This is a genomic window from Aeromonas sp. SER (genome assembly GCF_038739615.1).
Lineage (GTDB): Bacteria > Pseudomonadota > Gammaproteobacteria > Enterobacterales > Aeromonadaceae > Aeromonas > Aeromonas jandaei.
Genome location: NZ_JBCGFC010000001.1, coordinates 340,014 through 396,822 on the forward strand (window position 1 = coordinate 340,014; position 56,809 = coordinate 396,822).

49 protein-coding genes (2 of these 49 only partly in view) are annotated in these 56,809 nt (G+C 60.7%); 22 read left to right on the forward strand and 27 right to left on the reverse strand.

Features of this window, described 5'->3' with window-relative positions; all coding sequences use genetic code 11:
- Window positions 1–203, forward strand: the 3' portion of a protein-coding gene (alsS, locus tag AAHA41_RS01675) for an acetolactate synthase AlsS (RefSeq protein WP_323070356.1). It extends 1,468 nt beyond the left edge of the window; the window shows 203 of its 1,671 coding nt (coding positions 1,469–1,671); its start codon lies off the left edge, out of view; it ends in the stop codon at window positions 201–203.
- 86 nt (window positions 204–289) lie between these two features.
- Here the strand turns inward: alsS and AAHA41_RS01680 are convergent, their stop codons facing one another.
- Complete coding sequence (locus tag AAHA41_RS01680; protein WP_323070357.1) at window positions 290–1,702, reverse strand: MATE family efflux transporter; 1,413 nt, start codon at window positions 1,700–1,702, stop codon at window positions 290–292.
- A gap of 73 nt (window positions 1,703–1,775) precedes the next feature.
- A complete protein-coding gene (locus AAHA41_RS01685; RefSeq protein WP_320657297.1) occupies window positions 1,776–2,714 on the reverse strand; it encodes a LysR family transcriptional regulator in 939 nt (312 codons plus the stop codon).
- 494 nt (window positions 2,715–3,208) lie between these two features.
- Between AAHA41_RS01685 and AAHA41_RS01690 the strand changes: the two genes are divergently transcribed.
- Entirely contained in the window at window positions 3,209–4,501 is a 1,293-nt protein-coding gene (locus AAHA41_RS01690; protein ID WP_041208124.1) for an HAAAP family serine/threonine permease, read from the forward strand.
- Between the two features lie 78 nt (window positions 4,502–4,579).
- Here the strand turns inward: AAHA41_RS01690 and AAHA41_RS01695 are convergent, their stop codons facing one another.
- Both AAHA41_RS01695 and AAHA41_RS01700 read right to left on the reverse strand, forming a co-directional pair.
- Window positions 4,580–5,299, reverse strand: coding sequence for a transporter substrate-binding domain-containing protein (locus tag AAHA41_RS01695; RefSeq protein WP_042032867.1), 720 nt, complete (start codon window positions 5,297–5,299; stop codon window positions 4,580–4,582).
- Window positions 5,300–5,390: 91 nt separating this feature from the next.
- Window positions 5,391–6,413, reverse strand: coding sequence for an MBL fold metallo-hydrolase (locus AAHA41_RS01700; RefSeq protein ID WP_043849351.1), 1,023 nt, complete (start codon window positions 6,411–6,413; stop codon window positions 5,391–5,393).
- 156 nt (window positions 6,414–6,569) lie between these two features.
- Here AAHA41_RS01700 and AAHA41_RS01705 point away from each other — a divergent pair, with 156 nt between their 5' ends.
- Window positions 6,570–7,469: a LysR family transcriptional regulator gene (locus AAHA41_RS01705; protein WP_323069607.1), complete on the forward strand. Its 900-nt coding sequence runs from the start codon at window positions 6,570–6,572 to the stop codon at window positions 7,467–7,469.
- A gap of 101 nt (window positions 7,470–7,570) precedes the next feature.
- Window positions 7,571–8,848: an L-methionine/branched-chain amino acid transporter gene (gene yjeH, locus AAHA41_RS01710; protein ID WP_323069609.1), complete on the forward strand. Its 1,278-nt coding sequence runs from the start codon at window positions 7,571–7,573 to the stop codon at window positions 8,846–8,848.
- A gap of 42 nt (window positions 8,849–8,890) precedes the next feature.
- Here yjeH and AAHA41_RS01715 read toward each other — a convergent pair whose 3' ends face one another.
- Together AAHA41_RS01715 and AAHA41_RS01720 are read right to left on the reverse strand one after the other, a co-directional pair.
- Entirely contained in the window at window positions 8,891–9,427 is a 537-nt protein-coding gene (locus tag AAHA41_RS01715; RefSeq protein ID WP_323069612.1) for a GNAT family N-acetyltransferase, read from the reverse strand.
- A 68-nt stretch (window positions 9,428–9,495) separates the two neighbouring features.
- On the reverse strand, window positions 9,496–11,256 hold the full coding sequence (locus AAHA41_RS01720) for an ABC-F family ATP-binding cassette domain-containing protein (RefSeq protein ID WP_323069615.1): 1,761 nt from the start codon (window positions 11,254–11,256) through the stop codon (window positions 9,496–9,498).
- A 628-nt stretch (window positions 11,257–11,884) separates the two neighbouring features.
- On the opposite strand from AAHA41_RS01720, the gene cadC reads away from it, so the two are divergent.
- The 5 genes from cadC to pdxY all read left to right on the forward strand — a co-directional run bounded on the left by cadC (window position 11,885) and on the right by pdxY (window position 18,703).
- On the forward strand, window positions 11,885–13,417 hold the full coding sequence (cadC, locus tag AAHA41_RS01725) for a lysine decarboxylation/transport transcriptional activator CadC (protein ID WP_323069616.1): 1,533 nt from the start codon (window positions 11,885–11,887) through the stop codon (window positions 13,415–13,417).
- A gap of 408 nt (window positions 13,418–13,825) precedes the next feature.
- On the forward strand, window positions 13,826–14,080 hold the full coding sequence (locus AAHA41_RS01730; RefSeq protein ID WP_323069618.1) for a hypothetical protein: 255 nt from the start codon (window positions 13,826–13,828) through the stop codon (window positions 14,078–14,080).
- Between the two features lie 143 nt (window positions 14,081–14,223).
- A complete protein-coding gene (gene cadB, locus AAHA41_RS01735) occupies window positions 14,224–15,558 on the forward strand; it encodes a cadaverine/lysine antiporter (RefSeq protein ID WP_041208134.1) in 1,335 nt (444 codons plus the stop codon).
- Window positions 15,559–15,635: 77 nt separating this feature from the next.
- Window positions 15,636–17,768 (forward strand): lysine decarboxylase CadA, encoded by a 2,133-nt coding sequence (locus tag AAHA41_RS01740; protein WP_043849356.1) that lies wholly within the window; start codon window positions 15,636–15,638, stop codon window positions 17,766–17,768.
- A gap of 71 nt (window positions 17,769–17,839) precedes the next feature.
- Complete coding sequence (gene pdxY, locus AAHA41_RS01745) at window positions 17,840–18,703, forward strand: pyridoxal kinase PdxY (protein WP_042032874.1); 864 nt, start codon at window positions 17,840–17,842, stop codon at window positions 18,701–18,703.
- A gap of 80 nt (window positions 18,704–18,783) precedes the next feature.
- On the opposite strand, the gene AAHA41_RS01750 is transcribed toward pdxY, so the two are convergent.
- The 3 genes from AAHA41_RS01750 to AAHA41_RS01760 form a co-directional block, all read right to left on the reverse strand.
- The gene (locus tag AAHA41_RS01750; RefSeq protein ID WP_156852321.1) at window positions 18,784–19,215 is read right to left on the reverse strand and encodes a PliI family lysozyme inhibitor of I-type lysozyme; all 432 of its coding nucleotides are present in this window, start codon (window positions 19,213–19,215) and stop codon (window positions 18,784–18,786) included.
- 61 nt (window positions 19,216–19,276) lie between these two features.
- On the reverse strand, window positions 19,277–19,948 hold the full coding sequence (locus AAHA41_RS01755; RefSeq protein WP_323069620.1) for a hypothetical protein: 672 nt from the start codon (window positions 19,946–19,948) through the stop codon (window positions 19,277–19,279).
- Window positions 19,949–19,998: 50 nt separating this feature from the next.
- Complete coding sequence (locus AAHA41_RS01760) at window positions 19,999–22,032, reverse strand: M13-type metalloendopeptidase (RefSeq protein WP_323069623.1); 2,034 nt, start codon at window positions 22,030–22,032, stop codon at window positions 19,999–20,001.
- Between the two features lie 221 nt (window positions 22,033–22,253).
- On the opposite strand from AAHA41_RS01760, the gene tilS reads away from it, so the two are divergent.
- Window positions 22,254–23,612: a tRNA lysidine(34) synthetase TilS gene (gene tilS / locus AAHA41_RS01765; RefSeq protein WP_323069625.1), complete on the forward strand. Its 1,359-nt coding sequence runs from the start codon at window positions 22,254–22,256 to the stop codon at window positions 23,610–23,612.
- A 54-nt stretch (window positions 23,613–23,666) separates the two neighbouring features.
- Here tilS and AAHA41_RS01770 read toward each other — a convergent pair whose 3' ends face one another.
- Entirely contained in the window at window positions 23,667–24,569 is a 903-nt protein-coding gene (locus AAHA41_RS01770; RefSeq protein ID WP_033115791.1) for a GGDEF domain-containing protein, read from the reverse strand.
- Between the two features lie 120 nt (window positions 24,570–24,689).
- On the opposite strand from AAHA41_RS01770, the gene AAHA41_RS01775 reads away from it, so the two are divergent.
- Window positions 24,690–26,642 (forward strand): monovalent cation:proton antiporter family protein, encoded by a 1,953-nt coding sequence (locus tag AAHA41_RS01775; protein ID WP_165791375.1) that lies wholly within the window; start codon window positions 24,690–24,692, stop codon window positions 26,640–26,642.
- A gap of 6 nt (window positions 26,643–26,648) precedes the next feature.
- On the opposite strand, the gene AAHA41_RS01780 is transcribed toward AAHA41_RS01775, so the two are convergent.
- From AAHA41_RS01780 to AAHA41_RS01795, 4 genes are all read right to left on the reverse strand, one after another.
- Entirely contained in the window at window positions 26,649–27,794 is a 1,146-nt protein-coding gene (locus AAHA41_RS01780; RefSeq protein WP_323069626.1) for a patatin-like phospholipase family protein, read from the reverse strand.
- 112 nt (window positions 27,795–27,906) lie between these two features.
- Entirely contained in the window at window positions 27,907–28,785 is an 879-nt protein-coding gene (locus AAHA41_RS01785; protein ID WP_323069628.1) for an alpha/beta fold hydrolase, read from the reverse strand.
- A 71-nt stretch (window positions 28,786–28,856) separates the two neighbouring features.
- Window positions 28,857–29,438 carry a helix-turn-helix domain-containing protein gene (locus tag AAHA41_RS01790; protein ID WP_323069631.1) on the reverse strand — a complete coding sequence of 194 codons (582 nt, stop codon included), beginning with the start codon at window positions 29,436–29,438 and terminating at the stop codon, window positions 28,857–28,859.
- A gap of 87 nt (window positions 29,439–29,525) precedes the next feature.
- Complete coding sequence (locus AAHA41_RS01795; RefSeq protein WP_033115787.1) at window positions 29,526–30,170, reverse strand: response regulator transcription factor; 645 nt, start codon at window positions 30,168–30,170, stop codon at window positions 29,526–29,528.
- Window positions 30,171–30,338: 168 nt separating this feature from the next.
- Between AAHA41_RS01795 and AAHA41_RS01800 the strand changes: the two genes are divergently transcribed.
- Window positions 30,339–30,965, forward strand: coding sequence for a glutathione S-transferase (locus AAHA41_RS01800; protein WP_323069633.1), 627 nt, complete (start codon window positions 30,339–30,341; stop codon window positions 30,963–30,965).
- A 68-nt stretch (window positions 30,966–31,033) separates the two neighbouring features.
- Here the strand turns inward: AAHA41_RS01800 and AAHA41_RS01805 are convergent, their stop codons facing one another.
- From AAHA41_RS01805 to AAHA41_RS01825, 5 genes are all read right to left on the reverse strand, one after another.
- On the reverse strand, window positions 31,034–33,145 hold the full coding sequence (locus AAHA41_RS01805) for an alpha-amylase (RefSeq protein ID WP_323069635.1): 2,112 nt from the start codon (window positions 33,143–33,145) through the stop codon (window positions 31,034–31,036).
- A gap of 228 nt (window positions 33,146–33,373) precedes the next feature.
- Window positions 33,374–34,540, reverse strand: coding sequence for a hypothetical protein (locus tag AAHA41_RS01810; protein WP_033115784.1), 1,167 nt, complete (start codon window positions 34,538–34,540; stop codon window positions 33,374–33,376).
- Window positions 34,540–34,911 (reverse strand): GtrA family protein, encoded by a 372-nt coding sequence (locus tag AAHA41_RS01815; protein ID WP_033115783.1) that lies wholly within the window; start codon window positions 34,909–34,911, stop codon window positions 34,540–34,542. The genes AAHA41_RS01810 and AAHA41_RS01815 overlap by 1 nt, the downstream gene beginning before the upstream one ends.
- Window positions 34,911–35,918 (reverse strand): glycosyltransferase family 2 protein, encoded by a 1,008-nt coding sequence (locus tag AAHA41_RS01820; RefSeq protein ID WP_042032891.1) that lies wholly within the window; start codon window positions 35,916–35,918, stop codon window positions 34,911–34,913. The genes AAHA41_RS01815 and AAHA41_RS01820 overlap by 1 nt, the downstream gene beginning before the upstream one ends.
- Before the next feature lie 53 nt (window positions 35,919–35,971).
- Window positions 35,972–36,517 carry a hypothetical protein gene (locus AAHA41_RS01825; protein WP_033115781.1) on the reverse strand — a complete coding sequence of 182 codons (546 nt, stop codon included), beginning with the start codon at window positions 36,515–36,517 and terminating at the stop codon, window positions 35,972–35,974.
- Window positions 36,518–36,682: 165 nt separating this feature from the next.
- Here AAHA41_RS01825 and AAHA41_RS01830 point away from each other — a divergent pair, with 165 nt between their 5' ends.
- The 4 genes from AAHA41_RS01830 (at window position 36,683) to AAHA41_RS01845 (ending at window position 39,670) form a co-directional block, all read left to right on the forward strand.
- Complete coding sequence (locus AAHA41_RS01830) at window positions 36,683–36,964, forward strand: hypothetical protein (protein WP_323069639.1); 282 nt, start codon at window positions 36,683–36,685, stop codon at window positions 36,962–36,964.
- Window positions 36,965–37,175: 211 nt separating this feature from the next.
- Window positions 37,176–38,660 carry a L,D-transpeptidase family protein gene (locus AAHA41_RS01835; RefSeq protein ID WP_104015431.1) on the forward strand — a complete coding sequence of 495 codons (1,485 nt, stop codon included), beginning with the start codon at window positions 37,176–37,178 and terminating at the stop codon, window positions 38,658–38,660.
- Between the two features lie 163 nt (window positions 38,661–38,823).
- The gene (locus AAHA41_RS01840; RefSeq protein ID WP_033115779.1) at window positions 38,824–39,369 is read left to right on the forward strand and encodes a YcbK family protein; all 546 of its coding nucleotides are present in this window, start codon (window positions 38,824–38,826) and stop codon (window positions 39,367–39,369) included.
- Between the two features lie 49 nt (window positions 39,370–39,418).
- Complete coding sequence (locus AAHA41_RS01845; protein ID WP_041208149.1) at window positions 39,419–39,670, forward strand: lipoprotein; 252 nt, start codon at window positions 39,419–39,421, stop codon at window positions 39,668–39,670.
- A gap of 85 nt (window positions 39,671–39,755) precedes the next feature.
- On the opposite strand, the gene AAHA41_RS01850 is transcribed toward AAHA41_RS01845, so the two are convergent.
- Both AAHA41_RS01850 and cysZ read right to left on the reverse strand, forming a co-directional pair.
- Entirely contained in the window at window positions 39,756–40,370 is a 615-nt protein-coding gene (locus AAHA41_RS01850; RefSeq protein ID WP_033115777.1) for a trimeric intracellular cation channel family protein, read from the reverse strand.
- A 144-nt stretch (window positions 40,371–40,514) separates the two neighbouring features.
- Window positions 40,515–41,279, reverse strand: a complete 765-nt coding sequence (cysZ, locus tag AAHA41_RS01855) for a sulfate transporter CysZ (protein ID WP_108612952.1) — start codon at window positions 41,277–41,279, stop codon at window positions 40,515–40,517.
- A gap of 110 nt (window positions 41,280–41,389) precedes the next feature.
- Between cysZ and AAHA41_RS01860 the strand changes: the two genes are divergently transcribed.
- From AAHA41_RS01860 to ligA, 3 genes are all read left to right on the forward strand, one after another.
- Complete coding sequence (locus AAHA41_RS01860) at window positions 41,390–44,764, forward strand: AAA family ATPase (protein WP_323069641.1); 3,375 nt, start codon at window positions 41,390–41,392, stop codon at window positions 44,762–44,764.
- Window positions 44,765–44,779: 15 nt separating this feature from the next.
- Window positions 44,780–45,928 carry a cell division protein ZipA gene (gene zipA / locus AAHA41_RS01865; protein ID WP_071912154.1) on the forward strand — a complete coding sequence of 383 codons (1,149 nt, stop codon included), beginning with the start codon at window positions 44,780–44,782 and terminating at the stop codon, window positions 45,926–45,928.
- 98 nt (window positions 45,929–46,026) lie between these two features.
- Window positions 46,027–48,033, forward strand: a complete 2,007-nt coding sequence (gene ligA / locus AAHA41_RS01870) for an NAD-dependent DNA ligase LigA (RefSeq protein WP_203977186.1) — start codon at window positions 46,027–46,029, stop codon at window positions 48,031–48,033.
- Between the two features lie 61 nt (window positions 48,034–48,094).
- On the opposite strand, the gene AAHA41_RS01875 is transcribed toward ligA, so the two are convergent.
- Complete coding sequence (locus AAHA41_RS01875; protein WP_203977184.1) at window positions 48,095–49,069, reverse strand: ABC transporter substrate binding protein; 975 nt, start codon at window positions 49,067–49,069, stop codon at window positions 48,095–48,097.
- A 445-nt stretch (window positions 49,070–49,514) separates the two neighbouring features.
- On the opposite strand from AAHA41_RS01875, the gene nrdD reads away from it, so the two are divergent.
- From nrdD to AAHA41_RS01890, 3 genes are all read left to right on the forward strand, one after another.
- On the forward strand, window positions 49,515–51,632 hold the full coding sequence (gene nrdD / locus AAHA41_RS01880) for an anaerobic ribonucleoside-triphosphate reductase (RefSeq protein WP_323069644.1): 2,118 nt from the start codon (window positions 49,515–49,517) through the stop codon (window positions 51,630–51,632).
- Between the two features lie 100 nt (window positions 51,633–51,732).
- A complete protein-coding gene (gene nrdG / locus AAHA41_RS01885; RefSeq protein WP_323069645.1) occupies window positions 51,733–52,242 on the forward strand; it encodes an anaerobic ribonucleoside-triphosphate reductase-activating protein in 510 nt (169 codons plus the stop codon).
- Window positions 52,243–52,432: 190 nt separating this feature from the next.
- Window positions 52,433–52,825: an energy transducer TonB gene (locus AAHA41_RS01890; protein WP_185227534.1), complete on the forward strand. Its 393-nt coding sequence runs from the start codon at window positions 52,433–52,435 to the stop codon at window positions 52,823–52,825.
- A 50-nt stretch (window positions 52,826–52,875) separates the two neighbouring features.
- On the opposite strand, the gene AAHA41_RS01895 is transcribed toward AAHA41_RS01890, so the two are convergent.
- The 5 genes from AAHA41_RS01895 to slyA form a co-directional block, all read right to left on the reverse strand.
- On the reverse strand, window positions 52,876–53,232 hold the full coding sequence (locus AAHA41_RS01895) for an MliC family protein (protein WP_323069646.1): 357 nt from the start codon (window positions 53,230–53,232) through the stop codon (window positions 52,876–52,878).
- Window positions 53,233–53,369: 137 nt separating this feature from the next.
- Entirely contained in the window at window positions 53,370–54,128 is a 759-nt protein-coding gene (locus tag AAHA41_RS01900) for a transporter substrate-binding domain-containing protein (protein ID WP_323069647.1), read from the reverse strand.
- A 99-nt stretch (window positions 54,129–54,227) separates the two neighbouring features.
- The gene (locus AAHA41_RS01905) at window positions 54,228–55,295 is read right to left on the reverse strand and encodes a DUF2955 domain-containing protein (RefSeq protein WP_043849376.1); all 1,068 of its coding nucleotides are present in this window, start codon (window positions 55,293–55,295) and stop codon (window positions 54,228–54,230) included.
- Window positions 55,285–56,340 carry an HlyD family secretion protein gene (locus AAHA41_RS01910; RefSeq protein ID WP_323069648.1) on the reverse strand — a complete coding sequence of 352 codons (1,056 nt, stop codon included), beginning with the start codon at window positions 56,338–56,340 and terminating at the stop codon, window positions 55,285–55,287. Before AAHA41_RS01910 ends, AAHA41_RS01905 begins: the two co-directional genes overlap by 11 nt.
- A gap of 1 nt (window position 56,341) precedes the next feature.
- Window positions 56,342–56,809 carry the 3' portion of a transcriptional regulator SlyA gene (slyA, locus tag AAHA41_RS01915; RefSeq protein WP_041208161.1) on the reverse strand. 39 nt of this gene lie beyond the right edge of the window, so 468 of the gene's 507 nt are visible here — the last part of the coding sequence; its start codon lies beyond the right edge, outside the window; it ends in the stop codon at window positions 56,342–56,344.

The following is a 56,809-nucleotide window of genomic DNA, read 5'->3' on the forward strand; positions in this document are numbered from 1 at the left end:
GCGTGTCGTTCGGTGCCATCGACTTCAAGCGCTACGCCGAGTCGTTCGGGGCGGCCGGTTTTGCGGTGCGCTCGGCCGACGAGCTGCGCGCCACCCTGCGTGCCGCGCTGGCGGTGGAGGGGCCGGCCGTGGTGGCCATTCCGGTGGATTACAGCGACAACCCCGGGTTGATGGCCCAGCTCAGGCCGGAAGTGATGGCTTGAGTTGGCTCGGGCGCTGAGAGATGAAAAAACCGGCATCAGGGATGCCGGTTTTTTTATGCCGATTGCAGGCAGGGTTCAGGCCGAATTTAGCGAGCCAGCTGAATGGCCCCGTCGGCCCTGACCGGCTTGGCGCGGCGCTTGATTGTGGGGGCGCAGGCGCGCTTGAGGCGCAGCCATTCACGCCACAGCAGCCAGCAGAGCGGCAGGGTGAGCAGCAGCACGGTGGCCGGCTGGGCCATCAGCACCCCATCACGCCCCCACAGCAGCGGCAGCAGGAAGATGAGCGGCAGCAGCAGCACGGTTTTGGCAATCGAGATAACCAGCGCCTGACGGGTACGGGCCATGGATTGCAGCAGCACGATGCCGAACATGATGATCCCCTCCAGCGGAATAGCGCCCAGATTGAGCAGCAGACTGCTGACGGCGGCGGCCAGCAGCTCGGGGTCGTCATCGCCGGTATAGAGCATGGCCACCTGCTGGGGCAGCAGCTGGATGGTGATCCAGACCAGCATGCCGTAGATGAAGGTGAACTTGAGCCCCATCTCCATCAGATACTTGAGGTCGCGATTGCGCTTGGCCCCGGCCGCCTTGCTGATGAGTGGCTGAATGCCGAAGGCCAGCCCCTGCAGGATGACGATAAAGACCGCCTCGGTGTAACCGGCCACGGTAAAGCCGGCGAGATCCTTCACATTGCCATACACCATCAGCTGGCTGTTGTGCAGCATCAGCAGCAGGCCGAGGTTGAACTGGGCAATCAGGCTCGGCAGACCGGTAAAGAGCAGGTTCGGCACCGTAGGCAGGCTCGGCACCATGTCGCGCCAACCGAGGCGCAGTCGGGCCCAGGGGGTAAAGAAGTAGCCAAGGCCGATCAGGCTCACCGCCCCTTCCGCCATCAGGGTCGCCTGGGCGGTACCGATCAGTCCCAGCCCCAGTCTGGCCACCATCACGTAGTTGAGCAGGATGTTGAGCACGGCGCCGCTGCTCACCAGCACCATGGCCAGTTTCGGGCGACCATCGTTGCGCAGCAAGTAGGGCACCGCCAGGTTGCTCGCCAGCAGCAGGGTACCGCCGCCAATCCAGAGCAGATAGTCGCTCGCCTGCTTCCAGGTCTCGGTGCCCTGCTCGATGCCGAGCCCCAGCAGAATATCGGTGTGGAGGTAATAGAGCAGGATGGGGGCGGTAATACCGAGCACCAGCAGCAGCCAGAGGGCATTGACCAGCGTCTTGCGCGCCAGCGCGAAGTTGCGGGCACCCTGCTGGTAGGAGATGCCGGTGGCGGCACCCATGCTGATCATGGCGGCCAGACCGAGCAGCACCATGATCACCGGGTAGACCAGATTGATGCCGGCCAGACCGGCCGCCCCCACATAGTGGCCGACGAAGATGCCATCGACCAGGTAGTAGGCACCGGACACCAGCATGGCAAGGATCGAAGGGAGGGCATAGGCCCAAAAGCGACGGGTCATGGCCCGTTGCCGTAATGTGAAGTAGGCAGACATATCTGTTCTCTCGATGTGCTCGGTTATCGAACAGTTAGTCTAGATTAATACTTTTTTGGTGATAATCCGGTTTCTACTTGATGAATTGCTGAATGTTACTCAGTAATCCGCTGTTTTGATAGTGCGCCTTGAGCATGTCGATCAGGATGCGCAGCCCGCTGCCAAGCTGATGGCGGCTCGGATAGAAGAGATAGAAGCCGGCAAAGGTGGGGCTCCAGGGCTCCAGCACCGTGATGAGTTTCCCCTCTGCAACTTTCTGGCTCACCTCCTCCTCAAGGCAGTAGGCCAGTCCCAACCCCGCTTCGGCAGCGCCCAGATAGAGGGCCGGCGTGCTGGTGGTGAGCGGCCCGGTTACCTCGATCTCCAGCAGGTTGCCATCGGCGGCAAAGGCCCAGCGGTAGTGGTGGTGCGGGGTGAGGCGATAGCCGATGCAGGCGTGGCGGCTCAGTTCGCTCGGGTGCTCCGGCGTGCCGTTTTGCGCCAGATAGGCGGGAGAGCCCACCACCAGATAGCGCTGGGGCGGCCCGAGCGGAATGGCGATCATCTCCTTGGGCAGCAGATCCCCGTAAAAGAGGGCGGCATCGAAGCCATCCTCGATCATGCGCGGCATCAGCTCCTGCTCCACCACCTCCACCTGCATCCGCGGATAACGAGCCAGATAGTCGATGAGCACCGGTGCCAGCAGGCTGTCGATGGCGTTGCGCGGGGCGCAGAGCTTGAGCCTGCCCACTGGTTCATCGCTGTTGCGGGCCAGCTCGGCGAGCGCCTCTTCCAGGGTATTGAGGGTGGGGAGCAGCTGCTTGAGCAGCCGTTGGCCCGCTTCGGTCGGCACCACGGCCCGGGTACTGCGGTTGAGCAACCGTACCCCCAGTCGCTCCTCCATCCCCTTCAGACTGTGGCTGATGGCGGAGGCGGAGACGCCGAGTTCAAGGGCGGCCTTGCTGAAACTGCGGTGGCGGGCGACGGCGGCAAACACCGCCAGTTCGGCGAGATCGGTACGGGTTATGGTCATCTTGAGTCAACAAAAAGGCGTGAGTCACAAGGGTACGCCAAGGGGATGTTGCATACAATCCACCCGGAAATGGTCGCTTGTTTTAAAAATGTAAATTATCAAAATTCATTGAATCCAATGAAACTAATTTTAAATGTTAAAAAAAACTCACAACAAGGCGCCTTGAGTGTGATCTTAGTCGTCCGAAAGGCGACTCGAATCAAACTTTGGTTGATTAATTCAAAAAAACGCTGTGATTAATAAGGTCATTTAATTAAAGTCACCCCATCGAGAGAGACGCATGTTGTCGAGTTGTTAAGGCGAGCAGGTGTCCCCCCTCAGAGTCAAAAACTCATGCCGTTGTTTGTTGCATTCTTGTTGTTACATGGAGTGATGACCAGATTGCCGGGGCGTGAGAGCTACAGGGAAGAAGAGCAGGCGTTCCAGGGAGATGGAACCGGGCCAAGGCCCGAATGAACAAGAATCCCATTTTTCCTAGATGACAGGAACAACTTATGTCTGACATGAATATTGCAGCTGATGGTCGTGTAGCCAGCAACGCCGCTCGTGGCATCAACAAGGCCGATGTGGTCTGGATGCTGGGCCTGTACGGTACCGCAATCGGTGCCGGTGTGCTCTTCCTGCCGATCAACGCCGGTGTAGGTGGCCTGTGGCCGCTGGTTGCCATGCTGATCCTGGCCCTGCCGCTGACCTTCTTCGCCCACCGTGGCCTGACCCGCTTCGTGCTGTCCGGTTCTACCCGTGATGGCGACATCACCGAAGTAGTAGAAGAGCACTTCGGTAAGACCGCAGGCAAGTTCATCACCCTGCTCTACTTCTTTGCCATCTACCCGATCCTGCTGATGTATTCAGTAGCCATCACCAACACCGTCGAAAGCCTGATGGTTCACCAGCTGGGCATGACTGCACCTCCCCGTGCCATCCTGTCTCTGGCGCTGATCCTCGGTCTGATGGCGATCGTTCGCCTCGGCGGCCAGGTTATCGTCAAAGCGATGAGCGTGCTGGTATTCCCGTTCGTGATCACCCTGATGGGCCTGGCGCTCTACCTGATCCCGCACTGGAACGGTGCCATCATCACTGAAGCTCCGGCGCTGGGTGATGCCTTCAACGGCGACTTCATCAAGACCCTGTGGCTGGCTATCCCGGTAATGGTGTTCTCCTTCAACCACTCCCCGATCATCTCCTCCTTCGCGGTGGACAACAAAGGTCGTTACGGTGAGAACGCCGAGAAGAAGTGCAGCAACATCCTGCTGGGCGCCCACGTCATGATGGTGATGACCGTTATGTTCTTCGTATTCAGCTGCGTACTGAGCCTCTCCCCGGCTGACCTGGCTGCTGCCAAAGAACAGAACATTTCCATCCTGTCCTATCTGGCCAACCACTTCGACAACCCGGTTATCGCCACTGTGGCTCCGCTGATCGCCATGGTTGCCATCAGCAAATCCTTCCTGGGTCACTACCTGGGTGCGCAAGAGGGCATGAACGGCCTGATGGCCAAGGCTCTGCGTGAAAAGGGCAAGAACGTTGACGTCAAGCAGCTGAACAAAGTGACCGCGATCTTCATGATCCTGACCACCTGGGCCATCGCTACCATCAACCCGAGCATCCTCGGCATGATCGAAGATCTGGGCGGCCCCATCATCGCGATGCTGCTGTTCCTGATGCCGATGTACGCCATCGCCAAGGTTCCGGCCATGCGCAAATACGCTGGCAACATCAGCAACGGCTTCGTGACCATCATCGGCCTGATCGCCATGTCCGGTATCATCTACAAGCTGATTGCCTGATAACTCCGGTCAATCTGTTGAATGAAAAGCCGCCTCGCAAGAGGCGGCTTTTTTTATGGCTGTTTGCGGTGGAGAGCGTCACTTCATCAGCTTCTTCACCTCGTCGCTGGCCAGCGCCTTGTTGAATTTGTCCCGCGCCTCCTTGCCCTTGGCGGAGTTGGTAAAGCAGACGTGGAGCGACTTGTCCTCGAGGATCTTGCTGTTGAAAGCGAGGTTGGCGGCGACCCCCTTGAGGTGGGGATCGCTCTCCAGCAGATAGGTCATCACATTCTGGTCGATGACCGCCAGATCGAGCCGGCCGTTGCCCAGCTTGAGCAGGTTCTGGCTATCCGAGGTGGTGGCATCGGCCGAGAGCGCTTTGCTGGCAACCTTCTGGTCAAACTCGGTGGTGTTGACGTAACCGGTGACGACCCCGATCTTCTTGCCCTTCAGGTCGTCCAGACTCTGCCAGCTCACCGGCTGATCGGCCCGCTGGGCAAAGCCGAGGGGGCCGTGGCCGATGGGATCGGAGAAGAGGCAGCTGCTCTTGGGATCGAGATACTCGGGGAAGTAGCCGAGCACCTCGGGGTTGTTGGTCGCCTCGTCCACCGCCCGCTGCCAGGGGTAGAACTTGATGGTCAGCGGGTCGCCGGCCAGGGCAAAGGCTGCGGTCACCACCTGACTGGTCTTGCCCTGTTCAGGCAGGCTGGCACTGGTGTAGGGTGGCCATTCAAGGCTGGTCAACTGCGCCGCCTGAGCGGCCGACATGCCGAGCAGGGGAAGGGTGGCCAGGGCGAGGTGCTTCCATTTCAGACTCATGAGATAACTCCTTGTGGTCAAACACCTCTTAAAGATAGCCCTGTGGTGCCGATTGCGGATGCCGACCATGACTGAGCGCCATCCACATCACCTATTTGTTGTCGATGTTCTCCGCCTGCCAGAGGGCGTAGCCCTTGCCGGACGGCGTGGTGGGCAGGTCAATCTGCATCAGGTCATTGCCGATGACGAACGGCCCTGTGTAGCGGGCACGCAGATCCTGCGCCAGATCTTTGACCGTAATCTTGCCGTTGAGCCCGATGTGGCTGAACACGGTCAGGGCCGGTCTGGCTTCGTTGAGAACGCGGGCGGCCTGCTCGGGGGAGGCGAGGTGACCGGCGATCGCCTTGTAGCCCGGGTTGGCCTTCATCTGCTCGGCCGAGGTCATGGAGACGCAGTGCACCAGCAGATCCGCTCCCTTGGCCTCTTTCACCACCTGCGGGCTGTAGCGGGTATCGCCGGAGAGCACCACGCTGTGGCCGTGGTAGTCGATGCGATAGCCAAACGACGGCTTGATGTTGACCCCGTGATCGTTGTCAAAGGCGGTTACCTTGACCCCATCCCGGTCGTAGACCACCCCGGCAGTCACCTCGTGGCTGTTGATCTTCACCCCGTCGAGCGGCGTCCCCTCATCCTTGACCCGGGTAGCGATATCGGTGGCGTAGGCCTGCTGCAGGCCGTGAGCCAGGGCATCGGTGCCCTTGGGCCCGTAAAGCTCCATCGGCGCGTGGCGCTGGCCATAGGCCGGTTGCAGCCAGCCGGTCAGCCAGAGATCCGCCAGCCCGTTGGTGTGGTCCGAGTGAAAGTGGGTGAGGAAGAAGGCGTTGACCCGGCCGATGGGGATATGCAACTGCCACAGGCGGGTGGCGGAGTTGCGGCCAAAGTCGAACACCAGCTTCTGGTTGCCCGCCTCGACCAGGGTGCTGTAGCCGCCGCGGCTGATCTGGGGCACCGGGGTGCCTGTGCCGAGCAGGCTGACCCGGAAGATATCGGGCCGGGCTTGAGTTGCCGTGGCCGGGGCGTGATCGAGGTTACTGATAAAGCTGCTTTCGGCCGCCTGGCTGACACCGGTGGCCAGCAGACCGACCAGCAGGGCGGCCAGATAGGTGCTTTTCATGGGGATATGTCCTGTTTGGTGGCGTTGCTGGTCACTATATTGGTAACCAAAAGTGCGATAAATTGGCTAAAAATCATTTCTTACTAAACTTCTGGTTGTGAATCTGAGCCCTTGTCGCAGGCCAAATGGCCTTGAAACGGGCAAAAAGGAGGGGTTGTGGACCGATTGACCAGCATGCGTATCTTCACCCGGGTGGTGGATCTCGGCTCCTACAGCGCGGTGGCGAGCGAAGAGGGGATCAGCGCCCAGATGGTGGGCAAGCATGTGCTGGGGCTGGAGCAGTGGCTGGGGGGCAAGCTGTTTCACAAAACCACCCGCCAGCAGACCCTGACCGAGCTGGGCCAGCTCTTTCTCGCTCGTTGCCAGCGGGTGCTGGAGGAGCTGGCACTGACCGAGTCACTCACCCAGAACCTGCTGGCCGAGCCGGCCGGACGGCTGCGCATCGCCGCCCCCCTCAGTTTTGGCCACCACCGGCTGGTGCCGCTGTTGCCTGCTTTTCTCGACCGTTATCCCAAGCTGGAGGTGGATCTGCAGCTTACCCCGCGCTGGGTCGATCTGGTGGAGGAGGGGTTTGACGCCGCCATCCGTACCCTGCGCCCGCAGGATGAGGCGCTGATTGCCCGCCCATTGCTGACCCAGCACTACCGGCTCTGCGCGGCGCCCGACTACCTCAATCGTCACGGGGTACCCCGTCATCCGGCCGATCTCGCCCGCCACCAGTGTCTGCATGGCAACTGGGGCGAGCACGAGCGCTGGCAGTTTGTCGGGGGCGATGGCCAGAGCGAGGAGGTGCGGGTCGCCTCGCGCCTGCGCATCAACCACTGGCCGGCGCTGCTGACGGCGGCACTGTCCGGGGCCGGCATCACCTTGCAGCCTGCCGAACAGGTGCATGACCATATCGCTGCGGGACGTCTGCTGCCGCTGTTTGGCAACTATCAGAGCCCGGCCAAGACCCTCTACTTCATCTATCCGGCGGCGCGGCGGCAGGTGCTCAAGATCACCCTGCTGGGGGATTTTCTGGCCGAATCCCTGCAAGCTGAGCCCGAGCCTGAATAAAAGGCTGCATATTTTCGCCACCGCTCTTAACCATCGTACTTAACAAAGGCGCGGGGCAGGCCTAACATGGCGGGATGTTTTTTTAGTCAGGACAAAAGGATATGTCTGGGTTGAAAAAGGATCTCGGGCTCTGGCAGGGGATGGGGCTGCTCGCCACCTCGCTGCTGGGTACCGGGATCTTCGTGGTACCGGCGACCGCCGCCTCGCTGGCGGGGGGGGCCTCGCTCTGGGCTTGGTTGCTGCTGATTGCGCTGGTGCTGCCCATCGCCTTTACCTTCGCCCGCCTCGGCCGCCGCTATCCCCATGCGGGCGGTGCGCCGCACCTCATCGGCCTCGCCTTTGGCAACGGCGCCGAGCGCTTCTCCGCCTTCCTGTTTCTGGCAGTGCTGCCGGTGGGTCTGCCCGCCGCCCTGATGATTGCCGCCGGTTTCTGGCACGCCCTGTTCGATATGGGGGAGTGGACCCTCTGGGCCATCCAGCTGCTCACCCTGCTCGGGGTCTTTCTGCTGGGGCTGCGCGGGGCGCGCTCCTCCGGCAATCTGCAACTGCTGATCGCGCTCGCCATTCTGGGGCTCACCCTGCTTATCTGGTTCAAGGGGGAGGTGAGCTGGCGCGATGCGGCCCGGCCCTTGCCGAGCGCGGACGAGTGGCCCGCCATGGCCACCGCGCTGGCGGTGATGTTCTGGTGTTTCGTCGGGCTGGAAGCCTTCGCCCATATGGGGGAGGAGTTCAAGCGGCCGGAGCGGGATTACCCCATCGCCCTGCTCGGCGGGGTGCTGCTGGCGGGGCTTATCTACTGGATCCACTCGCTGGTGGTGCTCAAGTACGGCCTCTACGGCGATGAGGCGAAAAACGCTACCGCTATCCCTTCCCTGCTGGCGCTGCTATTCGGCCCCACCGCCAAGTGGTTGGTGGCGGTGCTCGGCTACCTCTCCTGCTTTGCCAGCATCAATATCTACATTCAGGGCTTTGCCCGGCTGATCTGGAGCATGGCGCGCGAAGGCAAGTTGCCCCCCTCGCTGGCCGTACTCACCGCCCGCGGCGCGCCGTTGCGGGCGCTTACTCTGGTACTCGCCATCTGTCTGCTCTGCATCACCCTGATCATCTGGCTGCGACTGCCGCTCGATGAGCTGATCCGCTATGCCAACGGCAACTTCGTGCTGGTCTACCTGCTCTGCATGGCGGCGGGCTGGCGCCTGCTCGGCGGGGTGGGCAAGGGGCTGGCGGGGGTGAGTGTGCTGCTCTGTACTCTGGTGCTGGTGGCGCTCGCCACTCAGGTGCTCTATGCGGTGGTGCTCAGTCTTGGCTACGGCTGCTTCTCCCTGTGGCGGCGCAGACGTCGGCTGCTGACCTCTGACGATATTTGCGCAATCAAGTAGCCCCCGAAAAAAGCCCCGCAGTGCGGGGCTTGTTGTTGCCTGTCAGCGGCTTGCGGGCAGGTCGCTGCGCAAGATGGCGTAGTGGCGCAGGGAGATGAAGCCATCCCCCTTGCGTTCGCACTCCCGCGCCGTGCCCTCGTAGTGAAAACCGGCCCGTTCCAGCAGACGGGCGGAGGAGAAGTTGGGCTCCTCCACCACCGCCAGCAGCCGGTGCAGGTCGGTAGTGCGGTAAGTGAGCGGCAGCCACTGTTGCAGCGCCGCGCTCATCACCCCCTTGCCCCAATGCTCGGGATAGAGCCAGTAGCCCAGCTCGGCTCGCTGGTGAGTCGGGTCGGCATCGTTGTAGCCGATGGCGCCGAGTGGTTCGCCCGTGTGCCGGTCACGAATGAGGTGCCAGGCGCCACTGCCGGTACGGGTCAACTCTGCATACCACGTCATCTGGGCCTGGCACGCCGTCAGGCTGTCGTAGCTGACGCCGTAGTAGGCAACGACCCGCGGATCCGACAGACCGCGGAAGATGTGGGGCAGGTCGGCATCGGTGACGGGGTCCAGTCTGATGTCGGGTTGTGTTGATGTCATGATGACTCCTTGCGACCAACCCGGGTTGGCCGCGTGAGTTGAGTAGTAATGGATGGATGATGCTGGCATCAGACAAAGCCGAGCCGCTCGGCAAGGTGCGTCAGCTCGCTCTGCCACTGCTGCTGCAGGCGCGGAGTCTGGTGTCTGGGCTTGCGGGCCAGGTCGGCGGCGAGCAGGGCATCGAGTTCATACCAGCGTGCCAGCAGCGCCTCTTCGTCATCCGCCGGGCCAACTGAGGTCTGCCTCATGGCGGGGGCGGTCAGTGCCTGCGCCGTTGCGGGGAGGGCCCTGCTTGCCTTGTCTGTTGCCAGCAAGGGCGCATCGCCGAGCAGCTCGGCATAGGCCCGCTCGGCGCTGTGGGCCTCCCGGATCTGCCCTTCCCTGATCAGCCAGAAGCGGTTGCAGCTGCGCTCGATCAGCTCCCGATCGTGGGAGACCAGCAGCACGCCCCCCGGGAAGGCTGCAATCGCCTCGGCCAGCTCCTCCTTGCCTGCCAGATCCAGGTGGTTGGTGGGCTCGTCGAGCCAGAGCATGTGGTGGCTGCCGAGGGACAGGGCGAGAAACAGCAGCCGTGCCCGCTCGCCCCCGCTCAAGGTACGTACCTGCTGGCCGTGACGGGCATAGGGGAAGCCCGCCCGGATCAGCGCCTGACGCCGGGTCGTCTCCGGCAGAGGAGCCAGCGGGTAGAGGGCATCGCTCAGGGTGGCGTCGTCAGCCAGCTGCTGCAGCGACTGATCGTAATAGGCGATGCTGGCGCCGGGGTGGCAGTACCAGCCCGCCTGCGGGCTCTGCGCTGCCAGTTCGCGCCAGCACTGGCGAAGCAGGGAGGACTTGCCGGTGCCGTTGGCTCCGAGCAGCGCGACCTTGTCTCCTGCCCGCAGCCAGAGCCCTTCGGCGCGCAGCAGCGGCGGCAATGCTGGCGCTGGCGATACGTCGAGGGTCTCCAGTCGAAGCAGCGTGTCGGCAGGCAGGCTCACTCCGCGCAGCTCGAGCCGCCAGGGGGCCAGCGCTGCCACTTGGCTCTGCTCCTCCTGCAGGCGGGCGATGCGCTTCTCCATGGATTTGGCCTGACGCACCAGCTTCTCGTTGTCATGCTCTCGCCCCCAGATGGCGAGGCGTTTGCTGCTGGCGCTCAGGCGGTCTATCTCTTTTTGCTCGTCAGCCCGGTGCAGGAGGGCCTGCTCATCCTCGGCGGCCAGCGCCGCTCGCGCCTCGCTGCAGGGTAGGGCGAAGCGGTGCAGCTCGCCATCGCGCAGGATCAGGGTCTGCTCGGTGACCCGATCCAGCAGGCGGCCATCGTGGGAGACCAGCACGAAGGCGCCGCGCCAGCCCAGCAGAAACTGCTCGAGCCAGAGCAGGGCGGGCAGATCCAGATGGTTGCTGGGCTCATCGAGCAGCAGCAGATTGGGTTGGCGCAGCAGGGCACGGCCTATCTGCAGTCGGCTGTGCTGGCCGCCGCTGAGTGCACTGACCGGCAGCGTGGCCTGAGCCTCCAGCTGCAACTCGGTCAGCATCTTGTCCACCTGCCATTCGGCGGCGGGGTCGTTGCCCAGCACGTCAAACAGCACGGCGCGGGTGCTGAGGGTAGAGAGCCCGGCGGGCAGTTGCTGGGCCACGAACTCGCAGCGGCAGGCTGCGGCCTGCACGACACGGCCGGCTTGAGGCGTGCGCTCGCCCGCCAGCAGCGCCAGCAGGGTGCTCTTGCCGCAACCGTTGGCGCCAATCAGGCCGAGCCTGTCACCTGCGCGGATGCCGAGTTCGAGATTGTCAAATAACGGAAGGTGCCCCGCACTGATCTGCAGGGAATGGGTACTCATCAGGGTTGTCATGCTCTTGCTCTCTTAAATCGCGGGATCGGAAATCCCTGTCATCAGGAGCGCTGGCGACAACGGCAGAGTCGAGAAAGGTCTCGGTATGGAGGGGAGTCGGCTTTGCTCGAACCCGCTATCGCAGCGCGATGGTATGCAGGCAAGAGCAGGCAAATGTGCCGAACAGGCGGGCCGAAATGATCGGGCACGCTTGGATAACCATGTTTTACCTCCTTGTGTTTCGTTATGGCACGGTGCGGCGATTATAAGAAGAGAGCCGGATCCAGTTCAACAATTCATCATCGTTGTGGAAGGAGCTATGGAGAGGTTGTCCATATGGGCCCGCTATTCTCTTATCCCTGGCCCCAAACCCCCTGTTGGATCAACTCATCGGTGATTTGTCGGCAAAAAAAGTGGGATCCGGCTCTCGTTTTGCTTAAAGTGACTCTTTTCCGGCTCAGCCCGGAATGCCCGCAAGGATGCCCTTCAGACGTCAACAGGATGGCCTGGTCAGACTGGCTCACAGAGATTACTGCTTCGGTTCTCTTCTTCTCTGTCGCCCTTGCGTGACAGCGCTTCGTTCCGTTCAGTCAGCCCGGGTCCTGCGTCACTCTCATCGAGCATTGTCTCCATCTGCTGCGAGTGAATCATGAGCGAATCGGTTTTTGAGATCCATGACTGGACCCTGAGCGTTGACGACAACACGCTCTGCCGTCCCGACCGCGAGGTCTACCTCGAACCCCGGCTGGTCAACCTGTTGCGGTTTCTGGCCCGCAATGCCGGTACCGTGTTTGGTCGCGATGCCCTGATCAACGAGGTGTGGGACGGTGCCGAGGTGACCGATCAGGTAGTGACCCAGTCCATCTTCGAACTGCGCAAGATCCTCAAAGATGGTCGCACCGACGCGACCGACTATATCGTTACCGTGCCCAAGCGTGGCTACAAGCTGGTGGCGCCGGTACGGCCGCAGCAGGAGCTGGTTGCTGCCGAGGAGCATGCGGTCTCCTCTGCCAATTCCCATCTTAATCCGACCCTCTCCGATCTCAGCCCTCCCGCTGAGGATGAGCCGCTCGCCAATGTGGCCCCTTTTCCCGCCGGGCCCCTGACCCGCGCCATCTCCAACCATGCCAAGGATGCCCGCAGCCGCTGGAAGATGGTGAGTTTCGATATCTTCGTGGCCGTCATTCTGGTTGCCATCGTCAGCCTGCTCAGTTACCAGCACACGGCGCCGCAGGTGCACTCCATGCTGGATCCCAACCTGCTGGTGTTCCGTTTCCACTCCGGCATGGATGACAACAACGAGAACGTCCGCCTTGCCGACGGCATCACTCGTGCCCTGATGGCCGAGGTGGCGGCGGCGACGCCACTGCGGGTGCAGTATGGCGCCACCACCCTGATGGGAGGCATCATGCCCGGCAAGGAGCTGAGCGTGCGGGTCTCGCGCCAGCCGCGCGGCACCTACCTCGATCTGGAGTACCGCAATATCAACACCAACCGGGTGCTGTTCAGCCACCAGTACCAGCTGAGCCGCCACAACGTGCACGGCGTGCTGCAAGAGAGCAGTCAGGATCTGCTGCGTGCCCTCGACCAGCCGGATGCCGAGCCGGGGATGGGGTGGCCCACCGATGATGCCTCCCTGATGGCGATGATGGAGGCTCACTACTACACCAACAGCCGGGATCCGGTCGCCCTCAAGCGCGGTATCGAGTTGCTGGAGGAGGCGCTGGCGCTCCAGCCTGATCAGCCGCTGCTGCTGGCGGAGCGCTATCTGGCCGGTGAGGTGCTGGCCACCCTGGCGGGGCAATCCGAGAGCGAGCGACTGCAGGAGGTGGGAACCCATCTCGCCCGCGTGGTGCAAAATGGCGGCGCCCTGCCATCCCGGGTGTGGGAGGCGCTGGCGCTGCAGGCGGTGCTCAACAGCGAGCAGCAGCAGGCCAACTATCTGCTGGATCAGGCGGCAAAACGCGGCCGCTCGGTGCTCTATTACATACTGCAGGGCAAGCTGGCGGAGCTGGATGGCCGTCCGGAAGAGGCCGGTGATGCCTACAGTCAGGCCTTCCTGATGGAGGCGACCGAGCAGACCTATCTGCTCTGCCAGCAGCTCGGTTTCTACAGCAATATGGAGACCCTCACCCCGGCGCTGTTCGATGCACTGGGTCAGAGCAAGGTGAAGCTCTTCTAATTCCGCGCCCTTTGTTGCTGCCGGCATGACATCCGGCCCTTCGCTCAGGCCACCTTCGGGTGGCCTGAGCCGTTTCTGGCCGCCTTTCATCAGGCTTGCTACTCCTGAAAAGAGGAGCTCTGCACACCATATCGTGGTGAGCTACCCCGGGTGAGCTTCCGGCTAACCGTGCCGGGCATACCGCTTGCTTTTGTCGTTTCTTCGTATCATCCATTTCCCGCATTCCCGCATTCCCGCATTCCCGCATTCCCGCATTCCTTCAGCTATGTCCAGCCGGAGCGAATTTCTTCCGATTACGTCATTTGGCGTGTGTGGCCTTGGCGCTGCACTGGTTGCCAACAGCGAATTGAGCGAGCCGATGACCCCGGATAGGCAGAGCTGTTGCCATTCAGGGGGAGGGTAAATTCCATGGCAGATGGCGCTTACGGCGATGGGATTGGCCGGGTTGATGAGATGGGCAGGGTGGGCGAGAGCGGGAAGGTTCTGTGCGAGCCCCTTTATCCCGGGGTTATCGCGGGGAAAATATCAAGACGGCGAGATAAAGGGGTTATCAAGGCGAAAAAACCGGGCTGCCGGATATCAAGGTTTTATCAAGAAAGCTCGGCGAGCCATCATCAATTTGCTGTTTTTAAAGGTTTTTTATCGAGTTGGCGAGGAGGGTGAAAAAAGTTGCCTCATATTTTTATCCGTTAGCTGCTCCTTATGTTTTTCGGGGACGAGAGGCCTAGTCTGTGCCCATTCGTTGGCCGGACGTTGTGCCAACTGTGTATGTGACGACCCGACCTTTTTAAAGACCCGGAGATCTTATGTCCCTAGATACGAGCAAGAAGATCGGCCTTATCGCCTGTACAGGTGTAGTGGCCGGCAACATGATGGGGAGCGGTATCGCACTGCTGCCTTCGGCACTGGCCAACATAGGTTCCATTTCTGTATTCAGCTGGGCTATCTGTCTGGTAGGTGCCATGGGCCTCGCCTTCGTTTTCGCCCGCCTCGCTACCAAGAACCCGCAAGAGGGTGGCCCCATTGCCTACGCCGGTGAGATCTCTCCGGTTTTCGGTTTCCAGACCGGTGTGCTCTATTACCACGCCAACTGGATCGGTAACCTGGCCATCGCCATTACCGGCGTCTCCTACCTCTCCGTCTTCTTCCCCATTCTCAACAGCCCGATCCCGGCCGCTGCAGCCACCATCGCCGCCGTCTGGATCTTCACCTTCGTCAACCTGCTTGGCGGTAGCTGGGTGAGCCGACTCTGTACTCTGGGTCTGGTACTGATCCTGCTGCCGGTGGTGGGTACCGCTCTGGTGGGCTGGACTCACTTTGACAGTGCCGTTTACAGCCAGAACTGGAACACCACCAGTGGCAGCGACCTGCATGCGGTCATCAGCGCCGTGCTGATCTGCCTCTGGTCCTTCGTCGGTGTTGAATCTGCCGCCGTCTCTTCCGGCATGGTGAAGAATCCCAAGCGTACCGTACCGCTCGCCACCATGCTGGGTACCGGTATCGCTGGTGTTATCTACATCCTCTCTACCCAGGTGATCAGCGGCATGTTCCCGGCCGGTGAAGTGGCTGCTTCCGGCGCCCCGTTTGCCATGGCCTCTTCTGCCATCTTCGGTAGCTGGTCTGCCCCCTTCGTCTCTGCCTTCACCGCCCTGGCCTGCTTCACCTCGCTCGGTTCCTGGATGATGCTGGTGGGCGAGGCGGGCAAGCGTGCCGCCAACGACGGCAACTTCCCGAAAATCTACGGTGAAGTGGACAAGAACGGCGTGGCCAAGAAGGGTCTGATCCTGGGCTCCCTGAAGATGACTGCCCTGATGATTGGCCTGACCGCTTTCACCTCCCAGTCTGCCCACGCTGCCGATCTCTTCAACGTGCTGACCACAGATGCGGTGTTGCTGACCATGCTGCCCTACTTCTACTCCAGCATTAACCTGATCCGCTTTGAAGGCATGACCTCCCGCAGCATCGGCGCCATGATCTTCTCCGGTGTGGCCTGCGTCTTCTGTCTGGTAGCCCTGATGGGTGCCAAGGGTTCCAACCTCACAGCTACCTTCGTGGTGTCGCTCATCATCCTGATGTTCTACGCCAAAAAACTGGGTCTGCGTCAGCACGATGCCCTGCTGAACGAACAACCCAGCAACTGATTTCCCCTTTTATCTTCCGAGCACTCTTCACTCACCATCCCTGATGGAGAGCGCCCCTTTACGTGTGGAGCATTACGATGAATATCATTGCCATCCTCAACCACCTCGGCGTTTTCTTTAAAGAAGAGCCCATTCGCCAGCTGCAAGCCTCCCTCGAGCGCAAGGGTTTCGAGGTTGTTTATCCGGTCGACGTCGCCGACCTGCTGAAACTGATTGAGAAGAACCCCCGCGTTTGCGGCGCCATCTTCGACTGGGACAAATACTCTCTGGGTCTGTGCAAGGAGATCCACGATCGCAACGAGAAGCTGCCGATCTTCGCCTTTGCCAACGACCAGTCCACCCTGGATATTCACCTGACCGACCTGCGTCTGAACGTGCACTTCTTCGAGTACCGTCTCGGCATGGCTGACGACATCGCCCTCAAGATGGGTCAGGCTACTCAGGAGTATCAGGACGCCATCCTGCCGCCGTTCACCAAGGCACTGTTCAAGTACGTGGAAGAGGGTAAATACACCTTCTGTACTCCGGGTCACATGGGCGGTACCGCCTTCCAGATGAGCCCGGCCGGCAGCATCTTCTATGACTTCTATGGCCCGAACGCGTTCAAGGCCGACGTCTCCATCTCCATGCCGGAGCTGGGCTCCCTGCTGGATCACTCAGGTCCGCACAAGGAAGCCGAAGAGTACATCGCCCGTACCTTCAACGCCGATCGCTCCTACATCGTTACCAACGGTACCTCCACTGCCAACAAGATCGTCGGCATGTACTCCGCGCCGGCCGGCAGCACCGTGCTGGTTGACCGCAACTGCCACAAGTCGCTCACTCACCTGATGATGATGAACGACGTGACGCCGATCTATTTCCGTCCGACCCGCAACGCCTACGGCATTCTGGGTGGTATCCCGCAGAGCGAATTCAGCCGCGAGACCATCGCTGCCAAGGTTGCCGCGACACCGGGTGCCCAGGCTCCCCGTTACGCCGTCGTCACCAACTCCACCTATGATGGCCTGCTCTACAACACCGGCTTCATCAAGGAGAGTCTGGATACTCCTTACATCCACTTCGACAGTGCCTGGGTGCCTTACACCAACTTCAGCCCGATCTATGAAGGCAAGTGCGGCATGAGCGGTGAAGCGATGCCGGGCAAGGTGTTCTACGAAACCCAGTCCACCCACAAGCTGCTGGCGGCCTTCTCCCAGGCCTCGATGATCCACATCAAGGGTGACGTGGAGGAAGAGACCTTCAACGAAGCCTTCATGATGCACACCTCCACCTCGCCGCAGTACGGCATCGTGGCCTCTACCGAGATCTCTGCTGCCATGATGCGTGGCAACACCGGCAAGCGTCTGATCAAGGACTCCATCGATCGCGCCATCTCCTTCCGCAAAGAGATCAAGCGTCTGCGGGATCAGAGCGAAGGCTGGTTCTTCGACGTATGGCAGCCGGACAACATCGACACCGTCGAGTGCTGGAAGCTGGATCCGAAAGATGACTGGCACGGCTTCAAGGACATCGATGACAACCACATGTACCTGGATCCGATCAAGGTCACTCTGCTGACTCCGGGTATGGGCCGTGACGGCCAGCTGCTGGAGAAGGGCATCCCTGCCTCTCTGGTCTCCAAGTTCCTGGACGAGCGCGGCATCGTGGTCGAGAAGACCGGCCCCTACAACATGCTGTTCCTCTTCTCCATCGGTATCGATCAGTCCAAGGCGATGCAGCTGCTGCGCGCCCTGACCGAGTTCAAGCGTGGTTACGATCTGAACCTGACCATCAAGAGCATCCTGCCGAGCCTCTATCGTGAAGACCCGAGCTTCTACGAAGGGATGCGTATCCAGGAGCTGGCGCAACGCATTCACGAGCTGACCAGCAAGTACCGTCTGCCGGAGCTGATGTTCAAGGCGTTCGACGTACTGCCGGAGATGAAGATGACTCCGCACGCCGCATGGCAGCAAGAGCTGGCCGGCAACGTGGTGGAAGTGCCGCTGCGTGACATGGTTGACCGCATCAGCGCCAACATGATCCTGCCGTACCCGCCGGGAGTACCGCTGGTTCTGCCGGGCGAGATGGTGACCCAGGATTCTCTGCCAGTGCTCGAGTTCCTCGAGATGCTGTGCGAGATCGGCGCCCACTACCCGGGCTTCGAGACCGACATCCACGGCCTCTATCGTCAGGCCGATGGCAGCTACACCGTCAAGGTGCTGCGTTAATCACAGTGACAACAACGGGCCGCAAGGCCCGTTTTTCCCTCCGGAATTTCTCTTTTCTTGCGTGAGTCATCATGAAGCGAGTGCTCTCCATTCAATCCCATGTGGTCTTTGGCTGTGCCGGCAACAGTGCCGCCGTCTTTCCCATGCGTCGCCTTGGCATCGAAGTGTGGCCGATGAACACGGTGCAGTTCTCCAACCACACCCAGTACAGTGAGGGGTGGCAGGGGATGGTGATGCCGGCAGGTCATATCGCCCAGCTGGTGGATGGGCTGGCGGAGATCGGCGTGCTGGCCCGGTGCGATGCGCTGCTCAGCGGCTATCTCGGCTCGGCCGAGCAGGGGGAGGAGATCCTGGCGGCGGTGGCCCGGCTCAAGGCGTGCAATCCTGGTGCCCTCTACTTCTGCGATCCCGTGATGGGTCACCCGGACAAGGGGTGCATAGTGGCGCCCGGCGTCACCGACTTTTTCCGGGAGCGAGCCTTGCCCCGTGCCGACCTGCTGGCCCCCAACCTGCTGGAGCTGGAGCAGCTGACCGGTCGCGACATCGGCAATGTCTCTCAGGCGCTGGCGGCGTGCCAGCAGCTGCGCGAGCAGGGGGTCAAGATGGTGCTGGTGAAACATCTGGGCAAGGCCGGCTTTGCCATGGACCGCTTCGAGATGTTGCTGGTGTGCGAGGAGGGGGCATTTCACCTCTCGCGCCCGCTCTACCCCTTTGCTCGCCATCCCATCGGAGTCGGGGATCTGCTAAGCGCCACCATGCTTGCCAATCTGCTGGCCGGTTTCACTCCGGTGGTGGCGTTCGAGCGGACCAACGCCAGTGTCGATGCAGTGCTGGCTCGCACCTGGCTGACGGGGGCCTACGAGCTGCAACTGGTGGCGGCCCAGCACGAAATGGCGTTGCCGCTGGTGCGTACCCGTGCCACTCGCCTTGAGTAGCAGCGTCGCCGATTCTGGATACAAAAAAGCCCTGCTGGTCAGGGCTTTTTCTATTTCTGAAGGATGTGGGTAGTCGCGCCTTAATCCTTGGGATCCTTGAGCGCCTCGATCACATCCTCCTTGGGGCCGAGTCCCTCGACATGGTTGAAGGTGTCGAGCCCCTCCTGCGCACTGATGGTAAAGGCGTCGGCACTCAGGTAGCTGCCGCTGCCGGCGCTCTCCATGATGACCACCAGCTCGGGCTGCTTGTCACCGTTGAGATCCAGCAATTTCAGCTCCTTGATGGAGCCATCGCGCGGTAGCACCTTGCCGTCGATGAACTGATCCAGCGGGAACTGGGGATTGGCGCCGGAGTAGAGGCGCACATCGTAGCTGCCGATGGAGGCGGGTTCGCCACGTCCTTCAGCCACCGTGATCACCTGACCGGAGGGGAGTGTCAGCTGTTTGCTAAATCCCTCTTCGGCTTGAACTGATGTACCAATAACCAAAAGAAATAATAATGCTCGCTTCATGGCAGCTCCTGTCATGTGTTGGCTATTTGGAGGAAAGGTATTCATTTGTTTCTTGAGTTCACTACTTTGGAAACAACTGTTCTTCTGGAAAATCACTTTCACTTTCCCAATATATGGGTTCGCTTCTACTTGAAATAGTAAATATGCCTTTGTCGAGAGTTAGTCTGCTAAATGTGGTTTTGGTCGACTCGCCATCCCACTCACCTTGTTTAGGGATATCTGGGAAAGAACTTACTACCAAAAAACCGGAGGGAACTTCGCGCCAATTAGCCCTGAGTGCTGATAAAAGTGTCCATGTTTTGTTTATATCAGATCCTTTTAGCGGTAAAAAATGGATGCCTTTGGGTGATGCAGTAAAAGGTCGTGATTCCACACCATTAAATCCTCCGGCTCCCATAGAGCGATCTTCATCCAGAAGAAAAACTGGTTTTGTTTGATCTATCAACTTGGTAGGACTGATTTTTGCTAAACGAAATACTTTCAATCGAGCAAGTTGTTCATTGTTTTTGCCAAAAATGCGTATTTCTGCGTTGACCAGAGGTGGTTCCCAAGGGCCTTCTGCTTCAGAATAAAAACCCGCATTTGGATCCGATGCAACGCGAGAATCCTGATACAGACAAATACGAAGATCCTGTGAGGGATAGCACTCTCGCTGTTTTATGGTACTGGCCCAAGCTTCAGTAGCACTCGCACATAGGGAAAGAAGTCCCAGAGCCAGAAGAGTCTTGTTCATATTTTTCTCTTTTGTATCAGGGCCCATGATTGGGCCCTGCTTTTTTATCATTACCAGATCTTCACCCGTTTCTGGGGCGGCAGATAGAGCTTGTCCCCCGGCTGGATGTTGAATGCCTCGTAGAAGGCGGGAATGTTCGGCACCACGCCGTTGACCCGGTACTCGGGCGGCGAGTGGGGGTCGGAGCGCAGCAACATCTGCATCAGTTCGGGACGATACATCCCTTTCCACACCTGCGCCCAGCCGAGGAAGAAGCGCTGCTCGCCGGTGAAGCCATCCAGCACCGGCGCCTCCTTGCCATCCAGTGACAGCTCGTAGGCCTTGTGGGCTATGGTGAGGCCGCCCAGATCGCCGATGTTCTCGCCCAGGGTGAACTGGCCGTTGACGAACTGGCCGTTGATGGGCTCGAAGCGGTTGTACTGGGCCACCAGCCGGCTGGTGCGGAAGCGGAACTCCTTGAGATCCTGCGGTGTCCACCAGTCGCGCATCATGCCGTCACCGTCGGATTTGGCCCCCTGATCATCAAAACCGTGGCCCATCTCGTGGCCGATCACCCCGCCGATGGCGCCGTAGTTGACTGCGTCATCCGCTGTCATGTCGAAGAAGGGGGGCTGCAAAATGGCCGCCGGGAAGACGATCTCGTTGTTGCTCGGGTTGTAGTAGGCGTTCACCGTCTGCGGCGACATGTGCCACTCGTCCCGATCGACCGGCTTGCCGAGGCGAGTCAGATTGTCGGCATATTCGAAGGCTTGCGAGCGCTGCAGGTTGCCCACCAGATCGTCCGGTTTGATGGCGATGGCGCTGTAATCCTTCCACTTGTCCGGATAGCCGATCTTGGGTCGGAACTTGGCCAGCTTCTCGAGCGCCTGGGTCTTGGTCTCCGGCGACATCCAGTCCAGCTCTTCAATGCTCTGGCGGTAGGCGGTGCGCAGGTTCTCCACCAGCTGCTCCATCCGCTCCTTGGCCGCAGGCGGGAAGTAGCGGGCCACATAGAGCTGGCCAACCGCTTCACCCAGATGATCGTTCAGCACCCCCAGTCCACGCTCCCAGCTGGCGCGCTGTTTGGGCGTGCCGCTCAACGTGGTGCCGTAGAAGGCGAAGTTGGCCCGATCGGTCTCGCTGTCGAGATAGGGGGCGTAGTCGGTCAGCAGTTGCCACTTGAGGTAGGCCTGCCAGTCGGCAATGGGGGTCTGGGCCATCACCTGATCCAGCGCGCTCAGATAGGTCGGCTGACCGATGACGAGCTCCGGCTGGGCGGCAATGCCGGCCGCATCGAGATAGGCTTGCCAGTCGAGCTGAGGGGCAAGGCGTGCCAGCTCGCTGGCGGGGCGCTTGTTGTAGTTCTTCTCCCGATCCCGCAGCGCGACGTTGTCCCACTGGATGGTGGCGAGCCGGGTTTCGAGGGCGAGAATCCGCTTGGCCTTGCCGCTCGGATCAGACTCACCGAGGCGGTTCAGCATGGCGGCGATATGTTGCTGGTACTTCTGGCGCAGCGCCTGACTGTCGGGATCCTGCTTGAGGTAGTAGTCGCGATCCGGCAGCCCAAGTCCGCCCTGATAGAGGTAGACCGCATAGCGATCCGGCGCCTTGGCGTCGGCATCGATCCAGATACCGAACGGTGCGCCGCCGCCCATGCGGCCTGATTGGGCAAAGGCGCGGGCCAGTGCGGCCTGATCACCGATCCGGTCGATGTCGGCCAGCGCCGGTGCCAGCGGGGTGAGCCCCTTGGCATCACGGCCCGCTTGGTCCAGATAACTGGCGTAGAGATCGCGGATCTGCTGGGTCGGCGTACCGGTGGCAGCCTCCTGCTTGGCCAGCCCCTCGACCAGCACCCGCACATCGGCGAGGGATTTGTCTCGCAACATGTAGAAGGCGCCGTCGGCGGGGCGATCGTCGGGGATCTTGGCGGTGGCGAGCCACTTGCCGTTGACGTAGCGGAAGAAGTCATCGCCGGGTTTGACCCGGGTATCCATATTGGCCAGCGCCAGTCCGGAGTGTTTCGGCGCGCTCTCGGGCGCCTGGCTGCAACCAGCCAACAGGGCCAGCCCGATAAGGCCGGCCAGAATGCTTTTCTTGTTGTTCATGGGATCTGATTCCACATCGGGTTGTTTGCTTCCCTGCCTGCGCCTCTTCTGAACTGGTGACTTTCGGGTCTGCACAGGCGAGCCCTACTCTAGGGTGGGTTGCCGTGCCGGCGCAAGCGGCGTCGTCAGGATGAATAATCCCGAACGAGCCCCGAGTCGCCACAGTGCAGCTTGCCAGCCGCGACTCTGCTAAGATCGGCCGATCCGTTTTGGGGAAGCCTATGATTTCTCATCTTTATTCTCGCTTTTGTCAGACTCTGCCAGAACCGGAAGGTTCCACTCGCCTGCTGGTGGCCTTCAGCGGTGGCCTCGACTCCACCCTGCTGCTGGCGCTGGCGGCGCAGTTTGCCCGTGAGTACGGCTTGCCGCTTCGGGCGCTGCACGTGCACCACGGTCTCAGCGCCCATGCCGATGAGTGGGTGGCTCACTGCGAGTCGGTCTGCCAGCAGCTGGCGGTGCCGCTCATTGTCGAGCGGGTAACCCTTGCCCGCGGCAATGGCGAGAGTCTGGAAGCGCAGGCACGCACCGCCCGCTACCAGCGGCTGATGGTGCACATGACGGAGGGGGAGTGGCTGCTCACTGCCCACCATCAGGATGATCAGCTGGAGACCCTGCTGCTGGCCCTCAAGCGCGGCGCCGGTCTGCGCGGTCTGGCCGGCATCTTGCCAAGCCAGCCCTTTGCTGGCGGTCTGCTGCTGCGGCCGCTGCTCGATATCAGCCGGGCCGAGCTGGCCGAAGTTGCCGCCACCCTGCCTTATGGTTGGGTCGAGGATGAGAGCAATCAGGATGTGAGTTATGACCGCAATTTTCTGCGCCAGCAGCTTATCCCCCGGCTCAAGGCGCGCTGGCCTGCCATTGCCCGCACCGCCGTCCGCAGCATGGCGCTGTGCGCCGAGCAGGAGGCGCTGCTGGACGAGCTGGCCGAGAGCGACTGGCAGCTGGCCGGCGAGGGGGAGGCACTCCATATAGGCCCGCTGCATGCACTCTCGCCGACCCGGCGCAACAACCTGCTGCGCTACTGGATCCGCCGTCAGGGGGGGGAGATGCCATCGCGCGAGCAGCTTGCCCGGCTGTGGCAGGAGGTAGCGCTGGCGCGGCCCGATGCCAATCCGCAGCTCAACTGGGGCGGCCTGAGTTGCCGCCGTTTTCAGGAGCGCCTCTATCTGGTAGCCCCGGATCTGCAACCTTGCCATCAGGTGTTGCCGTTGACGCCGGGCGAGCCGCTTACCCTGCCGGATGGATTGGGTGAACTGGTGGTACGTATGGAGAAAGCGGGAGAGGGGGGGCTGCGTTTGCCCCGACCAGAGGAGCCTCTGTCGGTGCGCTTTGGCGTGGTGCCGGGCGCCATGCTGAAGCCGGTGGGACGTGGTGGCAGCCGCCGCTTGAAGAAGCTGCTGCAGGAGTACGGCGTTCCTTCGTGGCAGCGGGGGCGGATCCCTATCCTCTACTATGGCGAGCAGGTAGCTGCTGTGGTCGGACTCTTTGTCTGCGACGGATTTATGGCAGAGCAGGAGGGGCTTTCATATCAATGGTTGCCAACGCAAGAGGGGTTGCTGTTGCCTGAGCAGGAACCTGAGTAAAAAAAGGGCTCCGGTCACATGACTGCATGTGCCGGAGCAAAGAAGAGTACCCGGTTATTCCGCGAGGCCGGCTTTGCCGGCTTTTTTGCGGGCGTAGAGGTGGCTGTCTGCCGCCTCGTAAAGAGCTTGTACACTGACGCCTGATTGCCAGCTGGCGGCCCCCAGACTGCAACCGACCGAGAAGGTGCTGAGCTCCTTGTTGGTCATCAGCATGTGCTGCAGGCGCAGCCAGACCGGACGCCACGCCTCGGGTTCGGCCGGTTGCAACAGCAGGGCGAACTCATCCCCCCCGAGCCGGAAGGCCTGATCCGTACTGCGGATGCACCCCTTGAGCAGCTGGGCGAAGCGGCTCAGTACCAGATCCCCGACCGGGTGGCCCCAGGTGTCGTTGATCTGCTTGAAGCGGTCGAGATCCAGCAACACCAGCACCAGACCATGGGGCTCGCGGCTGTGCTGCTCGATGGCGCGGCCAATGGCTTCGTCAAAATAGGAGCGGTTGCCAAGGCCGGTCAGGTGATCGAGGCGCACCTGCTGATCCAGTTTCTCCAACCGCATGTAGAGGGGCAGCAACAGGCTGAGCAGCTGATGGTACTGCAGCAGCACACGCTGCTGGCTGCCGCTGAGCGGGTGTTCCAGCTCGTAGTGGAGTTGGCCGAGCAGCTGCTCATGCTGGCCGCGCAGCTCGAACAGGTAGCTGTGCAGGTTGAGGGTGGCCATCGGCGGGTGCTGGATCAGTACATGGGGGTGGCTACCGTCCATATAGAGACTATGGATCCTGACAATTTTTGCCGCTCGATCGGCAAAAGTTGTCAGCAGGCCGCCGAGCTCGTGCTGCCCCAGCAACTGCTCCAGCAACTGATTGCGTTCTACGCTGGGCAAGGGCGTGAGCCGCTCCATCTGGCGAACCCACTGCTCGATGCCATGGCTAAAGCCATTGAGTGACGATCTGTTTTCCATGGTCTTCCACCTGTAACCACTTGACTGCTCCCCTTCACCTGCAATTGGCATGCCCAATATATGTTTCCTGAGCCAAGGATCGGCTGACTAGACTTAAGTTGATAAAAAGGAGGGGAAAATTTGTACACAGACCTGCTGATCCTGCTCTTCGCCGCCGTCCTGCTGGTGGCAATTTTCCGACGCTTCGGCTTGCCGGTGATCCTCGCCTACCTGATTGCCGGCGTACTCCTGGGCCCGCACGGGCTGGCGGTGATCACCGGCCAGTCGATCATGCAGACCATCGCAGAGCTCGGGATCGTCTTTCTGATGTTCTCGCTGGGGCTGGAGTTCTCCCTCCCCAAGCTGCTGGCGATGCGCTATCTGGTGTTGGGAGTAGGCGGCTTGCAGGTGCTGCTCACCTCACTGCTCTTCTTCTGGTTTGGCTGGCATCTGGGGCTGAGTCTGGCGCAGGCGCTGGTGGTGGGGGGCACGCTGGCGCTCTCCTCGACGGCGGTGGTGATCAAGCAGCTGGGTGAGCAGAAGCAGCTCCACACCCGTCGTGCCCAGTTGGGGGTGAGTGTGCTGCTGTTTCAGGATCTGGCGGTGGTGCCCCTGCTGGTGATGATCCCCATTCTGGCCGAGCCACAGGTGCAGGGCAGCGCGCTGGCTGCCGAGATCGCCTGGGCAATTCTCAAGGGGCTCTTCGCCCTGTTGAGCCTGCTGGCGGTGGGCAAGTGGCTGTTGCCGCTGCTGTTTCACGAGGTGGCGCGGGCCCGCTCCGATGAACTGTTCGTGCTGAGCGCCCTGCTGGTGGCACTGCTGGCCGCTTTCATGACCTATTCGCTCGGTCTTTCGATGGCGTTGGGGGCCTTTCTGGCCGGCATGATGCTGGGGGAGTCCCACTATCGCCATCAGCTTGAGGTGGACATCAAGCCCTTTCGCGATGTGCTGATGGGGCTCTTTTTCATCACCATCGGGATGAACATGGACTGGGTACTGGTGGCACAGGCATGGTGGCAGGTGTTGCTCTGCGTGGTGGTGCTGGTGCTCTGCAAATCCCTGCTGGTGTTGCTGGCTGGCCGACTGATGGGGGAGCGCAAGCGCGACAGCATGGCGGCTGGCATCATGTTGAGTCAGGTGGGGGAGTTCGGCTTTGTGCTGCTGGCGTTGGCACTCCACCACGGCCTGCTGGATCCGCAACTGGTCTCCCGGCTGATCGGCATCGGCATCATCTCCATTGCCATGACCCCCTGGCTGGTTACTCAGGCCCACTCGCTGGCACGCAGTCTGACCGACCCGGCGCTGTTGACCCGCTCCGAAGTCGCCCAGTCGGGGCTCAGCAAGAGCCAGCACGTCATCATCGCCGGGTTTGGCCGGGCGGGGCAGACCTGCGCCCGTTTTCTCAAGCTCGAGGAGATCCCGTTTCTGGCGCTCGACCTTGACCCCGAGCGGGTGAGCGAAGCAAAGCAGGCAGGGGAGCAGGTGGCCTTTGGCGATGCCAGCCGGCGCGACATCCTGCTGGCGGCCGGTCTGTTGCGGGCCCGGCTGGTGATCATCACCTTCGACGATCGCAAGCGGGTGGAGGCGATGCTGGCGTTGATCCGCGAGCTGGCGGGGGAGCTCAAGGTGCTGGTACGCACCCGGGATGACAGCTTTCTCGAGCAGTACAAGCAGGCGGGGGCGTTTGAGGTGATCCCGGAATCCCAGGAGGGGGCCCTGATGCTGGTCTCCCATCTGCTGGTCAATTGCGATATTCCCCTCGGGCGGGTGATCCGGCGCATGGAGCATGAGCGCAGCAGCCAGTATCGCTTTCTGCACGGCTTCTACTGGGGGGATCAGAGCGCCAACAATCTGGAAGCTGATCAGCTGCTGGAGCGCCTCCACCCATTGATGCTGCATGATCAGGCGTGGGCTGTAGGGCGCGAAGTGCGGGAGCTGCCGCTGGATGAGGTGAGGATCAAGGAGGTTCAGCGTGGCGATCAGATGCTGGAGCCTCGGGATGAGCTGACCCTGCAGGCAGGTGATCGGCTGATCCTGTTTGGTACCGCAGTCGCCATCGAGCAGGCGGAGCAGCGCCTGCTGGAGGGGCGCTGAGAAGGTTTACTCTCTCTCCCTCGGCTGAGGCTCGATGCCGAGAAAGTCGATCACCCGGGCCTGCTCCCTCAGGGTGTCCCGATAGCCCAGCTTGATCAGCTGCTGGCAGTAGCCCGGATAAAACATCAAAAAGCTGGCCAGACTGCTGGTCTCATCCCCCTTCACCCCCAACACGCGCAACAGGCGGCGCAACTGCACCGGCAGCTTGCGCAGATAGGCCAGCGCGATGGCATCGAGGTCTTCGCTTGGCTTGAGCACGCAGGTCTCCACCCGCTTCAGTTTGAGGCGATTGCGCTCCCGCTCCGGAATAAGATCCAGAGTCTGGTTGATGCGCCACAGCCGCTCCAGATCGGAGTTGAGGGTGTCGGTAAAGACGGTATCGAGCAGATGGCTGGCGATATTGGAGCTGGTGAGGTGGCCATGGTGGTGAGTGGGTGCCGAGTGCGCCGGTGGATCGAGCGTGATCAGCAGGATCCGCTCCGCCCCCAGATGGATGGCAGGACTGAGCGGGCTCAGCTGATGGATGGAGCCGTCGCCGTAGAACTTGTCGCCGATATGGGTCGCCGGAAAGACAAAGGGGAGCGCTGAGGAGGCGAGCAGATGATCCGAGGTGAGCAGGGTGCGCACCCCGCGCCGTCTGGCTCGCTCCCAGGGATGGTGGTCGGTTCGCCCCTGAAAGAAGGTGGTGGAGAGGCCGTCGTCGTAATCGGATGCCGTGATGGCGAGCGCCTCCAGACTGCCGTAGAGGATATTGTCATCGATGCGGTGATAGTCGATGAGCTGATCCAGCAGGCGGCGCAGCGGCGCGTTGTCGAACAGATGAAAGGCGTGGTTGGTGTCGGGATTGATGAGGCCGGCCGAGCCTTCGTACATCAGTCGCCACAGCAGGCGCCCCGGGTGAAAATCGAAGATGTGGTGGGTTTCGAAGCGGCGCCAGACCCACTCCAGCTTGCGCACCCCCAGATGAAAGCTGGAGGCGTAGCAGGCGAGTGCGGTGACGTTGATGGCCCCGGCCGAGGTGCCGCACAGAATGGGAAAGGGGATGCCGAGATTGCGCGGATAGAGCTCCGCCACGGCTTTGAGGGCGCCGACCTGATAGGCGGCGCGCGCTCCGCCTCCGGTGAGCAACAACGCTGTATTGGGTCTGGCCATATGCTGGCGCCTTATAGTGTTCTGACAAGGATGCTCCCACTGACAAATTAACTATAAGGCGCTGTATCAAATATAAAAACGGGCGCTTGCCCGTTTTTTTCATGACCCCCGGTCAAAGGGCCAGGAGAGGATTTTCCGGTCGTGCCAGCTGATCGAAGGCGGCGAATACCGGCGCACTGGCAAGAATGCGACCGTGGCCCAGACCCCGGGTGCTCACCAGCCGGGTATGCCCATCCTGGCTGGCCCGCAGGGAGTCGCTATGGGGGGCGAATCTGTCCTCTTCATCGTGCACTATGATGGCCTCGCCGCTGCGGCTGGCAAGGCGACCCAGTGGATCGACCGTGCTCAAGGGGTGCTGATACTCCTGCTCAATCTCCTTGACCACCGCATCGAACAGCCGGATGGAGTAGCCGGAGCGTGCCACCATGCCGTATAGCTGGGGCACATAGTCGAGCACCGGCGAGATGAGCAGCAGCGGCAGGCCGTCAAGATCCTGCTGGCGGCTGGAGAGAGTGACGGCGCCCCCCATGCTGTGGGCGATAACCCCATGGACAGGGCCCACTTCCGTTGCCAGCCGGGCGGTCAACTCGTCGAAGGCGCGCACGAAGCGAGGCAGGTGGCCGGTATGGCCGGCGCTGTGGCCGTGGGCCGGGTGATCGTAGGCTATTGCCGTAAAACCCTGTGCGGCGATATGGCTCATCAGCGGGTAGAACTGGCTGGCACTGCCTGACCAGCCGTGCATCAGCAGCCAGAGCGGCCCCTGACCGAGCCGGTAGCTCATCAGCGTCCCTTCGCTGGTATGGACGGCCTGCTTGACCAGACCGGCTGGCGCTGCGTTGTCCCGCTGGTTGCGCTGGGGGGTCAGCAGCAACTTGCTGGCGGTGCGCTTGGCATGGCCGGGGGCCAGGGTATGGTGCAATCGGGTGCCGATCCCCAGCAGCCATTTGCTCGGGCTGAAGCGGCGGGTGTTGAAGTAGATCTTGCTGCTCATGGTCATCCTGTCGTTTTTATGTGCGAACGGTCGTGCTTTTTTGTCGGTTTTAAAAAAGGATTGCCAGGAGATCAGCGCCAGCTGGCGAGCAGATCTTCCACTTCGGGCCAGAAGTGGCGGGCTGGATCCTGACACAGATTGAGGGCGTTGAACACCTGATCCGCCAGATAGAGGCCATAGAGGCGGTAGACGGCACGCCAGGGATCCATCCCCTCGCGCCACTCTCCCTCCAGCTGTCCCTGTGCGACCTGACGAGCCAGATAGTCGAGCCAGAAGCGCACCAGCTGGCGGGCGGCCTGCTGCACCTCGCCCTCCTGCGCCGAAGTCCAGGCATCAAGAAACATGCAGCGACCGGCAAAGCTCTGGTTCCAGGCCAGCCAGGCTTGCAGCAGGGCGAGCAGCTTGTCGTGCTGGTTCTGATGTTCCTGCTGGCGCACCGGCTGGATCACCCGCGTCCGAAACACCTCGGCGGCGTACTCCAGCACGGCGATCTGCAGATTGTCGCGAGAGTGGAAGTGGGCGAACAGGCCGCTTTTCGACATCTCGCAGGCATTGGCCAGCGAGCCGATGGTCAGGCTCTCCAGCCCTTGCTGGCTCGCCTGCTCGAAGGCTGTTTGCAAAATGTTTTCCCGGGTCAGGCGCCCCTTGCTCATCACGATCTCCTCATGGCTGGTGGCAGCATAAAGTACGATCGTGCTATTTGTCGAGCGGCAGATAAGTTGCTGGCAAGATGGGAGGGCTCAACCCTCCTTGATATCCATCTGTTGCAACGCGATGACCGCCTGAGTGCGGTTCTTGACCCCGAGTTTGCGGAAAATCGCCGTGATATGGGCTTTGATGGTGGCTTCTGAGACGTTGAGTTCCCAGGCAATCTGCTTGTTGAGGCTGCCGTCGCGCAGCATGATCAGCACCTTGTATTGCTGGGGGGTAAGGCTGGCCAGCTTGCTGGCGAAATCGGGGCCATCTTCCGATTCGGGGTGGAGCGAGATCCCCTCCGGTACCCAGTTATCGCCCCCGATCACCGTATTGAGGGCGGTGACCAGCTCCTTCATCGGCGCCGATTTGGGGATGAAGCCGAGCGCGCCAAGGCGCAGCACCTGCTGGATGATGGCGGGATCTTCCGAGGCGGATACCACCACGACCGGCAGGTCGGGATACTGGCCGCGCAGGTGAGCCAGCCCTTCAAAGCCGTTGGCGCCCGGCATCTTGAGATCGAGCAGCAGCAGGTCGACCTCCGGATGCTCGCCGAGGAGGTGGGTAAGGCTGTCGATGGAGTCCGCTTCCAGCAGATGGGCATCGTTGATGGCCATGTGCACCGCTTGATAGAGGGCGCCCCGAAACAGGGGGTGGTCATCTGCGATGACGATGGTAAATTGGCTGTCCATATCTCAGTTAATGGCTCACATGGTTGCTAACTGATTGTTTTGAAAAATCAAACTAGCATCGCTCATCGGGAGGGTCAAACCTGCCTGTGCGCAAATGTGAAGCGGGCGCCGGATGTCGTGCCAAGAGGCCGACGGGGCGTAAAGCGCAAGTCCCTGCAGGAGGCAAAGATGGGAGTTCTGGTATTGACGGTGGGCACGGGCTCCACCTGGGCGATGCGGGCGGCACTGGTACTGGCCATGAGCGGCCTGACATGGCAGGAGCAGGTGTTCGATCTGGAAGATGCCAAGTCGTTGGCGCGGCTCAAGCGGGTGGCGCCGGCCGGGCTGGTGCCCTGGCTCGAACACGATGGCGTGCGGGTACACGACTCGCTGGCTATCGCCGAATATGTTCACGAGCTGTGCCCCGATCGCCAGCTTTATCCCGCATCTCAGGCCGAGCGGGCTCTGGCTCGCAGCCTCTGCGCCGAGCTGCACGCCGGTTTTCGCCAGATCCGCACTCTGCTCCCCTTCTTCCTCGGTGCACCGACCCGCAGCGAGCCGCCGGTTGAGGCTGTGGGCGAGCTGGCCCGTTTGCAGGAGATCTGGTCGCAGGCGCGGGGCCTCTTCTACTTTGGCGAGGCGGGTATTGTCGACGCCTTCTATGCGGTGATGGCCTATCGGCTGGCCAGCTATGGTATCCAGTTGCCCGGTCAGGCGGGAGTCTATCAGCAGGCACTGCTGGCCTGGCCGTTGTGGCAGGAGACCCTGGTCAAAGCGCGCCTGCAGTGGCCGGCGGCTGTACGCCAGACGCAGTAAGCCGATAGACGTGCAAAAGAGAGGGGAGCCACTGGCTCCCCTCTCTTGTTTTCTCAGCCTCTTCGCCTCTATTTTTCCCGGCCGGCGAACACGATAACCACCTTGTCATCCCCCTTCTCCCGCACGAAGGCATAGGGGCTGTCGGCCAGCTTCTTGTGGCTGCCCGCCGCTACCGCCGGGTGGGCGGCACGGAACTGGCCGAGTCGCTGCCAGTGCTTGACCAGCTCGGCTTTCTCGCCGCCGGCCAGCTCCTGCCAGTTCATGTCCGAGCGCAGAGCCTGATCGAACACGCCGCCATCCTTGGCGAGCCCCCGGCCGGATTCATCGCCGTAGTAGATCTGGATACCGCCCGGCAGCAGCATAAAGCTGCTGGCAACCCGGCGCTGCAGCGGTACGTCCTGATAGTCGCCGAAGAACAATTTGGTGTCGTGGGAGCTGATGTAGCTCAGCACGTTGAACTCGGGGTCCTGATTGATGCGGCTGGCGTAGCTGGCATAGGTGGGCTCGGCGCTGGCCAGACACTGGGCCTGGGGCAGGGCGAACTCGCGCTGGTAGTCGAAGTTGATCAGCGAATCGAAGCCGTTCTGATACCAGAAATCCTTGGCAACCCCGTGATCCCACACCTCGCCCACCATGTAGAAGGGGAGGTCGTCGAGCTTCTTGGTCGGGTTGGCGGCTTTCCACTCCTTGAGTGCGGCTGTGCCAGCCTGCTTGAGGCGGGCCCATACCTCGGGCTCCAGATGTTTGACGGTATCGGCCCGAAAACCGTCGATGCCAAAGCGGCGCACCCAGTCGGTGTGCCAGGCAATGAGGTAGTCGCTCACGGTGGCGTTGGGCAGCGTCTTGGCGAGGGTGTCTTTTTTCGCGGCCAGCAATGGCGGCAGCCCCACCGGCTTGGTGGATTCGGTCAGGAAGTCCGGCAGCCCCGCCACCGAGCCGGTCACATCGTCGGTGCCAGGCTGCGGATAACCGGGCAGACCGGCGCGCACCCAGTCACCGCTCCACCACTTGTCCCACTTCGGCGACTGGTAGTCGATGAACTGGTTGTAGCCATGCCAGTTGAGGCCGCCACTCGGGCGCCACTGGTTCCAGACGGTCGGCAGCTTGTCTGTGTTCCGGGTCAGCTCGGTGAGCCCCAAATCCTGCAGGTCGGCGAGGGTGGCGTAACCGGCGTGGTTCATCACCACGTCGAGGATGATGCGCATGCCGCGCTTGTGGGCCTCGTCCACCAGGGTCTTGAGGCTCTCCTCGTCGCCGTAGTTGGGGTCAATTTTGGTGAAGTCGAGCGCCCAGTAGCCGTGATAGGCGTAGAAGGGGAAGTTGCCCTGCTCGCCGCCGCCAATGAAGCCGTGCACCTGCTCCACCATGGGGGTGATCCAGATGGCGTTGATGCCAAGCTGCTTGATGTAATCGAGCTTGGCGGTCAACCCCTTGAAGTCGCCGCCGTGCCAGGTGGCCACTTCATCCTGACCATCCTTCTGGCGCCCGAAGCTGTGGTCGTTGGCGGGATCGCCGTTGTTGAAGCGGTCGGTCAGCAGGAAATAGACGCTCGCCTGATCCCAGCTGAATGGCGCTGGCTTGGCCGCCTTGACCGGCTCAAGCAGCAGCAGGCCGCCGCTCTCTTTGCTCGGCGTCAGGGTCAGCTTGCCGCCCTTGACCACCCCTTGCTGGCCGGAGTAGGCATCCCGCAGTTGGGTGCCGTCGGGCCAGACTCCTTTCAGGGATACGGTAACCGGGCCGCCATCCCAGCTGATGCAGGGCTCCTCCGGCGGCTGGCGCTTGAACTCGCTCTTTTTGGTCGCCCGCAGCACTTTGAGGCTGGGGGTATCCGGGTTGAAGGTGAACTGATAATCCCCCGCCAGCATCACGCGCAGGTTAAAGCTCTGCCCCTTGCTGCACTTGTCCATGGGCTGGGCGGTGCCGAATGGGAGCGGTTTGCTCTCGCTCGGGCCAAAGCTGGTACCGCAACTGTTGCCCGCGTCGCTGATGCGGATCTGGTGGCCCCCCTTGGCGAGGGTGTGGGTCAGCTCGACCGTCCCCTTGTCCAGCGCGATCGGAGTCGCTACCGGCTGACCATCCACATAGAGGTGTACCTCGGGGGCGGCCATGGCCTGACCGATCAACAGAGGGTTGGCCAGCAGGGCGAGCCAGAGAGGGGACAAGTTGGGAGCGCAACGCATAAGCCATTCCTTGAGCAGGGCAGTTCGGACAAGGGCCCATTCTAGGAGGAGCAAAGAGAGCCTTGGATCGGCAAAATGCCGATTTGTGACATCAGTTCAAATGGTTACGTTTTCAAGCCGAGCAAAGTGTGACGAGGAGTGGCAGGGGAACACAGCCGATAAAAAGAGCGGCCATAAAAAATGCCGGTCAGTTGACCGGCATTTTAGGTTTCAGACATCGCCGTTATATCAGACGGTGAAGAACTTGAAGTTGACGAAGGCCACCGCGATGAAGGAGGCAACCATGCCGCTGATGCAGAGCACTGCCGGGCGCATGGCGGGCCAGCGATGGGTCAGCAGGATCAGCGCCAGCATGGTCGGGTAGAGGCCGAACATGTAACGCGGCATGGCGTTGAGGCCGGTCATCAGCGGAATGGTGCAGCAGATGAACATCAGGGTCGCTTCGGCCCAGCGCTTCTGGCTGAACAGATAGAGGTTCAGACCCCAACCGAAGATCACCATGATGGAGAGGTAGGCCTTGCGACCACCCAGCTCGAAACCGCTCAGCCACCAGTCCAGCGGGCTGTCCATATAACGGCCCCACGCCACCTGAATGTGCTTGAAGGCCATCGCATCACCGGTGAGGTGATAGAGGTAGAGCATGTAGGCGAAAAGGCCAAAGGGGATCATCCAGAGGGTGAAGACCACCTTGAAGGCGCGCTCGGTGAAGCGGAAGAACTCGCGCCAGCCGTAAGCCTGCAGCGCCAGGATCAGCACCGGGAAGACCATCATCACACCCAGGTTGCGGGTGGCGGAGATGAACACCCCGAGCAGTGCCACCATCAGCCACTGCTGCCGGTAGGCAAACAGGAACATCCCCAGCATCAGCGCCATAAAGGTCGACTCGGTATAACCGGAGACGAAGTAGGCGGAGAAGGGGGAGAAGGCCAGCAGCCAGACGCCGAAACGGGCGGTATCGTCACCCAGCTTGAGCTGGCGCAGCACCAGCAGCATCAGCGGCAGGCTGGCGAAGAAGGAGGCGTTGGCGACAATGATGAGGCCGATCAGACTCTCGACATTGAGCAGGTTGGAGATGGCGCCTGAGACCATCGGATAGAGCGGCATGAAGGCCCAGTTGGCCGCATTGCCCTTGCTCAGCCAGCGCGGGTAGAGGTCGTAGCCGTTTTCGATGATGCGCTGGAACCAGACGCAGTCGAATTGGCAATAGGCCTGCAGCGGCCCGATACCGGGAGTGCCATAGAGCTGGACACCGAAGTAACCCATGCCATAGAGGGCAACGCGGCTCAGCACGAAGGCGGCAATGATCATCAGCCAGTCACGGCCGCTGATGCGCAGTGAGGGGCGATAGGGGAGGCTGTCCCCGGGCAGGGAAGCGGTATTGGTCATGTCATTCATCAGGCAAAAACCCAGACGCGAGAGAGGATGTAGGTGAGTACAGTGACGGTCAGGGTGGCAATAACCACCGGGACGAGACCGGAGAGACCCGCAAACAGCAGACCGCTCAGGATCAGGTTACGCACCGCCAGCGAGAAGAGGGCGACCAGCAGAAACTTGCTGGCGGCTCCCTGCTTCTGGAAGGTGATGTAACGGTGACCGAAGAACGAAAACCAGAAGGCGACGGCAAAAGCCAGTGTCGTCACCAGATGTTCGGAGATGGTTGGCCAGGTGTGAAACAGGGCGATGGAGGTGCCCAGATCGACGAGGGTAGCCCCCCCGCCGACAAAACCGAAACGAACCAGCCGCCAGAATTCCTCGCGGGAGATCATCAGGACGCTTGCTCCTGCTGCTCTTGTTGCTCGTCATCCTGCTTGTTGCCCGCCTCCTTGGCGTACTGGCCGTAGACTCCCTCGATAAGGTAGACAGGGCGCTGTTTCACTTCCACGAACATGCGGCCGATATACTCGCCGATGATACCGAGGGACAGCAGCTGGATACCGCCGAGGAACAGCACCACCGACATCAGAGAGGCATAACCCGGGACGTCGATACCGAAGAAGAGCACCTGGGTGATGATTTTCAGGATGTAGAGGAAGGCAACCAGCGAGACGCTCACGCCCACGTAGCTCCACACCCGCAGCGGCCAGCTGGAGAAGCTGAGCAGACCGTCGAGGGCGAAGTTCCACAGTTTCCAGTAGTTGAACTTGGTCTCGCCAGCATGACGGGCGGGACGCTCGTAGGGAACGCCAACGGCACGGAAACCGGCCCAGGCAAACAGCCCCTTCATGAAGCGGTTGCGCTCGGGCAGTTGCTTGATAGCCTCAACCACCTTGCGGTCAATCAGACGGAAGTCACCGGCGTTCTCCGGCAGCTTGGTGCTGGTGGAGAGGGCGTTGAAGAAGCGGTAGAAGCCGCCGGCAGTCAGGCGCTTCATCGGGGTATCGGCGCTGCGATCGACGCGGATGCCGTAGACGGTGTCGTAGTCACCGGTTTGCCACAGTTTGACGAACTCCAGGATCAGGGCGGGAGGATCCTGCAGATCGACGTCCATCGGCACGATGGCGTCCCCTTTGGCCTGATGCAGACCGGCGGTGAGGGCTGCTTCTTTACCAAAGTTGCGGGCCAGGTTGACCAGGGTTACGCGGGGATCGCGGGCGATGGCCTGCTCGACCACTTCACGGGTGCGATCACGGCTGCCATCGTTGACGAATACAATTTCAAGCTGGTCTTTCAGCGGGGCCAGTTCGTTGTCTATCGCGTTGATGAAGGCATCGATGCTCTCTTCCTCGTTGTAAACGGGAACGACCAGAGAGAGTCGAAAATCTGGATACGACATAAGAACGTCCTTATTGGATAGTAGTTTTTATAAAACGGTGTTCAGGGCAAATATCACTGGGCAACGGTCAGGCGCACTGATTGAACGTTGATGGGGGTTGGTGCCGAGAGCGCCAGAAAATTGGGGCGCTTGGGATCTGCGGTGAGTGAATCCCCCGGCAGGCTGAGGCGGATTTCGTTAATTCCGGCCTTGGCCAGTTTGACCGTGGTGGTAAAGTCGTGACCGAGCGCCACCTGCAGCAGAGCCCCCGCTTGCGGGCTGTTGACGCGAGCGTGGATGGTCAGCTCTTCCGGATTGGCAGCCTGCTTGGGCAGCACGAAGTAGAGGCCGCCCTTGCCGCTCAGCTGGGTGCCTTCCTCGCTCGGCTTTTTAGCCCAGCCTTCGCTCGACAGGAAACGGCTCGGCTTGGTGAGGTTGAGCTCGTTGCCCGGCAGATAGGTCATGCTGGAGTTGTGTTCCCAAAAACGGGTTTTCCCCTCCAGATAATAGAGTCGGTAGGCCAGACTCACGTTAGGGTGAGCCGCCAGATAGAGGGTGTAAAGATAGAAACCGCTCAGCGCCAGGATGGCGGTCAGAAAACCAAACTTTTTATACGTCATATCACTCTCTACGCCTGACTGAAATTGGTAGGCAGATCTCGCGCATATGCTAATCCAATTGCAAAAAAAGCATAGTGGATCACAAAAAAATATTTGGTCACATATTAACCCCTTTTGCTCGATGCTCCAAACCCTACGCGACTGTTTGTTGATAAAACAAACATTATGGAAGTGGCTGATTACAAAGGAATGCTTCTCTTTGGCATAAGAAAAGGGTGCTGTTTGCTGCGTCATTTTCTTGCGGATGGCGTCACTGGCGTTACTGATAGTTCCAATAGCACTGATATGAGCCCCTTTTTTACCGGTTTACCCCTTCAGTCGGTCGAGGTGGCAGTCGATAAACCTGGAGCGTTGCGGGCTGACCTCATTAGCCAGGGCGTGGTTATCACACACCGGCTGACCACCTGCTCTGTAGCGGCTTTACGCATGTCGGTGCAGCACTGGTGAGCACCTTGCTTTTATATGGCGATTGGCGGTCGGATGCTGGCTCTTCCGCTCGCAGCGACGGGTGAATTGGCCGATTGCGATTCAATCAATGACAATGAAATTATCTGGTGGCGCTATGTTCCGGGGTGCTGGCAAAGTGATAGCCATTCACGCATCATGAGCAGCCGGACCAGAGGGTCTGACAGAGTGAACACATCGTTTTGAGGTATCCATGGGGATGAAGTATTGGCTGGCCCTTGCCAATCTGGTCTGGTTTGGCTGTTTGCCTGCCGGAGTAGTGCATGCGGCCGAGGCACAGGTGGTAGTCGCTGCCAGCAAAACCCAGCATGACTGGTATCAGGGCAGCAAGGCCGAACAGGCCCGTATCGAGTTGGAGCAGCAGCTGCAGGAAGCGGTACTTGCCCAGCTCCATCCCGATTTCTTCAAGCTCTGGCGACGGATGCAGGCAACCCCTGCTGCGGCGCGGGGCGCTATCTATGATGAAGCGTTCGCCAAGCTGAGTCGCTTTCAGTATGCCTGGCGCTCGATGGATCTGGTCTCCCGGGAGCAGATGAAGACGCTCAAGTTCGATCTGAACCGTCCCGTGGTCACCAAGCCAAGCGATGATGACCTGCTCACTCAGGTGAAATCGCTGCGCCCTCAGGTGGCTGAATATGATGCGGTTCGGGAGAAGGTCCACAAGCTTTTGGCGATGCCGATGGCCAACAAGTGGCCCACCCTCGACATGCCGACCCTGCGTGCCGGCGAGAGCTCTGACGAGCTTGGCCAGATCCGCACCATGCTCAACGAGCTGGGAGATAGCGCGCCTAGGCACGGCGATGCCATCTATGACGCCGATACCGAGCAGGCCATCAAGCAGTTCCAGCGTCGTCACGGTCTGACCGCCGACGGCGTGATCGGCCGTCAGACCCGCTCCTGGCTCAATACCGGGCCGCAAGTTCGTGCCAGCCTGCTGCTGCGTAACCTCTGGCGCCGTGATCTGGTCGACCAGTTGAGCAAGCCCCGTTATGTACTGGTCAACATTCCTGACTATCGCCTGAGCGTGGTGGAGTCCGGTAACGAGGTCTTTACCAGCCGGGTCATCGTCGGCAAGGAGCAGCGTGCTACGCCCATCCTCGCCAGCGAAATTCGTTCCATCGTGCTCAACCCCTCCTGGCATGTGCCGCGCTCCATTCTGAGCAAGGATATCCTGCCCAAGCTGAGTCGCGATCCTGCCTATCTGAGTCGTGAGCAGTTCGATGTGATCGATGGTGAGGGCAACCCGGTCCAGTTCACCGAAGAGGGGTGGCGCCAGGCGCTGGCCGCCGGTTTCCCTTATCGTCTGCGGCAAAAGCCGGGCGATCACAACGCGCTCGGTCGCTACAAGTTCTACCTGCCCAACAACGAGGCCATCTACCTCCACTCGACTCCGCGCAAATCCCTGTTTGAGCAGGGGGCTCGCGCCTTCAGCTCGGGTTGTATCCGGGTCGAGCATGCCGATGACCTAGCCGAACTGCTGCTGGCTGACTCCCGCTACCAGCCGGACAAGGTGGCGTCGATCCTCAAGGAGAGCGAGACCAAGTGGCTGCCGCTGACCAAGCCGATCCCGGTGTTTACTGTCTACTGGAGCAGCTGGATTGACGAAGATGGTCGTCAGCAACTGCGCAACGACATCTACGGATTTGATCGGGTCAGCTTCCAGAGCCGTCTGCTGTGATCCCAGCCACAGAGTGAAAAGCCCGGCCCCGGCCGGGCTTTTTCATGGGCGAGAGAGGTTTGACATGATCCCGGTCGGGAGGTAGTTTCAAGCGCCTGAACCGAACTCATTGAACAATCTTTATTCAACCATGTCGCTTGAATCTGCGATGGACGGACCCCTTATGCTGGAACAAGAGATAAGTCGTCGTCGCCTGTTGCTGGGAGCCGGTTGCCTGCTGGGTAGCTCGCTGGTCTCTTTCCCAGCGCTGGCAAGCCGCAGTACTACCGGTCGTGAACTGAGCTTTTTCAATCTCAACACCGGTGAGCGGGCAAGGGTCAGTTATTGGGAAAATGGCCGCTATCTGAATGACGGGCTGGCCGAACTGAACCATATCTTCCGCGACTATCGTCGCAATGAAGTGTTCGATATAGATACCAAGCTGTTCGATCAGCTCTTCCTGCTGCAGCACAAACTGGGGCGGCGAGGGGAGATCCAGCTCATCTCCGGTTATCGGGCGCCGGCGACCAATCGCCAGAAGCGCCGCAGAAGCCGCGGGGTTGCCAAGCATAGCTACCACACCCTGGGACAGGCGGTCGATGTGCGCATTCCCGGCGTGCAGCTGGCCAATCTGCGCAAGGCTGCGCTCCATCTCAAGGTCGGTGGCGTCGGCTACTACCCCCATGACAACTTTGTTCACCTCGACACCGGCCCTGTACGAAGCTGGTGAGCACCCGGGCCAACCTGTTAGGCTCCAATGATTGAGAGAGGAGAGACAGATGAAACGTCTGGTAACGGGGATCCTGATAGCCCTGGCATTGACCGGTTGCAGCAAGCTCAACCGCGACAACTACGACAAACTGAAGATGGGGATGAGCTACGCCGAGGCCAGCGCCATTCTTGGCAAAGCCGAGCGTTGTGACGATGCACTGGGTACCACCAGCTGTATCTGGGGGAGTGATGGCAAGAACATCAAGATCCGTTTCATCGCCGACAAGGCAACCTTCTTCAGTTCGGAAGGGATTAACTGAGGCTGCAAGAGCCCATGAAAAAAGCGCCATACCGGCGCTTTTTTGTTGTCCGCAATCCGGACGCTCTCGTCAAAAGCTGGCGTACTCAGTGGGTTGCGTACTGGTAGTTGAAGGTGGGCAATCCCCACTTGAAGCGAACTGCCAGGAGGCGCAACACAAAGCCGATGCCAATCGCTCCAAAGGCCGCCCAGTTGGTCGGCAGCCCCTGATCCAGCGCCAGGCAGTAGAGGGCTGCCGTGATGAGGGAAATGGCGGCATAGAGCTCGCGGCGAAACACCAGTGGAATGCGTTGGCAGAGCAGATCCCGCAGCACCCCGCCAAAGACCCCGGTCACGACCGCCATGATGCAGGCGATGCCGGCGCCATGTCCCATCTCCAGCGCTCTTGCTGCGCCGAAAATGGAGAAGACCACCAGACCTAGCGCATCGAGCGCCATAAAGAGCTTGCCGAGGTAGCGCATCAGCGGCGCCGAGATGACCCCGGCCATGGCCGAGCCCGCGACCAGCAGCACATATTCCGGATGCTCGACCCAGAGCAGGGGATAGTGCCCCAGCAGCACATCGCGGATGGTACCGCCGCCGATGGCGGTTGCCGAGGCGATGATCACCACACCAAACAGATCCATCCGTCGCCGGCCCGCTGCCAGCGCACCAGTCATCCCTTCGGCCACCAGGCCCAGCAAGAAGAGTGCATGTAACATGAGATATCCCAGGGTACGAGAAAGGCGAGCATCCTAACAACTCGGACTATATGGGACAAGCAAAGCAATATATCCATTATTTTAATTCATGCGAAAAAGCAAAAAGGCACCCTGATAGGTGCCTTTTTAATCACTGCTTGAGGATCAGCGGCGCAGCTGCTCCTGCCGGTAGTGATCGACCCAGATGGCGGTGGCGCCACAGATGGCGACCGGCATCACGAACAGGTTCACCACCGGAATGGCAGAGAAGAGGGTCACCAGAGCGCCAAAGCTGAGGCACTGGCCACGGCGCTGCTTCAAGGCATCGCGCATGGTGATGAAGTCGATCTTGTGGTTGTCGAACGGATAGTCGATGTACTGGATCGCCATCATCCAGGCGCTGAACAGGAACCAGAGCACGGGGGCTAAAGTCTGGCCGACCACGGGAATAAGGAAGAGGATGAGACAGCCGATCGCCTTGGGCAGATAGTATTTGAGCTTCTTCCACTCGCGCCCGAAGGTGCGCGGCACATCCTTGACGATATCGAGCATGCCACTGTCGTTGGGCGCCTCGCCGGTCAGGATCTGCTCCACCTTTTCAGCCAGCAGGCCGTTGAAGGGGGCGGCAATCCAGTTGGCGACCGAGCTGAAGATAAAGGAGAAGACCACCAGTATGGTGATGAGGGCGATCGGCCAGAGCAGGTAGTCCAGCCAGTTGAGCCAGGCCGGGATCTGCTGGTGCAGCCAGGCGAACAGGCCGTCGAGTTGCAACAGCAGAGCATAGAAGGCGCCGGCGAACAGCACGAAGTTGACCAGCAGGGGGATCAGCACGAAGGTGCGGATGCCGGGCTGGCGGATGAGGGAAAAACCGCGCAGGAAGTAATCTGCACCGCTGATTGATGCTTTGACCATATGGGGTGATTGGCTCATATGAGCTCCATCTGTGCATGGGAAGACAGTCAGCATATTACAAACAAGCTTTTGATTTGGTAAAGTCGCCTGCCCGCCTCCCCTTTATTTAGCCACTGATACAGGTCGCCATGCGTCTGAAACTGATCAAACTCGCCGGCTTCAAGTCGTTTGTCGAGCCGACCCGCATCGAGCTCAATGCCGACATGACCGCAGTGGTCGGGCCCAATGGCTGTGGCAAATCCAACGTGATCGACGCCGTGCGCTGGGTGCTTGGCGAGAGCTCGGCCCGCCATCTGCGCGGCGAGAACATGACCGATGTCATCTTCAACGGCTCCGTCAATCGTACCGCCCATGCCCGTGCCTCGGTCGAGCTGGTGTTTGACAATCCCCATAACCGGGTGCCCGGCGAGTTCGGCCGCTTTACCGAAATCTCGGTGCGTCGCGAAGTGCTGCGTGACGGCACCAACCACTATCAGATCAATGGCCAGAAGTGTCGTCGCAAGGATGTGACCGACCTCTTCCTCGGTACCGGTCTCGGGCCCCGCAGCTACGCCATCATCGAGCAGGGCACGGTAAGCCGGCTGGTGGAGTCCCGTCCCGCCGATCTCAAGCTCTTTATGGAGGAGGCGGCCGGTGTCTCCCGTTACAAGGAGCGGCGCCGCGAAACCGAACAGCGCATTCGCCATACCCAGGAGAATCTGGAGCGTCTGGGCGATATCCGCGGCGAGCTGGGCTCCCGTCTCGACCACCTCAAGGCCCAAGCCGAAACCGCAGAGCGCTACAAACAGCTCAAGAGCCGTTCACGCGCCGCTCGCGCCGAGTTGATTGGCTCCGAGCTGTGGGCGCTGGAGACTCGTCTTGGCGAGGCCAAGAGCGAGCTGGCGCAGGTCGAACAGGCATTGGCGGCGCTCGATGCCAAGCGTACCGCCGACGAGGGACGCCACGTTACCCTCTCGGTGGCCCGGCAAGAGGCGCAGGCCGAGCAAGCCAATCGGCAACAACAGATTTTCCTTGGCGGACAGGCCATCGCCCGTCTTGAGCAGCAACAGCTGCACCAGAGCGAGCTTGGCCGTGACTTGCAGGCGCGCACCCAGGCTCTCGGGGAACGCATCACCAGCCGCAAGGCGCAGCTGGCCAGCCAGCAGGAGCAGCTGACCGAAGGCGTGTTGAGAAACGAGCTGGAGGAGGCGCGGCTGGAGCAGTGTGAGCAGTTGCTCACCGAGCAGCAGGAAGCCCGACTGCGAGCCAGCGAGCAGCTTGAGCAGACCCGCCAGCAGCAGCAACAGTGGCAGCAGCAGGTGACTAGACAGCAGGGGGAGCTAAACCAGACCCGGGCACGGCTCGGTGGCCTGCATGAGCTGCAAGCCAAAACCCGACTTGCCCGCCTCAAGCTGGAGGATGAGCGCTCCGGCCCCATCGGCGCAGAGGATGCAGATCTGCAACCGACCCTCGATACGCTGGGGGGCGAACTGGAGTTGGGCCGAGCGGCGGCCGGGGAGCTGGCAGCGCAGCTTGCGCAGGCCATTGAGGAGCATGAAGCGCTCAAACTCGCCCACAGCCAGCAGCAGGGGTTGCTACGGGAACTGGAGGCGCGCCTGACGACGCTGGATCAGATCCTTGGCGAGCAGATGGAGGGGGCGACTCTGGCGGATTGGCTGCAAGTTGCCCCTGAATGGGCACAGGCGCTCGACAAGGTGCTGGGCCGCTGGCTCACCGCGACCCCTGCGGACGAGTGCAATCCGGCTTTGGACGGACTCTGGATTGGCCCGGCACTGCCAGCCGTTGCCGGCACCCTGGCCTCCTTGATCAGCGGTGATCACGTTCCCGCCTTCCTCAATGCCATCTGGCTGGCCGATGACAGGGAAGAGGCGCAGGCTCGCCAGTCAACCCTGCTGGCCGGTGAGTCGGTACTGACTCCTGCCGGAGACTGGTTGGGGCCGAACTGGGCGGATATTGGACAGGGCGCCGCGCTCGGTACCATGGCGCTGCTGGGTGAACGTGAGCGGTTGCACACCGAGCAACGCGCTGTAGCCGACGCGCTGGCACAATTGAGCGAGCTGCTGGCAGCCGCTGATCAACGGCGGGCACGCATCGTTAATGCGCAGGAGTTGTCGCAGCGAACCCTGCGCGAGCAGGAGCAAAAATGGCAACAACTGCGCGAAGCCTGGAGCTTGCAGCAAGGTCAGCGACAAGAGCGGCTGCTGCGGCTCGGCCAGCTTGGCGAAGAGCTGATCCGCCTCGATAAAGAGCAGGCCGAAGAGGCGCAGCGGCTGGCCGAGACCGAGCAACAGCTGGCGCTCGAAGAGGCGCGTCTGGCCGAGTTGCAGGAGCAGGGCGAGCCCCTGAGCGAAGCATTGCAGGCGGCTCAGGATTTGGTGGGGCGCTGCGAGCGAGCGCAGGAAGAGGCTCGCGGGCGGCGCGAGCAGCAGCAGGCGACCTGTCAGCGTTTGCAGCTTGAGCTTGGCAACCTGCGTCAGCTGATTGCGCTTGGTGAGGAGGAGCTGGCAAGGCTCGGGCTGGAGCTGGCCGGACTCAAGAACCCGGAGAACGAAGCGATTCCTGATCTCGCCCCTTTGTTGGCGGAGCAGCGCAATCTGGAGGCGCAGCAACTCGCCTGCCATCAACGGCTGGCGGAGCTGGAACGTCAATTGAGCGAGCTGGATCAGGCGCGCAGCGCCGATCACAAGCAGCTGGTGGTGCTGCAGGAGAAGCTGGCGACCCTGCGCCTTGAGCGCGAGCGCAACCTCACCCGTCGGCAAGGGTTGCACGAACAGTTCGAAGAGCTGGGTATTCGACTGGTGGATCTCGATCAGGCGGTGCTGATTGCCGCTGATCGCGGCAAGCTGCGCCAGGAGATCCAGACGCTGGAGACGCAAGTGGAGGCACTTGGCGCCATCAACCTGGCTGCGCTGGAAGAGTACGAAGAGGCGAAAACGCGAGCAACTTATCTGGAAAACCAGTGCCAGGATCTTGAGCAAGCGCTGGAAACCTTGAGCCAAGCCATTAAAAGAATTGATAAAGAGACACAAATACGCTTCCGGGACACTTTCGATAAGGTCAACGAAGATTTAAAATCCCTCTTTCCAAAAGTGTTTGGTGGGGGCAGTGCCTGGCTTGAGCTCACCTCCGATGATCTTTTGGAGGCCGGAGTGAGCATCATGGCGAGACCTCCGGGTAAGAAGAATGCTACCATTGCCCTGCTTTCCGGGGGGGAGAAGGCGTTAACCGCACTTGCGCTGGTTTTTGCCATCTTCAGACTCAATCCAGCACCTTTTTGTCTGCTGGATGAGGTGGATGCACCGCTCGATGAAGTGAACGTCGGTCGCTTCTGTTCTCTTGTCAAAGAGATGTCGAGCACAGTACAGTTCGTTTACATCAGTCATAATAAGGTCTCCATGGAGATGGCTGAGCAGCTGGTTGGCGTCACAATGCAAGAGCCCGGAGTTTCTCGCATTGTGTCGGTCGATATCGGTGAAGCCGTCGCTTTGGCTGAGCAAAACTAGAAAGAGAAGCAGCTAATGCAGGAATTGCGTTACATCTTGGTTGCCCTGGGCGGTATTGCTATTGCGGCATTGCTCATTCACGGGTTGTGGAGCAACAAAAAGAATCGTCAGGCACCGATCAAAGAGAAACCGCTTGGCCGGATGGAGTCCAAGTCACGTAATCGTGACGATGATGCGTTCGACAGCGATGGCATCGGTCAGGTGCGTGTGGTCAGCAGTGGTCGTCGCGCCGAGCCCAAGCTCCATCGTGACGAAGAGAGCCGCCAGCCGGAACTCAGCCGTCGCTCCTCATTGCCTGCCTTTGATGATGAAGATGACGAGGACGATCTGCCGCCACCCGTTGTGCGCAAGCCTGCTGCCCGTCCGGTTCCTCCGCCGCCTCCTGTCTATGAAGAAGAGGAAGCATACGATGAGCCTCAGCCCGAAGTGGTAGAGGAAGAGCCTGCTGCCCCCGTGCGCAAGCCGGCGCAGGTCAATCGTCGTACCCCGGTTTACCGCTCCCGTCCCCAGCGTGAGCCTGTCATGCAGGTTCAGGATGACGAGCCGCTGGTCGAGCCAGCCTATGCAACAGCGCCGACTTTTGGCGTGCGCAACGAGAGCGTGCGTGCCGAGCCGGTGCGCGCTGCCGAACCCGAATACAAGCCGCAGCCCCGTCACGTTGCTCCCGAGCCCGTGTATGAGGAGCCGGTCTACGAAGCGCCGGTCGAAGAGCCGCGCGTTGTTGCCCAGCCGGTCGAGAAGATTTGGCAGGACGTTTATGTCATCAACCTGATGGGACGTCCGGGCCACGAGCTGCAAGGGGCGACCCTGCTCTCCTCCCTGATGGCGCTTGGCTTCAAGTTTGGCGAGATGGATATCTTCCACCGTCACGAAGATGCCAACGGCAAGGGTGAAGTGCTCTTCTCCATGATCAACATGGTCAAGCCGGGCACCTTCAACCCGTACCGGATGGAGCAGTTCACCACGCCGGGTGTCTCCCTGTTCATGCAGCTGCCCCTGCGCAGCAATGCCGCGTTTGCCTTCGAGGACATGCTGCAGGCAGCCGATCAGCTGGCCAGCGATCTCGATGCGATGCTGACCGATATGGAGCGCAGCCCGCTGAGCGACGAGACTATCGCCCGTTACCGTCATGAGCTGGCAGCCTACGAGGCCAGCCGCGACTAATACGCCATGCGGGTCGAATGAATCAAAGTGCGGTACCTTGGTACCGCATTTTTGTTTCTACCCCGACCGGATTTTCAATCACACTTCGAGACTTTTTCATGAGCGATATCCTCTCCCGCCACCGTCAACTGTGTGAGCTGCTTACCGAATATGGTCATCAGTACTATGTGCTGGATAACCCGACCGTACCGGACGCCGAATATGACCGTCTGATGCGCGAGCTGATCGCGCTGGAGGCCGACCACCCCGAGCTGAAAACCCCGGCTTCCCCGAGCGTGCGGGTCGGTGGCCAACCGCTGACTGCCTTCAGGCAGGTGCGTCACGAGATCCCCATGCTGAGTCTGGACAACGTCTTTAGCAGCGAAGAGCTGCTGGCCTTTGAACAGCGCATGAGTGATCGCCTCAAGCGTGAAGTGCGTTTCGAGTTTTGCTGCGAGCCCAAGCTTGATGGCCTGGCGGTGAGCCTGCTCTATGTAAATGGTCAGCTGGTGCAGGCCGCGACCCGGGGCGATGGCGCTACCGGTGAGGAGATAACCGAGAACGTGCGTACAATCAAGGCCATTCCGCTCGCATTGCGGGGCTCTGGTTGGCCCGATCGGCTTGAGGTGCGTGGCGAAGTCTTTATGCCCAAGGCTGGTTTCGAGGCGATGAACGCCAAGGCACTGGCCGCAGGCGAGAAGGTGTTCGTCAACCCGCGTAACGCCGCCGCCGGCAGCCTGCGTCAGCTTGATTCACGTATCACTGCCAGCCGTCCCCTGAGCTTTTACGCCTACGGCGTCGGTGTCGGCGGCGAGCAGCTCGGTGGCTCTCACTTCGGTCGCCTCAATCAGCTCAAAGAGTGGGGGCTACCGCTTAGTCCCGAGGTGAAACTCAAAGAGGGGGCTGCCGGTTGTCAGGCGTTCCACGACGACATTCTGGCCCGCCGTGGCGAGCTGCCTTACGAGATCGACGGCGTGGTCTACAAGGTGGATGCCATCGCTCTGCAAGAGGAGCTCGGCTTTGTGGCACGCGCGCCGCGTTGGGCGACCGCCCACAAATTCCCGGCGCAGGAGGAGATGACCCTGCTTGAGAACGTCGAGTTTCAGGTTGGCCGTACTGGCGCCGTGACGCCGGTGGCCAAGCTCAAACCGGTGTTTGTCGGCGGCGTGACTGTCTCCAACGCCACTTTGCACAACGCCGACGAGATCGAGCGCCTTGGCGTCATGGTCGGTGATACCGTGATCGTGCGCCGGGCAGGGGACGTGATCCCGCAGATCGTGGCCGTGGTAGAGGCACAGCGCCCTGTTGATGCGCGCGAAATTCTCTTCCCGACCGAGTGCCCGGTCTGTGGCTCGGCAGTGGAGCGGCTGGAAGGAGAGGCGGTTGCCCGCTGCTCCGGCGGTCTGTTCTGCGAGGCGCAGCGCAAGGAGGCGATCAAGCACTTCGCCGCCCGTCGTGCCATGGATGTGGACGGCCTTGGCGACAAGATTGTTGAGCAGCTGGTAGACAAGGGGCTGGTAAAGACTCCCGCTGATCTGTTCAGCCTCAATGCCCTCCAGCTGGCCGGGCTTGAGCGGATGGGGCAAAAATCGGCACTCAATCTGGTAGCCGCCATCGATGCGGCGCGCAGCACCACCCTGCCGCGCTTCCTGTTTGCCCTGGGGATCCGCGAAGTGGGGGAGGCGACTGCGCTCAATCTTGCCAACCACTTCCTCACCCTGGATGCCCTGCGCGCAGCCTCGGTGGAGCAACTGCTCGACGTGGCCGACGTAGGCGATGTGGTGGCCAAGCATGTCTACTACTTCTTGCGTCAGCCCCATAACGTGGAGGTGCTTGAAGCCTTGCTGGCTGCCGGCATCAACTGGCCGGCCATCGAGAAGAAAGAGGCCGCGGAGCAACCCTTTGCCGGCAAAACCTTCGTGCTGACCGGCACCCTGACCACCTTGTCGCGCAACGATGCCAAGGCGGCACTGCAGGCGCTGGGAGCCAAGGTGGCTGGCTCTGTGTCAGCCAAAACCGATGTGCTGGTCGCGGGGGAGGCGGCTGGTTCAAAGCTCGCCAAGGCGCAGGAGCTGGGTATCACCGTCTGGAGCGAAGAGGAGCTGCAACAGGCGTTGCAGGGCTGAGTGGCCCGCAGGCTGAGATAAAAAGAGAACCCGGCATGGCCGGGTTCTCTTTTATTGGCTGTTATTCACGCCAGAGGATCTTGTTGCGCCACTTCTCCGGCACAGTGAGGTGCCAGCGGGCGACTTCGCTCTTGCTAAAGACATATTCGCCACGCAGGGCCGCCCGGGGGGAGAGGGTTTTGGGCAGCGCACCCGCAAGTATGTTGTTGATGAGCGCCGCCGCCTGCAGCCCCTGATCCTTGCCATCGAGCACCAGGCCACCGATGGCCATCCCTTTGCCCACGGTGAACTCCCAGAAGCAGAAAACCGGCACCGGACTGTGCCGGCTGGTCCACTCCAGTACCGTTTTCTCATTCACATGCTTGCCATTTTCATCCAGCAGTGTGTGGTAGAGACCGAGGAAGATGGCGCCATAGCCGTTTTTCTTGCTGTTGAGTACCGCCTCCTGCCAGAGGTCATACTCGCCGAGCAGCTGACTGTAGACCCGGGTCTGGCCAACGCGCAGCTCGGTCTGGGTTTTGAACTCATCCTCGATGGCGGTGAGAGCCACATTGCTGGAATCAAACAGTACCAGTGCTTTGTTGAGACCGCCCATCATCTGGCTCATCTCGCTGATATTGCGTTTGAGCAGCGGGCGTTCCAGCACGCCGGTGATCTTGGGATGGCCGACAAAGCCCTTGAGCCGGGGATTTTCGTTCATGCCGAGAAAGACGACGGGGGTACCGAGGGACGAGATCTCGCTGGCGAGATAGTTGATGGCGTTGTCATCGCCGAGCACCACAATATCCGGTTTGCTCTTGAGGTAGAAAGCGATGGCCTGTTGGGCGATCCCGTCGAACTCTTCCCGTGGCCGGCGCTTGGTATCCATGTAGAAGTGGCTGATCTGGTGCGTTTCCTTGAGACCATCCACCAGCCCCTGGTTGTAACTGATGTCCCACAGATAGTCGGGGTGGTAGCTGCTGATCACCAGTATGCGGGCTGCCCACACAGGCAGGGATAGGGTAGTCAGCAGTAGCAGCAAGAGGGATTTACGCATGGGGTATCCTGTGTCGAACCGTCGTTTCTACCCGTTCAGTATGAGTGGTTTTGCTTGGCACTGTCACTCCGCCATCCAGAGTGTTTACTGCGAATTTTTTTCTGCTTGGGCAGATCGGACGCCAGCCCGCACCACCGTTGAGGATGGCCTTGTTTGAGGCTTTTGTTGGTTGGTCGTGAACTGTCCCACTCGCTGTAAAACCTGTTTTGGATCAATAAATGGCTACCTGCTTTGGTGCCTAATAGACACCACATATAGGGCTGCATTCATTTTTAATACCTATATGTTGTGTTATTAAGCTGTGTATAAGCTGTTCCCTTCCTCTCTTCAGCCCTGGCTTGTCAAGCCTCGGCTGAATTTGTTTGCGTCCAGGACGAGACGTTGGAGGGGAACCAACAAGGGTAAGCCCAGAGCAGATTGCCTGGCCTTTTAACGGGGAAAATTCATGAAACCGGTTGTGATCAAACGTGACGGCTGTCGCGCACCATTCAATGCCCAGTTGATTAGCGAGGCGGTCAGTCGTGCTGCGGAAGCGGTCAATCAGGCCAATCCGGCACTGGCACTGCGTATCTCAAGCGCGGTGAGTCAGGAGCTGGAGGGGCGTGGTGAGGTTGATATCCACGAGATCCAGCGTCTGGTTGAAAACCACCTGATGGCCTCCGATGACAAGGTCATTGCCCGCGCCTATATCGAATATCGTCACGATCGGGATCAGGCCCGCGAGGCGCGCGGTCGTCTGGCGCAGGAGATCCGTGGTCTGGTCGAGCAGACCAACGCGGCCCTGCTCAACGAGAACGCCAACAAGGATTCCAAGGTGATCCCGACCCAGCGCGACCTGCTGGCCGGTATCGTCGCCAAGCACTATGCTACCAGCCACATGCTGCCCCGTGATGTGGTTCAGGCCCACGAGAGCGGCGATCTGCACTTCCACGATCTCGACTACTCTCCCTTCTTCCCCATGTTCAACTGCATGTTGATCGACCTGCAGGGGATGCTGACTCACGGCTTCAAGATGGGCAATGCGGAGATCGATACCCCGAAATCGATCAGCACCGCCACTGCGGTCACCGCCCAGATCATCGCTCAGGTGGCGAGCCACATCTATGGTGGCACCACCATCAACCGCATCGATGAAGTACTGGCCCCCTATGTGACCATCAGCTGGCAGAAGCACCGTGAAGTGGCCGAAGAGTGGGGCATTGCCGATGTGGAAGCCTATGCCATGGCCCGCACCGAGAAAGAGTGTTACGACGCCTTCCAGTCGCTGGAGTACGAAGTCAACACCCTGCACACCGCCAACGGCCAGACCCCGTTCGTTACCTTCGGCTTTGGCCTGGGTGACAGCTGGCAGTCGCGGATGATCCAGCGCGCTATCCTCAGCAACCGTATCGCCGGCCTTGGCAAGAACAAGAAGACCGCCGTATTCCCGAAACTGGTGTTCGCCATCAGGGATGGCCTCAACCACAAGCAGGGCGATCCCAACTACGATATCAAGCAGCTGGCGCTGGAGTGCGCTTCCAAGCGGATGTACCCGGATATCCTCAACTACGACCAGGTGGTGAAGGTGACCGGCTCCTTCAAGACCCCCATGGGCTGCCGCTCCTTCCTCGGTGCCTACGAGGAGAATGGCGAGCTGATCCACGAAGGTCGCAACAACCTCGGCGTGGTGAGCCTCAACCTGCCACGCATAGCCCTGAAATCCCGCGATGAAGCGGACTTCTGGGACAAGCTGGACGCAGCCCTGCGGGTGGCCAAGAAGGCGCTGATGTATCGCATCGAACGTCTTGACGGGGTCAAGGCTCGGGTCGCTCCCATCCTCTATATGGAAGGTGCTTGCGGTGTGCGTCTCAAGGCCGACGACAACGTCAGCGAGATCTTCAAGAACGGCCGCGCCTCCATCTCCCTTGGCTACATCGGGGTACACGAGACCATCAACGCTCTGTTTGGTGACTCGGTACACCTGTTCGACAGCGCCGAGTTGCAACAGAAGGCCATCGCCATCATCGAGCGCCTCAAGGCCGCGACCGATGAGTGGAAGGGGGAGACCGGCTACGGCTTCAGCCTCTACTCGACCCCGAGCGAGAACCTCTGCTCCCGCTTCTGCCGCATCGATGCCAAAGAGTTTGGTGTGGTGCCGGGTGTGACCGACAAGGGCTACTACACCAACAGCTTCCACCTCGATGTGGAGAAGCAGGTCAATCCGTACGACAAGCTGGACTTCGAGGCGCCCTATCCGCCCATCGCCAGCGGCGGTTTCATCTGCTACGGCGAGTACCCCAACATCCAGCACAATCTGGAAGCGCTCGAAAACGTCTGGGATTACAGCTATGACAAGGTGCCCTACTACGGTACCAACACCCCCATCGACGAGTGCTACGACTGCGGCTTTACCGGCGAGTTCGAGTGCACCTCCAAGGGCTTTACCTGCCCGCGCTGCGGCAACCACGATCCCGCCAAGGTGTCGGTGACCCGCCGTGTCTGTGGCTACCTCGGCAGCCCGGATGCACGCCCTTTCAATGCGGGCAAGCAGGAAGAGGTGAAGCGCCGCGTCAAACATATGTAAGCGCTGCAATGATGAAGAGCTGGCCCCTGACTCAAGGGGCCATTTTCATTGGAGGGTGGCAGCCATGCCGCAGTCCCGTGAACAAGGCAGGAAACAAGCGATGCACTACCACCAATACTATCCGGTCGATGTGATCAACGGCCCCGGCACCCGTGCCACCCTGTTTGTCTCGGGCTGCGAACATCAGTGCCCCGGCTGCTACAACCAGAGCACCTGGCGCCTTGACGGCGGCAAGCCGTTCGATGAGGCGATGAGCGATCGCGTCATTGCGGATCTCAACGACAGCCGCATCAAACGACGCGGGCTCTCGCTCTCTGGCGGCGATCCGCTCCACCCGGCCAACGTTCCTCATGTGCTGGCGCTGGTGAAACGGGTGCGTGCCGAGTGTCCCGGCAAGGATATCTGGTGCTGGACCGGTTACCTGCTGGGCGAGCTCACCGCACCTCAACGGGAGCTGGTGGCTCTGCTTGATGTGCTGGTGGATGGCAAGTTCGAGAAGGAGCTGGCGGATCCCGGTTTGCTTTGGCGTGGCAGCAGCAACCAGCAGATCCATGATCTCAACGCCTGGCGTGAGGGCGGGGAGCGTATCACCTGTCTGTTTGCCTCCTGAGTCCGGCACTCTGCCGGTTTAACTTTCGCCAACTTGATGTTTTCAGGGCCAATCTTCACAGATTGGCCCTTTGTTTATGTCCAGCTCGGGTCTTTTTCGCTAGGATGGGTCACTGACCAGTGGACGGCCAGTCTGCTGACCAAGAGCAGAACAAGAAACAACCAGCATAAGAGACGAAAAGGAGCTTGGCATGGGATGGAAAGCATTGTGGTTGGGGTGTGCCGTGTTGCTGCTGGCAGGATGCAGCTCCCGGCAGGAGGTCGCCGCTAACCGTACACCGATCGCGATTCCCCTCGAGCAGCTCTCCAGTTACTGGATCCAGGAAAACCGCCTTTCATTCTTTGGTAATGACGTGCCTGTCGTCGTGCCTGCCAAACCGGTCAGGGGATATGTGGATGTACGCTACCAGATCGATGCTGATGGCAACCCGATAAAACCAGAGATCGTCGCCGCCGAGCCGCCCGGAGAGCTGGAGCAGAGCGCGTTGGCAACCCTCTCACGGCTGCGCTACAGTCCGGCGGACAGTAATCCGGATGCCATTCCCGTGGTGGTGACCAACCGCTTTGAAATAGAGCTCAACTGATCCCCGAACAACCAAAAGAGAGACCCCGGCCTGGCCGGGATCTCTTCTATTTACTGCTGTTTGCAGTTGTTGTAGACGATCTGCCAATCATCGTCCTGACCGCGCATCTCGACAAACCCTTCATCCCCCTTGTTCCACCAAACGGCTTCACGCTCATCCGTATAGCGGGCGCCGGAGGCCGAGATGGCCTGCGGCAGGGTGTAATCCTTGCCGTCCGGTAGAGACAACTTGATAAAGCTGAGGCTCTCGTCGGAGAGAGAGAAGTAGCGCACCTGCACCTTCTTGCCCTGTTCACACTGATAGCTGACGGGGTGACCGCCGGTAACGGTGAGGGTATTGCCCTGATTGCAGCCGGCAAGTAGCGAGAGAGCCAGTGCCCCCGCGCTCATCATATGGACCTTGTTCATGGTTACAGCTCCCCTGATGTGATACGGTGGTGTCATACGGGCGTGAGCCTAACAGCTCAACGCTCTGCTGTAATCACTTTGTGCGAGGGTTGCGTCGATTGATGTCTGACGGGGGGCGAATGTGGCCGGAGCGCCTTTCAGCGTGCCCCGAACCGGGTTTCAAACTGCTGCATCAGCGCATCGTAGGTGCCGTTCATTTTGATCTTCTGCAGCCCCTTCTCGAACCGTTTGGCCATCTCTTCCCCTTGAGGGTGCTGGCGAGAGAAGGCGACCCAGAAGCCATCGGTAGAGAGCTTGCCGACCTTGACCACCTGACCCGTCAGCGCTTTCTCCCGGATCTTGAGATAGCCCGGCATGCCATTCATCAGGATGTAGTCGACTCGGCCCCGTGCCAGCATATCGAGGATCTGGGCGTCGGATTTGGCCTGAAAGCGGGCGATCTGCGGATCTGTCATAAAGCTGGTGGGGTAGGTGTAACCAAGAGTGATGCCGACCCGCTTGCCTTTGAGAGAGGCGAGGTCGAGGTCCCGGTGTGGCTCGCTGGCAAGGGCAAAGATGGCGAGATCCTCGCTGAACATGGGGGTCTTGTGCCAAAAGTACTGGTCGTGATTCTCATCCGTGATGGTGGCATCGAAGCAGCCTGCCAGCTGGTCGCTCTTGGCATCGTGCATGCAGCGGGCAAAGGGAAGGGTACGAAAGGCGACCTCGATGCCTTCGGCGGCGAATACCGCCCGAACCAGCTCGGGGGCCAGCCCTTGCGGCTGACCCGTCTCCCTGTTCAGCACGCTGTAGGGGGCCCAGTCATCTTCGGCGCCAATCAGCAATGGTGCTGCGCCGGTCTGGCTTGCCGCCAGCCAGAGCACCCCTGCCAACAATTTTCCCCACTCAGCGACCATAGCGCGGCTCCTCACCCATACATTGCAGCTCTACAAGCATAGCTAGCGTCCTTGCTCCGCCTGGTCAAGGTGGTTAGTGGCGTTCGAGTACGCCAACCGTCAGCAGCCGAAGCGGGTTGCCTCAAAGCGGTTGAGTAATTGGTGCACCAGATAGCAGATAAGCAGGGTGGCCACGATGGCAAAGAGGATGCTGCTGACCCGGTAGAGCGCACTGAATACCAGATCGTTTCCCGGCGTCAGATATTGACCGAACAGGATGCCGAGGGTGGTCAGGGCACCAAAACCGACGCCGGAACCGCTCGCCTCCTTCACATGGGCATGGCTGAACAGCATGGCGCCGAGCCAGAGCAGCGGAGCCACCAGCAGCAGTTGACCCGACCAGTCATAGAGCAGCAGCTGGCCAAGCAGACCGAAGGTGACACCGAGCAAGGTGCCCATGGCCCGTTTGCGGGCGTAGTTCAGCGCCCCGTTCCAGTGCATGGGAAAGAGCACCAGCAGGGTGGTGGCTTGCGCCGACATGGAGTCACGCAGATCAAACACCTGAAACACCAGAAACGAGAGGGTGGCGACCGTTGCTCCCAGCAGAGCCTCATGGCGCATCCGGTGCGGTGCCTTGGGGGCAGGGGCTGGTTTGGGGCGCGCCTCCACATCCGGTATCAGGGCCGTCATCAGGTAGGCGATAAGCACCGACAGCACGCTGGCCAAGAGGTTATTGAAGATGAGGTCGTTGAGGTCGGTCTGCGGATAGCTGGCAAAGTGGAGCATGATGCTGAGGCTCAGCACACCGTTGGCACCAAACAGGAACAGGCTGCCCCGCGACATGGCGGCAAAGCGGTAGAGAAACAGCAGAAAGGCGATGGGGGTCATCAGCCCGGGGTGGCTGCCGAACAGCCCCCCCAACAGACCCACCTCCACCCCGCAGATGGCTGCCGCAGCGATCAGCTGGCGCGCGGCATGACCATTCATCACCGGCACCATGCCAAGCAGCAGCACGGGGGTAACCGTGTAGAAGACCCCGTAATTCCAGCCACACAGCTTGCAGAGCAGAAAGCCGGTGGTGCAGCCAAAGGCGATACGCAGACACTGGCGCAGCTCGTTACCGGTCAGGGGCCGATGCCACAGATGGGTTGTGGCTGGACTGGGTGACGCAGCTTGATTAGTAGACATAGTGCAGCAGGCTGAGCAGATGGATCTGGGCACGAGCCAGCATGGCGGTCAGCGGGTTGTCCGGCAGCAGTTGTACCGTGGCCCGGGCACCGGCGGGGAGGTGGGATGGGAGATCATCCAGCTCCAGATGCAGGCGCATCCGCTGGGCGTCCCGTACCCAGCGATCCGATTCGACCGGAGCGGCCAGCCGACCGTTGGCATCAAACTGACCGGCGCTCACACCCGCATCGAGACTGCTGACGCGCGCGGGATAGAGCTGGCCCGGTTCGCCATCGAAGGCGACCAGCGCCCTGGTCTGGTCACCAACGTGGCGCAGACTCTTTTCACGAAAATCGGCAATGACATCAACTTGTTCCGACACCAGCGCCAGCAGCGGAGTGCCTGCACTGGCGATGCTGCCCGGCTTGAGTTGCAGGTTGGTGATGGTGCCATCCTGATCCGTATGCACCTGGCTGTAAGCCAGTGCCAGCTCGGCCTGAGCCAGCTTGTTGCGAGCCTGGCGCAGCAGCAGGTTGTCATCCCCGGTCAAGCCACGGCTGGCCTCAAGCTGGGTCAGCTTCGCCTTGCTGGCACGCAGACTGGCCTGGGCACTGCGCAGGGCACTGTCAGCCTCATCTTTCTGCTGCAGCGAGACCATGCGACGTTGGAACAGAGCATTGATCCGCTCAGCTTCACGCCACTTCTGGCTTGCCAGCGTCTCCTTGGCATAGAGCTCGGCATTGGCGGCACTGAGGGCTGCATCCAGCTCGCTGTTCTGTTGCTCTGCTTGCGCCAGGGCAAGACGGGCCTGTTCGACCGCCAGCTCGAAGGGAACCGGGTCCAGCCGGAAGAGCAGGTCGCCTTTTTTGACCTGCTGGTTGTTGTGTACCGCTACTTCGACCACCTTGCCGCTCACTTGCGGGGCCAGCTTGGTGACAACCCGGGTGGCCATGGCCTGCGGGGTGAGGGGCATCAGCAGGTCTGCCATCAGAAAGTAGGCAAAGAGGGCGGTAAAGCCGGCCATGGACCATTTGATCCAGCGGCTGAATTGTTGATCCGGGGTCATTTTATTCCTCTGCGGGTTGTGCATCGGGCGGGGTGCTCTGCCCACCGTTCTCGTTGTGTGTTTCAATCTTGCTCAGGGCATTGGCCGAGATGCGCTGCACCGTCGCCTCAAACAGACTCAGGGTCTCTTCGTCGATACCGGCCAGCAGCTCTCTGCGAATATTCATGATGCGGTTGGCGATCTGGTCGAGCAGGGTCTGGCCGGTGGGAGTGACCGAGACGATGCGGGCCCGTTTGTCCTGACTGCAGCAGTGGCGTTCGATCAGCCCCTGCTCTTCCAGCTGGCCGAGGGTACGCATCAGGGAGGGGAGCTCGATTTCGAGGGCGTCGGCCAGGGTCTTCTGGCTGACATGGTTGCCCATGCGGGAGAGCTTCCAGAGCGCAGTCCAGCGCGGGTGGGTCAGACCAAGGGGGGCCAGCTCCAGATCGGCGGCGGTACGCCACAACCGGTGCATGCGTGCTATTTGCTC

Bases quoted from the DNA above. Each gene is read 5' to 3' on its own strand.
- AAHA41_RS01820 (WP_042032891.1), bottom strand. From the start codon at position 35,918: ATGTCGTATCCAGATTTTCGACTCTCTCTGGTCGTTCCCGTTTACAAC.
- AAHA41_RS01810 (WP_033115784.1), bottom strand. From the start codon at position 34,540: ATGAATGACATGACCAATACCGCTTCCCTGCCCGGGGACAGCCTCCCC.
- pdxY (WP_042032874.1), top strand. From the start codon at position 17,840: ATGAAGCGAGTGCTCTCCATTCAATCCCATGTGGTCTTTGGCTGTGCC.
- AAHA41_RS01715 (WP_323069612.1), bottom strand. From the start codon at position 9,427: ATGACATCAACACAACCCGACATCAGACTGGACCCCGTCACCGATGCC.
- AAHA41_RS01805 (WP_323069635.1), bottom strand. From the start codon at position 33,145: ATGCGTTGCGCTCCCAACTTGTCCCCTCTCTGGCTCGCCCTGCTGGCC.
- AAHA41_RS01730 (WP_323069618.1), top strand. From the start codon at position 13,826: ATGGCAGATGGCGCTTACGGCGATGGGATTGGCCGGGTTGATGAGATG.
- AAHA41_RS01770 (WP_033115791.1), bottom strand. From the start codon at position 24,569: ATGGAAAACAGATCGTCACTCAATGGCTTTAGCCATGGCATCGAGCAG.
- AAHA41_RS01790 (WP_323069631.1), bottom strand. From the start codon at position 29,438: ATGAGCAAGGGGCGCCTGACCCGGGAAAACATTTTGCAAACAGCCTTC.
- AAHA41_RS01740 (WP_043849356.1), top strand. From the start codon at position 15,636: ATGAATATCATTGCCATCCTCAACCACCTCGGCGTTTTCTTTAAAGAA.
- AAHA41_RS01850 (WP_033115777.1), bottom strand. From the start codon at position 40,370: ATGTTACATGCACTCTTCTTGCTGGGCCTGGTGGCCGAAGGGATGACT.
- AAHA41_RS01905 (WP_043849376.1), bottom strand. From the start codon at position 55,295: ATGTCTACTAATCAAGCTGCGTCACCCAGTCCAGCCACAACCCATCTG.
- AAHA41_RS01720 (WP_323069615.1), bottom strand. From the start codon at position 11,256: ATGACAACCCTGATGAGTACCCATTCCCTGCAGATCAGTGCGGGGCAC.
- AAHA41_RS01860 (WP_323069641.1), top strand. From the start codon at position 41,390: ATGCGTCTGAAACTGATCAAACTCGCCGGCTTCAAGTCGTTTGTCGAG.
- AAHA41_RS01835 (WP_104015431.1), top strand. From the start codon at position 37,176: ATGGGGATGAAGTATTGGCTGGCCCTTGCCAATCTGGTCTGGTTTGGC.
- cysZ (WP_108612952.1), bottom strand. From the start codon at position 41,279: ATGAGCCAATCACCCCATATGGTCAAAGCATCAATCAGCGGTGCAGAT.
- AAHA41_RS01875 (WP_203977184.1), bottom strand. From the start codon at position 49,069: ATGCGTAAATCCCTCTTGCTGCTACTGCTGACTACCCTATCCCTGCCT.
- AAHA41_RS01785 (WP_323069628.1), bottom strand. From the start codon at position 28,785: ATGAGCAGCAAGATCTACTTCAACACCCGCCGCTTCAGCCCGAGCAAA.
- nrdD (WP_323069644.1), top strand. From the start codon at position 49,515: ATGAAACCGGTTGTGATCAAACGTGACGGCTGTCGCGCACCATTCAAT.
- AAHA41_RS01845 (WP_041208149.1), top strand. From the start codon at position 39,419: ATGAAACGTCTGGTAACGGGGATCCTGATAGCCCTGGCATTGACCGGT.
- AAHA41_RS01900 (WP_323069647.1), bottom strand. From the start codon at position 54,128: ATGGTCGCTGAGTGGGGAAAATTGTTGGCAGGGGTGCTCTGGCTGGCG.
- AAHA41_RS01780 (WP_323069626.1), bottom strand. From the start codon at position 27,794: ATGGCCAGACCCAATACAGCGTTGTTGCTCACCGGAGGCGGAGCGCGC.
- tilS (WP_323069625.1), top strand. From the start codon at position 22,254: ATGATTTCTCATCTTTATTCTCGCTTTTGTCAGACTCTGCCAGAACCG.
- AAHA41_RS01840 (WP_033115779.1), top strand. From the start codon at position 38,824: ATGCTGGAACAAGAGATAAGTCGTCGTCGCCTGTTGCTGGGAGCCGGT.
- AAHA41_RS01830 (WP_323069639.1), top strand. From the start codon at position 36,683: ATGGAAGTGGCTGATTACAAAGGAATGCTTCTCTTTGGCATAAGAAAA.
- cadC (WP_323069616.1), top strand. From the start codon at position 11,885: ATGAGCGAATCGGTTTTTGAGATCCATGACTGGACCCTGAGCGTTGAC.
- AAHA41_RS01750 (WP_156852321.1), bottom strand. From the start codon at position 19,215: ATGAAGCGAGCATTATTATTTCTTTTGGTTATTGGTACATCAGTTCAA.
- AAHA41_RS01685 (WP_320657297.1), bottom strand. From the start codon at position 2,714: ATGACCATAACCCGTACCGATCTCGCCGAACTGGCGGTGTTTGCCGCC.
- AAHA41_RS01825 (WP_033115781.1), bottom strand. From the start codon at position 36,517: ATGACGTATAAAAAGTTTGGTTTTCTGACCGCCATCCTGGCGCTGAGC.
- AAHA41_RS01890 (WP_185227534.1), top strand. From the start codon at position 52,433: ATGGGATGGAAAGCATTGTGGTTGGGGTGTGCCGTGTTGCTGCTGGCA.
- AAHA41_RS01695 (WP_042032867.1), bottom strand. From the start codon at position 5,299: ATGAGTCTGAAATGGAAGCACCTCGCCCTGGCCACCCTTCCCCTGCTC.
- AAHA41_RS01690 (WP_041208124.1), top strand. From the start codon at position 3,209: ATGTCTGACATGAATATTGCAGCTGATGGTCGTGTAGCCAGCAACGCC.
- yjeH (WP_323069609.1), top strand. From the start codon at position 7,571: ATGTCTGGGTTGAAAAAGGATCTCGGGCTCTGGCAGGGGATGGGGCTG.
- cadB (WP_041208134.1), top strand. From the start codon at position 14,224: ATGTCCCTAGATACGAGCAAGAAGATCGGCCTTATCGCCTGTACAGGT.
- AAHA41_RS01795 (WP_033115787.1), bottom strand. From the start codon at position 30,170: ATGGACAGCCAATTTACCATCGTCATCGCAGATGACCACCCCCTGTTT.
- nrdG (WP_323069645.1), top strand. From the start codon at position 51,733: ATGCACTACCACCAATACTATCCGGTCGATGTGATCAACGGCCCCGGC.
- zipA (WP_071912154.1), top strand. From the start codon at position 44,780: ATGCAGGAATTGCGTTACATCTTGGTTGCCCTGGGCGGTATTGCTATT.
- AAHA41_RS01680 (WP_323070357.1), bottom strand. From the start codon at position 1,702: ATGTCTGCCTACTTCACATTACGGCAACGGGCCATGACCCGTCGCTTT.
- AAHA41_RS01760 (WP_323069623.1), bottom strand. From the start codon at position 22,032: ATGAACAACAAGAAAAGCATTCTGGCCGGCCTTATCGGGCTGGCCCTG.
- AAHA41_RS01800 (WP_323069633.1), top strand. From the start codon at position 30,339: ATGGGAGTTCTGGTATTGACGGTGGGCACGGGCTCCACCTGGGCGATG.
- AAHA41_RS01910 (WP_323069648.1), bottom strand. From the start codon at position 56,340: ATGACCCCGGATCAACAATTCAGCCGCTGGATCAAATGGTCCATGGCC.
- AAHA41_RS01755 (WP_323069620.1), bottom strand. From the start codon at position 19,948: ATGAACAAGACTCTTCTGGCTCTGGGACTTCTTTCCCTATGTGCGAGT.
- AAHA41_RS01815 (WP_033115783.1), bottom strand. From the start codon at position 34,911: ATGATCTCCCGCGAGGAATTCTGGCGGCTGGTTCGTTTCGGTTTTGTC.
- AAHA41_RS01895 (WP_323069646.1), bottom strand. From the start codon at position 53,232: ATGAACAAGGTCCATATGATGAGCGCGGGGGCACTGGCTCTCTCGCTA.
- AAHA41_RS01700 (WP_043849351.1), bottom strand. From the start codon at position 6,413: ATGAAAAGCACCTATCTGGCCGCCCTGCTGGTCGGTCTGCTGGCCACC.
- ligA (WP_203977186.1), top strand. From the start codon at position 46,027: ATGAGCGATATCCTCTCCCGCCACCGTCAACTGTGTGAGCTGCTTACC.